Below are 57,671 nucleotides of genomic sequence, written 5' to 3'. Positions count from 1 at the left end.
GATGTTGAACAAATAGAAAATCTTACTCAAGACCACGATATTGACCATCATGGTACTGGCAACGGCTTCGCTGACGCCTTGCAGCAAGAGCCAGTCATGAGCGATCAAACTGATGACTGCCATCAAGATCGACACATACGCCATCTGCCAAATATCGTGACGATTCAACAATTTATTGCCTGTCTTTCGCGGCTTGCGGCTCATGATCCCAGACTCTGCTGGTTCAAAGATAAACGCAAACTGGATCGTAATAGCAGAAACCATGTTGATCCACAGCAGTTGTGTCGCCTGCAGCGGCAATTCTTTTTGCATCATGATCGTAAAGGCAATGATCAGCCCTTCGGCAAAAGATGTCGGCAACAGAAACAGAATGCTCTTTTTGATGTTGTCATAGATCCTGCGTCCTTCGCGAATCGCTAAGGACATGGTACCGAAATTGTCATCGGTCAAGATCATATCAGCAGAATCTTTGGCTACATCCGTGCCGCTGATCCCCATCGCTACACCGATATCCGCCCGCTTCAACGCCGGGGCATCGTTAACGCCGTCCCCTGTCATCGCCGTGACTTTGCCTTTGGCTTGTAGCGCTTTGATAATGTCCAATTTATTTTTCGGCGTGGTTCGTGCAAAGACTTGATTCGTCAAGGCAGCATCTTGAAATTCAGCTTCACTCATCTGATCCAACTCGGCACCTGTCACGACGTGAATCTCATCCGCTAAGCCAAGCTTTTCCCCAATCGCTTTGGCGGTCAGAGGGTGATCCCCAGTAATCATTTTCACTTGAACACCGGCTTGGTTCATTTCCTTCAGGGAGGCAATCACTTCTTCTCGCGGCGGATCGATGATCCCGGCGATCCCTAGTAATTGTAGCCCTTGCTCAAAAATCGTTTCATCAATGTGATCAATCGAAACTTTCTGATAGCCCACCGCTACCACTCGTTTGCCTTCTGCCGACAAGCGGCGAACATGACCTGTCCAATAGGCTTCATTAGAAGGTGCCGCTTGTTTTTGCACCATTTCAAACAATTTATCTGGGGAGCCTTTAACAAATAGCAAGCGTTCCCCCGCAGGGTTTGCCACTAGTTTCGCCATGTAGCGGTTGTCCGAATCAAAGGGCAGCATATCCAGCTCTTGGTAAGCAGGTGCTTGCGGATAGGCAAATTGCTTATGATACAGCGTCAAAAAGGAGCCGTCTGTTGGTTCCCCATTGATCGTCCAGTGATTTCCTTCTGGCACCAATACCGTATCGTTGGCTTCGTAGCCAGCTTCCAAAAACAACTGCAAGATGTCTTGCGTGCGAACGTCCTCCTGCTTTGGACGAATCACGCCCACCGGCGCATAGCCGTCACCCGTCACTTCATATTCCTGCTCAGCCAATACGATGTCTTTGACCGTCATTTCATTTTTGGTCAGGGTACCGGTCTTATCCGTCGCGATCACATCCACTGAGCCTAGCGTTTCAACCGCCGGCAGTGTTTTGATGATGGTGTGCTTGTTTTTTGCCATGTCGCTGACACCCATCGCCAAAACCACCGATGTCGTTGCTGGCAATCCTTCTGGGATCGAGCCGACGATCATGGTGACGACGGCTAAGGACAAGACAGAGATCGCGTAGGTTTGCTGGAACAAACTGACGATAAACAGCAAGACCGCCACGCCCATGATCACATAGGTGATGCCTTTCCCCAGCCCATCGATTTCTTTCATCAACGGCGTTTTTCGTTCTTCCGTTTGATTGACTTCTGTGGAGATTTTCCCGATCTCAGTCGTGGCGCCGGTAGCGATCACGATTCCTTTCCCGCTTCCTGACGTCACGGAAGTCGAAGCAAACGCCAAATTCCGTTGTTCTGCTAATGGGGTTGCTTCATCCACTAAGGCATCTGTTATTTTTTCCACCGAATCGGCTTCACCAGTCAAGGCGGATTCTTGGATACGCAAGTTGTCGGCTTCGATGATCCGCAGATCCGCAGGCACATTGTCACCGGCTTCTAAGAATACAACATCCCCCGGAACGACTTCGGCAGCTGGAATGTCTTGCCGAATCCCATTCCGATAGACCGTGGCTTCTGCTGATAGCATCTCTTTGATCCGCTCTAACGCATCGGAAGCATTTGCTTCTTGGTAATAACCGATCAACGCATTGACCAGTACGACGATGCCAATGATCACGGCATCAGAGAAATGCCCCATCAGCAGCGTTAAGATGGCGGAGAAAATCAAAATGTAGATGATCGTGTTATGGAATTGCCGCAGCAGCAACCGCCACTTGGCGGTTTTTTTAATCGCTAATTGGTTCAATCCGTAGGTTTCTAACCGCTCGGTTACTTGCGCCTCAGTCAATCCCTGATCGATAGAGGGCACCTGATACTGTTCGATTGTTTCTGACACTGATAATTGAAACTCTTTTTTATTCATTTATTCTTCTTCCTTTTCTTTTTTCATTGATGGATAACGCAAATAAGCCCCTTATTTAGAAACTACTCCTAAATAACGCGCTGTTGTTGGTCTCCTATTCAATTAAAAAGTAAGGCAAGTCAAAATAGTGTTTCTGCTCACCGTCACTCGAGTCGCTTGACATTCGTTTACCACCCCCTCTAAAGTTAGCAATAAGCGTAACAAACTATTTTTCCAAAGTCAAGAGTCATCGCTTTCATAGCAATGAAGGGGCATCTCAAAGTTTTACGAAAAAAAAGCCGCACGACAACGATTCGCTGCCGTGCAGTTCCTTCAGTACATTCTCTTCAAGCCCAAAGGCACGCCTTAAAGCTGATCCAGTGCCTCGCTGATCGGTGTTTCTCCTGCTTGGACTTTGATGACTTTTTGATAAGTTGCTGGACGTTCCAGCATTTCACCTAACAAGACGGCGACATCCTCGATCGGGATCGCACCAGAGGTCGTTTCACTGATCTCGATCAAACTAGATCCTGGTGTTTCTTTCAACGCACCCGGCTGCAAAATCGTATAGTCTAGTGCGGTATTGTCGATCAGCCAGCGATCAGAGAAAAATTTGGCGATCGTGTAATCCATCAATGACGCCATGCCTTCCCTTTGCCACTGTTCAGGTTCTAAGGCATAGGCTGAGCTAAGGTGGATGTAGCGCTTGATTCCTTTTGATTCAGCGGCTTGCATCACTTTGACCGCACCATACAGATCAGATTGCAGCAAGTCTTTGCCTCGGGAACCCGCCACGAAGTATACCGCTTCCGCATCTGCGAATTTGGCCGCCATCTCTTCCGGTTCCGTGTGTAAATCAAAGAACACGGGCTTGATATTCTCCGTTTCTGTGATTTTCTCACTGCTGCGCGCACCAGCATAAACGATGTGTCCTTGTTTTTCTAGAAAGGCGATCAATTTTTGGCCCACCCGTCCGGTAGCACCAACGACAAAAATCTTCATTTTCTTTACTCCTCTCGACTCTTTTTCCAACTCTTGCTAGTATCATCGTAGGACAAAAACCTAGATCCAACAACTATTCTGTTTCTAAACGAAGGAGAAAAAGGCACAGCACAAACCAATTCTTGCTATTTTTCCCCATAGAAACCCATGTTTTTAAAAAAACACCCAAAAAAATGAAAAAAATTTTCTCAAACGATTGACAAAGCCTTGACTCTTTTGTAGACTAGGTAGAAATAATTTAAATATTTAGAAAATTCCAAATAAAGAAAAGGACGGTGGCGTATATGACCCGCACCAATGTTAGCAAACGAATTATTTTATTATTATAGCCGGGACTGTTTGATTTATACATTCAAAGAGTCCCTATTCACATTGCATCCAAAAAGAAGATCAACTTCTTGAGATGGAGTGTTTTTTTATACCCATTTTCAAGGAAGCGGCCTTTTGCAGGCTGACACATTGATGTCAGATAGATCCGAAAACGCTCGTTGAACAACTGCTGCCGATTCCCCACGGTTATGCACTGCACTTATTCTAAAGACCCCTTCTGTTTGAACACTTGATTGGTCATGCAGAAAAAGGAAGGATGATTTTTTCTTATGAAAACCGTCAACACGATCGCTGCTTTTGTAAACAAGTATTTGATCTATATCATGATTTTATTGATGATCGTCTCTTATTTTTTCCCGCAACCCTTCTTATGGATTCCGCCTCGTACAACGATTCTTCTGAGCATCATCATGTTTTGTATGGGGATGACTTTAAACGTTGCTGCTTTTAAAATGGTCGTCTTACAGCCTAAAGCATTCATCTTAGGAGTGCTTTTCCAGTTCACCATCAGTCCTTTGGTTGCTTACGGCTTAGCGCAGCTGTTTGGTCTTTCTTCCGGTTTGATCATCGGGTTTGTCCTACTAGGTTGCGTTTCTGGTGGAACCGCCAGCAATGTCATGACCTTTATCGGCAAAGGCGATGTCGCCCTCACCGTTTCCATGACCACGGTATCGACCTTGTTAGCGACCGTCGTTACCCCCTTTTTGGTTTACATCTTGGCTGGTCAGTATACTGAGATCTCCTTCTGGGAAATGCTCTTGTCTGTATTGCAGATGGTGCTTTTGCCGATCATTTTAGGGGTGATCGTCCACAAACTCATTGCCAAGCACATCGAGCGATTTCTGCAATCATTTGTGTTGATTTCTTCCGTTAGTATCTTATTGATCGTTGCCGGAACTGTCGCTCGCAACGGTGCCGTCATCGTCCAATCTGGCTTGATCGTGATTTTCTTAGTCTTGCTCCATAACTTGATCGGCTACGGTGCAGGCTATGGTCTGAGCCGTGTGATGGGCGTCAGTGCCACCCAAGCCAAATCCATCATGTTTCAATTAGGAATGAAAAATACCGGCCTAGCGATCTCGTTAGCCAATGCCCACTTTGCCGCCATTGCTGCAGCCGTTACCCCTGCCGCAGTCGGCATGGTGATCCATCAAATTACCGGACCAATTTTAGCCAATCTCGTGGCCAAGAAAGAAGGAAAACAGTATGAGTCAAAGTATCTTTTTGCCAAACTACACAATCGGGGCGGACGCCTACGAAAAAGTAAATGAGATCGTAAAACCATACGGCACCAATGCCGTGATCATCGGCGGAAAAACCGCCCTTGAAAAAGCCGAAGACAAGATCAAAGCCGGTTTAACGTCAGCAGTCAAAGTGACGGATACCTTGTGGTACGGCGGCAACTCGACCTATGAAAACGTCGATCAGCTGTTAGCCAATCCAAGCGTCCAAGCCGCCGATGTTCTATTCGCCGTTGGCGGCGGCCGCGTTTGCGATACCGTCAAAGTGGTTGGAGAAAAAGCAGGCAAACCAGTCTTCACCTTTCCAACGATCGGCTCCAACTGCTCACCAGTCACCGCGGTCTGTGTCATCTATAAAGAAAACGGCGAGATGCAAGGGCTGTTTTTCCCTTCGCAACCACCGACCCATGCCTTTATCGACAGTGAGATCATCGCCCAGGCCCCCGACAAGTACTTATGGGCAGGAATCGGCGATGCCCTCTCCAAAGAGATCGAATCGACGTTTTCAGCGCGGGGCGATGAGTTAGACTACACCGATGGGTTAGGCATCCAAATCGGCAAAATGTGCACGGAACGCTTATTGCAATACGGCACACAAGCCTTGAAAGACAGTGCCGCCAATCAGCCATCTTATGCCATTGAGCAAGTCGTCTTGGATATCATCGTGACTACCGGCTTAGTTTCCGTCTTAGTCATCAATGATTACAACTCCGCCCTTGCCCATTCCTTTTACTACGGAACGACCGTTTTGGAAAAAATGGAAGACTATTTGCATGGTGCTTCCGTTAGTTACGGTGTTTTGGCCTTGTTGCAGCTCGATCAGCAAGAGGCCCTCTTCCAGCGCATCTACGCCTTTATGAAGGAAAACAAACTGCCGGTTTGCTTAGCAGATATGGGTCTTAACGCCACCAGCGACCTTGAGGCAATCTTAGATAAAGCAATGACCACCAATGATATCGTCCACGTGCCTTATGAGATCACGCGAGAAATGTTCAAACAAGCAATCTTAGACGTAGAAGCCTACCATGCCAAACAAAACCAAGCGTCATTGGCAGCTGCGAATTAAATGAAGCCCTCCAGCAATTCGTTGCTGGAGGGTTTTTGTATGGCCTTTTTTTCTCTTACGTTTGATTGCAGTCGGTTTGGATTTCATAAAAAATATTCATAGCAAGTTAATACGATACTACTCATTATCTAGGTCTTTAGAAAATATTAAAAAGCACAATCAGCCTATGATACGACTGAGAGACTGCTTACCTCCCTAATTATCTACTTGTGAATAAAAGCGCATGAAAAAGCAATCCTTGTTATACTTATAAATAACACGAAGTCCTTAGGAAAAGGAGGAACCCTCATGACCCGTTACCAACGATTTCGCTTTGCTCATTTAGGCGCTCTTTGGATGCTGGGCTTACTCCTCACTGGCTGCAGTGCGGATACAGCACCGATTGAAGAACAACCGACTACCAACACCGCCACTTCTTCTGAACCTGCGGTTTCCTATGAAACCTTTCCACTGCCGCAACCGATCTTAGACGGGGAAACCAGTGTGGCGGAAGCTCTCTTCGAGCGGCGCTCGCAACGAGATTTTCAAGACACTGAGCTAACACAAGAACAGCTGGCACAGCTTTTATGGGCCGCTGCCGGTGTCACTACAGAAGATGGTCGCCGGACAGCGCCTTCGGCTGGTGCCTTGTATCCCTTAGACCTCTATGTCGTGGTCACACAGGTAACGGGGCTTGAGCCAGGGCTTTATCTGTATCAACCTGAGCAACATGCCTTAGAAAAAATCCTTGCTGGTGATTTTCGGACCGCATTGGCGGAAGGTTCGTTGGATCAGCAAGCGATCCAACGGGCACCTGCCACATTGCTTTATACAGTGGTTTATGAACGACTGATTGAGCGCTATGGGGACCGAGGAATCGAACGCTATGCCTATATCGAAGTCGGTCATTCCGCCCAAAACGTCCTTTTACAAGCCCAAGCGTTAGGCTTAGGCGCTGTGCCGATCGGCGCCTTCACGGATCATGAACTCAAAGAATTATTACAACTGCCGACGGAAAATGAACCCCGCTATTTGATTCCAGTGGGGGTTATTGAGTAGCGCTACTGAATAACAGAGCCTATTTTCGTAGGATTGTCAGTCTTTCATTAGAAAACGGCAACTGGCAAGGTTGATTTTCCCAGCAAAACCAGTAGAATCGAAAAACCACCTGCAAAAACAGCAGGTGGTTTTTCGATGGACTTACAGTTTGTATGATCGGACTTCTTCTGGTATTTCTTCTAGCGGCAACTCTTTTACTACCGCCTCGGTACCTGCTGCCATCGCTGTATCGTAGTACCAGCATTTGTATTTGATCGTATTCATCGTTTCTTGCAAGGCTGCCATTTGCTTGGTGACTTCTTCCAAACGTTCATGAAACAGCTGCTGTCGTTTCTGCAAAGACGCATCGCCTTCTTCGCCCCAATCCAAGAAATTCTTGATGTCTTTGATGGGCATGCCGGTATTCTTCAAACAATCGATCACTTTGATCGTCGCTACTTCTTTTTCTGAAAACACCCGAATGCCGCCATTGCTACGGGCCATATTCGGAAACATTCCTTCTCGATCGTAGTAACGTAGTGTCGAGATGGGGATGTTAGTCGTTTTTGATACTTCACCAATCGAGTAACTCACTTGCATCGCTCCTAAAAAAAATTTTGTTTCTCCCTTGACCTAAACCTAACTTCAGGTTCTACAATAAAAATACACCGCAAGCACTGTACTGTCAATCACCCGTCATCTCGCAGGTTTGGGTTTGGCAGCAGCAGGATTCGATGAAAAAATCATTCACTGGAGGAAATACAAATGACAGAAATCAAAGAAAAAGTTATCGTAATTATGGGAGCCTCTTCGGGAATTGGGGAAGCAACCGCCGTTAAGCTAGCCGAACAAGGGGCAAAAGTAGTAATCGCAGCCCGCCGCGAAGAGCGCATTAAAGCCCTGGCTGAAAAACTAGGAGAAAATGTTTTGTATCAAACAGCCGATGTCACGAATCGCGAACAAGTCCAACAAGTCATTGATTTAGCCATGACCTCCTTTGGTCGTATTGATGTCCTTTTCAATAATGCTGGTATCATGCCTCAAGGAAACTTGGCAGAGTTGAACTATGACAGCTGGCAAAAAATGCTGGATATCAATATCATGGGGGTATTGAACGGGATCGGCGCTGTGCTGCCCATCATGCAAAAACAACAAGATGGCTTGATCATCGCCACTGACTCAGTTGCTGGACATGTCATTTACCCGGGATCTGCCGTGTACAACGGGACAAAGTTTGCAGTTCGTGCAATCATGGAAGGCTTGCGCCAAGAAGAACGTGAACATGGCATTCGCTCCACCATCGTCTCTCCGGGAATGGTCTCCACGGAATTGTTTGAAACCGTAGGTAATGCTCAACTAGAAGCAGCCTTGAAAGAAACCTCTCGCGTAGAAGGCAACAGCCTAACGCCAGAAGATGTAGCAAATGCAGTGGTTTATGCCATTCAACAGCCCAAACATGTGGCGATCAGCGAAGTCTTGCTGCGCCCAGCAAAACAAACCGTTTAAGCTATTTCTACTAGCCCGTGAAACCTGCTATCCGCCTGAGGCGATCGCAGGTTTTTTTGTCGTCAAATCCCGCCGTTCCCCTAGGAAAAATTACTTGTTTTTCTTGTAACACCCGCTTGTCCGAGTAATGTAAACCAATCGTTGCTTTATGTAAACGACTAGGTTCTGTTGCTACGGGGGAAATTTTTTTATACTTAGTACAAAGCTTCCGTATAAAACGACCAATCAGAAACGAACCTACCGTATTTCTCTTATTTATGAATAGCCGAGCATGATTGATATCCCGCCTTCAACGTTGACTTGCAAGTATTATTAGCTGTCCTCTTTTAGTACTTGCTTTTTATAAAAGAATGGAGTGAGTGTATGAATGTGAAACAGCTGCTCGTCATTGCCGAGCAACGAAGAAACATCACGAATCAGAAATTGACCTATGCAGAAAACTTCTTGGCGGCCGGCTACTCTGCTGCCGAATTGCTGGCAGACGAAACCTTTCTCGAATTAGAGCGAAGGGAAACCCAACTGATTGCAGAACGCAATGCTATCTTTTACGAAGAAGTCAGCCACAATTAATCTCCCCTGTCCAATTGTAGGCGACGAAAAAGCGAAGGATCAGCAGCACCTTCGCTTTTTTCTATCCCCCTCAAAGGCGTCCTTTGCCTTGAGGATAACGCTGCTTGATCGTCCAATAAAACAGCCCTGCAAAGAAACTGCCGAGAATCAGGAAATTCAAACCGTATAGACAGTAGAGGAAGAAAAAGTTCAGCTGCCCACTGCTCCAAAAGCCTGTGATTCCCATTAAAACCAGACTGTTGACGCATCCTGTCAACAGACAAACCATGCGACTGCACTCCAAACTTTGTAATAAGTATTTTGTGATTTCATATAACGGACTGACGAGCATTATCCCCAGCATGATTGGCAAAATAGCTGGCAACAAGTCTAAAACAGCTACATCTGTAGTAAACAACTGGAAAAAAGCAGAACGAAAGCCCCAGATCAGACTGGCGATTCCAACATAAGCCACGAAAGAAGAAGCGAAGGCACTTTTTCCCACTGCTAAAATCTTCTGACGATTTTTCTGACCATTCGCCTCACTCGCAAAGACGGTCACTGCGTTGCCATACATCAAAGCAGGCAACCGTGCGATCATCAATCCTTGGCTGCCGATCGCATAGGCGGCCAGCGTACTAACACCCAACCGTGAGACGAAAGCTTCAAAAGCAATAATAAAGACTAAGCCTTCAAAGCATTCCTGAATCATTAAGGGGATCGATTTTTTCAATAAAAAGGCGCGTTTTCGTGGTCTTTGTTTTAGCCCTCTTGCTAGACTTTCTCTTAAAAGAACCCCATAAATCCCCAGCAAGCACAAAGTCGCAAGCATATTTGCGATGCCACTGCCTAAGACCCCCATGGCGGGAAAACCGAGATTGCCGTTGATCAATAAATAGCTAAGCAACACCTGTACCAACGCACTAATGATCGAAACACCGAGGATGTAGTTCGTTTTCTTTTCAATTTTTAAAAGGCTAGTAAAAACAAACGTGACTAACGTAAGTAAAATATAGGGGGACATGATTGCAAGATACAACGTCGCAGTTCCTAGCAGCTCCCCGCTAAATCCGTAAACAAGCTGTAAAATGTCTCGTCCAAAAAGCAGGAAAATCAGCAAAAAGCTCACACCGATCGCGACTACTAGAAAAAGAACCGACGACAGATAATCATTTAACTTCGTCTCTTCTCTTTGCCCGACTGCCTTTGCGCCATAAATATTAAAAGCCAGCCCAATCGCACCTAAGATACCCGCAAAAGCATAGAGAAACCCGTCGATCAGTGCGATCGCCGCCAGCGCTTCCGTGGATCTTCTTGAAATAATCGCTAAGGAAACTTGTGCAATAATGATTTGAAACAAATTGGAAGCAATCAAAGGCAATGTAAAAGACTGTATTTTTTTGTTCAAGAAGCTCTCCTCTCTCATTCGTCATAACTGCGCAACACCCACTCGCTTATTGTGATTTTAGTCATAAGAAAAGCGATCGTTGGTCGCTATAAATACTCAACGACCCATCGGGCGTTTTGACGTTTCTCCCTCCATTTAACCATACAGCCTTCTCGGTGTATATTCCTTCGTAATAAAAAAACAAAACATCCCGACAAGCTCCGCTTATTTCCTCCATTGGTGTCGACAAGCAATCACTGATGAAGAATAAAAAGGTTCAGAAGAACATACTGCTCTTCTGAACCTTTTCTATGGGATGATAAAAAACGCGACAAACCTTTCAAAAATCCCGCTATTTCTTCACGATCAGCTGAACGGCTTGATCGATTTTCTGCTTTTGGGTTTCCGTGTCGCTGTCTGGATTTTCCAAACAATTTTTCAAATTCTCAGCGACAATGATCCCCATAATACGGTTGACGCTGGAACTAACGGCGGACAATTGCGTGATGACATCGACGCATTCTTTCTCGTCTTCGATCATTTTTTGAATCCCCCGCAACTGGCCTTCGGTTCGTTTTAACCGATTCAAAATATCTTTGTTGCATGCGGTCATCGTTTGATTTCTCCTCTCCATGCTGACATGCCGCCGAGGACATTGGTCACTTGAAACCCTTGCTGGTTCAAAAACTCAGACGCCATTTGCGAACGAGCCCCTGAATGACAGATGACATAGTAATTTTTATTCTTCTCTAAGTCGCTGGTTTGTTCCGTCAGCTCGCTCAACGGTAGGTTTTGTGCTGTTTTGATGTGTCCTTGTGCAAACTCATCAACTTCTCTGACATCAAGGATCTCAAGCGCCTCACGTTTTTCTTTTTGGGTAAATTCCTCCATAGATATGGCTTTAATCATGAATAATCATCTCCGGCTTAATAGTATTATACAACGAAAAGGCACCATCGAGGTTTTGACAATTGATGCCCGCTTGTTTTAAGATGCGTTCGGCAATGTAGCTTCTCAATCCGCTATGACACGTAACAACATACGAAACACTTGGATCCAATTCAGACAACCGATCTCTCAATTCATCTAACGGAATGTGGAGCGCCTCTTGAAAACGCCCATTATTGGCTAATTCCATCTCTGAACGAACATCCAACAACTGCTTACCGTTTTCTAAGGCCTCCGTCAATTCGTGCCATTGGATATTCTCACTGATTCCTTCTGCCAGATTGATCGCTGCATAGCCAATCATATTCACTGGATCTTTCGCTGAGCCAAAAGGCGGCGCGTAGGTGAATTCCAGTTCAGGCAAGTCAAAGATCGTTAAGCCACCTTTGATCGCTGTTGCTAAAATATCGATCCGTTTATCGACCCCTTTGGCACCGATGCCTTGCGCACCGTAGATGTTTCCAGTATCAGCATCAAAAATCAATTTCAAATAAATATCCGTCGCATCAGGATAATACCCAGCATGGTCTTTGCCTGAAAGATGAACCACCTGAGGATTTAGCCCCGCCAGTTTGGCGCTGCGCTCACTCAACCCAGTGGACGCTGCGGCAAGATCGAATACGCGCACGATCGCCGTCCCAATACTGCCTTTGTTTTTGCGAGTCAGTCCTCCCAATACATCAGCCACTTGCCGACCTTGGCGATTGGCTGGTGACGCCAAGGAGATCAGCGTGTCTTCGTTAGTGATTTGTTGTTTCACAACGATGGCATCTCCCACCGCGTAAATGTCTTTCTTGCTGGTTTGGTATTGCTCATCTACCAGGATACCCCCCCGGTGTCCTAATTGGATACCAGCACGTTTCGCCAAATCCGTTTCTGGTTGGACACCCACCGAAAGAATCGTGATGTCTGAAGCCAGAACCGTTCCATCCTCCAGAACGATTTCTTGCCCTGCTTTTTCAAAAGCGGTCGCTGACTGCGAGGTCAAAACATTGACCCCTTGCTTGATCAATTCATTTTTGACATACGCCGCCATTTCTTCATCCAAAGGTGGCAATACGTGGGGTGCTTTTTCCACGATCGTTACTTGTAGGCCTTTTTTATGTAAATTTTCAGCGACTTCTAACCCAATAAACCCAGCGCCAATGATCGTCACTTTTTGAGGCTTTTTGTCTTCAAGATGTGTCATGATTTGGTCTAAGTCAGGAACATTGCGCAAAGAAAAGGCGTTGGTTGCTTCTTCTAGCCCTTTGATCGCTGGTACTAGCGGTTTTGCCCCCGGTGATAAAATCAACGCATCATAAGATTCCGTGAAGACCTGTTCGCCATGTTTGACCGTGACCGTTTTCTCCTCCGGATCGATCGCCAGCACTTCATGAAGAGGCCGCACATCTAGGTTAAACCGTTTTTTTAACGCCTCAGGTGTTTGGACCAATAAGGCGTCTCGCTCTTCGATCTCACCAGAAATGGCATACGGCAGTCCACAATTCGCAAAAGAGACAAAAGGACCTTTTTCAAAAATAATGATCTCCGCTACTTCTTTAAGCCGACGTAAGCGCGTTGCTGCAGACATTCCTCCTGCTACCCCACCGACAATAACTATTTTTTCCATCGTTACTTTCCTCCTTTGGTTGTTCCCCGCCATTGATTCATGCCACCGCGAACATTGACCACATCAAACCCCTTTTTATTTAGGATTTTGGCTGCTTGTTTGCTTCGCATCCCTGATTGGCAAATGACTGCCAGTTTCTTGTCACCTTTTTTAGTGAAGCCCGCAATCTTGTTTAACGGTACATTTTTGGCGTAGGCAATGTGCCCGCTACGGTACTCCGCCGGCGTGCGAACATCCAGAACCGTCCATTCTTTGGCTCCTTCTTTTTGTAAATCTGCTGTTGACATACTTGGTATGCGTTTAAATAATGAAAACATTTCTTGCTCCTTTCTTATACCCCTCGGGGTATATTAAACAAGATGTTTCCCTATTTGTCAACTAAGTGATTTTCTTTAAGAAAAGAAACTTGCTGTTGCGTTGCTCCCCACTCGATAAACTGTCATGTATCGAACATGTACCAATCAAGCAAGAGAAAAAACGAGCCACATATTTCCTTCCCCTTAGCCTCAGTGCTATAATAAACAAAATGATATGCAGTAAAAATAACATGCTTCAAGGTCACTTTGTCACAGACGTTTTTCACGACCTCAGAATGAAAACGATGCTCCTCTCAAAAAAACAGCAGATAAAAAACGACGCAAGCACCACTTTCCCTTGATTTATCAAGAAGCAAGCCCTGCTTTCTTGGAAACAACGCAGGTTTCGACTATGCTTAAGTCACATCAGCGAAAGGAAAAAAAGATGGAATTTGGCGAAAAAATCAAAGAAGTACGCACAAGAAATAACTTGACCCAAGAACAATTTGCCACTCAACTACACGTGACGAGACAAGCCGTTTCGAACTGGGAAAACAATCGCAATCTACCAGATTTAGAAATGTTGATTGCCATCGCCACGATTTTTCAACTCTCGCTTGATGAATTGATTTTAGGAGGAACTCAAGTGAACAAGATCACTGAAAAACTAATCAAAGACGGCAGCGAGACCCGACGCGCCAAACTCAATTTGATCACGACCTTGATCGGAACATTTTTACTACTATTCGGCTTTGCCTGCTTCTTCATCAAAGCAAGCTCCGTGGAATACATCGATCAATCCGGCATTTTACATGAAAATTTCTATCTAATCCCCGTAGGATTTTTGTTCCTATTGGCTAGTTTCGTAGTATTTGCAGGAACCGGGATCAATTATTTTCGAGCTGCTAGAAGAAAATGACGCGAAAAAACTCGATTCCAAATGATGGAATCGAGTTTTTAACTTTTGTTTAATAAAGAATAGTCCCTTCAATGAACACTGTCCTTCAACCAAGCAGCATTTCCAGACTCTAACGGATGAGCCACCCCTAAACGAAAATAGTCCCACAGTTAGCTATTCACCGCTTAAAAACACAATTTTCAGGCACAAGCTCCCCTTTCAGATATTCCGATACTTCAAGTAAGAGGCACGTAAGTTCTCAATGTTTTCTTCGTAGCGCTCTTTAAAGAATACTGAGTAGATGGAATCAAACAAAAATTGAAAAATGATCGTAATCGCAAAATCAGCGATCTTGTCTTTTTCATGATCGATCGGGCCTACTACGAGGTTGCGATCGCCATGATGATTGAGTAAGTGGTCATCAGATGAGCTGATGACCACCATTTTCACTTGATTGCCTTTTAAAATCTTTGCTAGCTCCAAGTGACGCTTTTGAACAGGATAATAGGAAGCATATATCGCAATGTCTTGGGTACCTGCCGATTGTGCAAGTGAAATTTTTTGATAGAGATTTGCAGGAACTGTGACCCTGGCACCACAGCTTTCCATTCGATCTTTAAAAATTTTTGCTACATGCAGCTGTTCATCATCGACAAACACAATAATATTGACAGCATGGATCAAGTCCACGGCAATCTGTTGCAGATCTTTGACACTGATAAAAGTCGTTGCCAAAAATAACGAGCGCTCGTACAAATCTCTTAAATTTGAGATGACGGTAAACGCAGAATCTGTTTTTCCAAATGGAATATTCAAATCTACTTTTTTATCTGCATGCTGTAATTGATCGGCATAAGAGGCAGTGACCATTAATTTCAATTCATTCAACCCGGAATACCCCAACTTTTTGCAAAAACGATAGATGGTAGCTTTAGAAACAAATGCCAATGAACTGATCTCACGAATGGTCATCTGTGTAAAAGCAACTGGGTCCTTATTAATCAAATCAATAATGTTGTGTTCTGTATCAGACAAATATTTGACACAATTCAGTTTTGCAAATAAATTCATGACTATATCTCCCAAACGATTTTGCACCGAACGATTTCTGGTCTTTTTCTAAACGCAGAGTGTCTCCCATGCTCATATAAGGTTGTGTTTTACTTTTTTCACTTTATTTAAATGATGATTCATCAAGGCGCCAATCAAATTCGCGTCATTTCGAAACTTGCACGGAACGATCTGCGGCACTGCAAGATGATATGTGTGTTTCTCTTTCAACCGATCAATGCTTTTTTCGATTTCTTGGATAAATCGTTTTTGCTCACTGATTCCGCCCCCGATAGCAAATGTCTCGGGATCAAAAATATACTGCAGGTTGAACAAATGAAGGGCGATCGTATCACAATACTTTTCTAGAACGCCTTGCAGTTCTTTGTCGCCTTCCTCAATCAGTTGAAACAGCAACTCACCACTGAGCGTGCCTTTTTCCATCCCTTTGACTCGTTCTCCTTCACTAACCAGCGACAGAACACTGCCAGAAGCACCGAAATAAGCGGCTGGTTGATGGTACGCATCGGTTTGCTGGACAAAACTAAACTCTCCAGCGATCCCGCTGCTGCCGCGATGTAGGCGATTATTGATGATCAGTCCACCGCCGACACCAGTGCCAAAGACCAAGACGATGCCATGATCTGTATGCGCCAGCGCTCCGACCCACGATTCTGCCAATGCCGCGCATTTGCCGTCATTTTCTACCGAGATCGGCAAATCAGTGAATGTATGAAAGAGATCAACGATATTTGTCTGTTCTAAAAAGGTCAGCACACCAGCGGTATGGGCATAACCGTTGAAGACATCAATTTTCCCCGGCATACTGATGGCGATACCATCGACTTGCCCTTCGAATTGCCGAAAAATTTCTTCGACAGCGACTAAAAAGCAGGCTTTCTCTTCAAGAGGTGTTTTTACTTTCCCTTTGTAGAAAATCTCGCGATCCCCCGTCATTAAACAGTATTTGATGTAACTGCCTCCTATATCATAAACAAGATAATTCATTGTTTACCCAACTTTCTCAAAAAATATTTCACCTCGGAATATATGGTATCTTCCGAGGTGATAACCCATTATCGTTTTTGCTTTGCTAGCCAGTGAAACAACGACTGGGTTTCATTCGCAATCTCACCATTATAAACTGGAATCCATGCCCAATGATCATTGTAGCGATACGGTGCCCCCGTACCGTCCTGATAGCAGCCTGTTTCGTCCGTTATCGCTTCAAGTGCAGTCACGTGAAGATTCGGATGGTTCATCGCTTGTAGCGTTTCATATAATGACTGACTATGCTCGTTAAAGGAAACGACTTGATCGTGAATGCCATGAGTCAACCAAAGTGGGACCTCCTTGAGGCCTTCAAGTTGTCTTTGATCGAGCCATTGTGTCTTATAGGCCTGACAAATAGGAAAAGCTGCCGCGAAAAAATTGGGCTTTCTTAAAAGCAGATTGATGGTCATAAAGCCGCCATTGGAGCCGCCGCCTAAATAGATCCGCGTTGGATCGATCGTTTCAAAGGTCTGAACTGCTTCATCAATCAAACGGCTGACAGCTCGGGTATACTTGCTGGTGCCATCTTGAGTGTAACCGCCGCTTCCATCGTTCATCCACATATCTGGCACTTGAGGAACCAGAACATAGGCGCCACCAAACATCGCTTGTACTTCGGGATCAGCCCAAGCAACCACTTTATTGCCCAAAAGCGCAATTTCAGGATCGGTTCCGCCTTCGCCCGCGCCGTGCAAAAGAATGATTAGGGGATGCTTCCCTTTTTCCTTCGGTTCAAAAAGTGCATGGTGTAAAGTGATCTCACCAAACTCAGCATCTTCATAAAAAAATTCTTTTTGCAGAAATTGCTCGGTCCCTTCATAAACGGTTTCTTCAAACTGTTGGTTCGTCAAAACGAGCTCGTTCAAAGAAGAACCATTAATACACAGAGGCTTCTTTAGCGTGATCGTATACATCGTCTGTCGCTTTTGATTCAAAAACAACTGTGGATTAAAGACAAAGGGTGATGTCAACGGGGCATCGGGATGAACCTGCAACGCCAATGTAACGCACGTCGTCGGCAGATCGACGGGTTGCTTTTGTCCTGTCGAATCAGATAAATAAGCCTCTTTGAGTTCGATCTTGCCTTTTATCTGCTTTGGTATTTTCGTCGACCAATCAAAGCCTTCTTTTTCTCCTAGTACTTCAAAAAACGAGGCATCTACTTGCTCATCGATCACTTGTCCAAAATCAATCACAATTTTATGGTTTGCCGGTCCCCAATCGTATCTTTGGCAATGGACGGAATACGTAATCTGGGTAGGTGTATCAGTCTCTGTCTTTGTCATAAAAAACCTCCAGGTTGAATCAAGACTTTGCTTGGATCGAGGTGCCATTAGACTCAATCACTTTTTTGTACCAGTAAAAAGATTTTTTCTTTTTGCGGGCAAAAGTCCCTTTTCCAGCATCATCCAAGTCTACATAAATGAACCCATAACGTTTTTTCATTTCCCCTGTTCCTGCAGATATGATATCAATACAGCCCCACGGTGTATAGCCCAGTAGTTTCACGCCATCATGTACAACCGCTTTGATCATCTGCTCAATATGGGCGCTGAGGTAAGCGATACGCGCATCATCGATGATCTCGTTTTGTTCGTTAAAAGTGTCAAGTGCGCCTAAGCCGTTTTCTACAATAAACAACGGCAGCTGGTAGCGATCATACAATTGGTTCAATACGATCCGCAAACCTGTCGGATCAATCGGCCACCCCCACTCCGATTCCTCTAAGTAGGGATTCTTTACCGCTTCCATCATATTGCCGCGGCTCGTTTTTTCTTGTTCTTTTGTGGAGATGACCGCTGAATTGTAGTAACTAAAAGAAAGAAAATCGACCGTCCCTACGCGTAAAAGATCAAGATCATCTGATTCCATGACCAGCTGCCAGCCGTTTCGTTCATACTCCTTCAAGGCATATTCAGGGTAATACCCACGGCATTGGACATCACTATACAGATATTTGAACATTCTAGAAACTTCGATTTCCCGCATACTGTCGTTTGGATTAAAGGTTTCTGGGTACATACCAGCACTGGCAAGCATCATTCCAATTTGAAAATCGGGATTGATTTTTTTGCCTTCAATCACGCAGCGGGCACTAGCAAGAAAGACATGATGCAATGCTTGCGCCCTTTTTCCTAAGTCTTTTCCTTTGATCCCTAAAAAAACATAGCCATTCAAAAAATTGATTTCATTGAAGGTGATCCAGTACTTCACTTGCTCTTTAAAACGATCGAACAGCAAAACCGCATAGTCCAGAAAATCTTCAATCGTACGCCGATCCAGCCATCCTTCACGACTTTCAGCTAAAGCCAGCGGCATATCAAAATGATTTAAGGTAACGATTGGTTCAATGCCGTATTTGAGCAGTTCATTGAAGATCCTTTCATAGAAGAGAATTCCTTCTTCATTAAGCGATTCTTTCGTTCCATCAGGAAAAATCCGTGTCCAGATGATCGACATCCGATAAGCCTTGTAGCCTTGTTCAGCAAATAAAGCAATGTCTTCTTGCCAATGATGGTAAAAATCTGTGGCGCGATGGCTAGGATAATACTGATTTTCGTCTAAGTATCCTTGGCAATCCGCTGGCATTCCTTCATACATAGAAATGTTGCGGATTTTGCCTTGCGCATCTTTCACAGTAAGTTGACGGGGCTGTTCCTGACTGCCGCTGGTAACAATATCCAATGTAGATAGTCCTCTGCCTCCTTGATCAAAGCCCCCCTCATATTGATTGGCGGCGGTAGCGCCGCCCCATAAAAATCCTTCTGGTAAACTCATGTTATTGACTGATCCTCCTGTCTTTCTTTAGACCGCCTCTGTGACTTTCTCTGCCATAACCTCATCTTCAAGCGCTTGCTCTTCCGCCAATGCCAGCTTGTCGGCTTTTAAGAAAAACGGCAAGTAGATCAACCCATTGATACAAATCGCAATGACTACCGCAATCACACCTTTGATCCCGATGGTCAAGATCGGTCCAATGAAGGCTGGCATGATCCAAGGCAGTGAGATCGAAGGATTCAGTGTGTCATACACCCCAAGATTGTAGCCGATGATCCCTATAATCCCATTCACCAAAGAAGTACTGACCATCGGAATAAAGAAGATCGGATTCAACATCAGTGGCAAACCAAACACTAATGGCTCATTGATGTTAAAGATCGCTGGTGCCAAGCTGAGTTTCCCAAGAGTTTTATAGCGCTGTGATTTCGAAATAAAGGGAATCAGCAACGAGATTCCTAAGGTATTGCCCGCACCTCCAAGTGCATAAAAAGCCATCACCGCTGAAAATGCCAAATGCGGCATCGGTTCTCCCTCCATAAACGCCGTTAAATTGGCAACCCCTGTAGCCATTAAAACCGGCAAGTAAATACTGAGGATCGTATTGGGATGGATCCCAAAAAACCAGAAGATCGAAATAGTGATCATAAAAATAATCGCCGAAATCGGTGTTGCCCCCAAGTTCATAATCGGTGCTCCGACCACGCCATTGATAAAATCAAAATAATCGCCCCACGCAGTTAGACTAAAGCCGATGCGAGCTAAGCAAACAAGTACAAATATAATAATGGCAATAAAGGTCGGCGAAAGCGACTGGGCAACCATTGGCGGCACCGAGTTTGGCAGTTTAACGACCAAGCCTTTTTTGTCCAATACACAATATAGACTAGACACCAATAGCGCTACGATCATCCCGCCGAAAATACCATTACTGCCGATATAGTCAAAATTTAGTCCGGCTACTTCGCCCCCATCATAGGGAATCACTTGCGGCATCAAAACGAAAAACGAGGCCAAAGATAATATCCCACCGGTCACAGGACTTGAATTTCTTTCATTGGCATTATGATAACCAATCATAAACGTCATATACAACGCAGTAATTTCCATTGTCACCTTGATAGTGGCACGCATATGTTCATCGATCCCAGTTTGCGCTAACCAAGCCAACCAAGGCTCAACGGGCAGATTGACTAAAATAGCTATCAGACTGACCCCCAATGTCAATGGCATGGTAGACATCGCCCCATATTGAATCGCTCGAATCGCTTTTATCTGACTAATTTTCCCCATTACAGGCATTATTCGATCATTGATGATAGATTTTGATTCACTCATAGTTTTCCTCCCTGAAAAAAATTGGCTTTTAATCACATCAAGTTTCTCCGGATAAAACTCTTGTAACCGATTTCAATATCTCGTAAATTATTGCTTATTTCAATAGGCAGCCTTGAAACTGAAACGTTTGTTTCACGATTCGTCATGAAATAGCGTGGAACATGAAAAAGAGGTCTCATTGTTCCCCGCTTCTTCAAAAACGATCTTCTGAAGACACGAGCAGCTCCTAGCATTCCCTCCTCACATAAAAACGGGGCATTACACACAAAAATCGAATGATCGTGGACAGATTCAGGTGAACGCACCGTCTCACTCACCCCCATCGCTTAATCACTACAAATCCTAGCAATTCGCTAGACTCTCCATCCATGCAGCCAATAGATTAGCACAAACAAAAAATAATCCCTAGCTGAGAAGATGCTATCCGCTAGGAATCATAGGGCAATCATATATGAGACTGATGGATCAGAAATAATTCATTCTTTTGTTCACTATCTTCCTTCAAAGAATCGGAACAAACAAGCCACTGATTTTTTCTTTTGTTTTCGTCAAAAGGCTTCTGGCTTGCCATTCTTCTTTTTCTACTAATTTTGCACGAGCTAAGTCTTCCATAAATTGCTGATTTAACTCTGTGATTATGTTAGACGGTCCATAGATGAACATAGATAACTCATGGTTAAGGTAAAAACTACGAATATCAAAATTTGTTGACCCGATCGTTGCAGCAAACTCATCGACGATCATATATTTACAGTGAATAAAAGCAGTCTCATCATAGGTGTAGACTTCGACGCCGGCAGATAATAAATCATCAATAAACGAATTCGTGCCATGAAAAGAAATTCCTCGATCCCCTTTTCCCGGCACAATCAATTGCACGTTGATCCCACACCGTGCTGCTCTTCTAAGCGCACCTAAACTTTCTTCATCAGGAATAAAGTAAGGCATGGCGATCTTAATCGAATCCGTTGCCTTTCCAATGAGATCATTAAAGGAATCCTTAATGATTCGCTCGCTATCATAGGGTCCGCCGTAGATTACCTGAACGATTTCCGAACCGCTTTGAACGTCGGTCTTCAACGGAAAATACGTAGCTGTCTGTGTCAAAAAATGAGTGACCGTTTCTTCCGTCTCATCAAGAAAGAGCCAATCATAAATAAAACACTCTTGAACTTCTAGAACAGCAGGTCCTTCTATCCGGATGTTTGTGTCTCGCCAATAAGAAAACTTACTGCCTCGCCCACTATATTCATTTCCAATATTCATGCCTCCTGTATGTGCAATCTCCCCATCAATAACGACCATTTTACGGTGATTGCGCCAGTTCGCTTTATTACTTAGCCAAGGCGAGTTCAACAAATCATACGTGCGCACCTCTACTCCATTCTTTCGCATCAATAATAACAATTGATTAGGAAAGGCGATCGACCCCACGCTATCATACATAAACCGAACTTCCACCCCTTGTTTGGCCTTTTCGACCAGAACATTTGTCAGCTCCTCCCCTGTTTCATCCCCTTTAACGATATAAAAAAACACATGCACATGATGCTTGGCTTTCTTGATATCTTCCAGCAAAGAAGCGAATGCCTCAGCGCCTTCGTTTAATACAGTCAGATGATTATTAGTTGTGGGATACTTGCCCGAAAGATGAAAAATCTCAGTGGAGAGATCATGTTTCCCATGAATGACCTCTGAATGTTCTTGCAAAATAGCCGAAACCGTTCGCTGCACTTCCCGTTCATTTTGTATCTGCTGTTTGGGCAACTTCCTTAATCGAGGTTCACGACCAATTAAATAATACAACATGACTCCTACAATCGGTAAAAACAATAAAGCTAAGATCCAAGCAATCTTCGAAGTTCCATCCCTTTGATCAAAAACCACTAAGTAGCCACAAAGAAGAATCGCCAAAATTTCAATGGCCTGCCAAGCATAAATCATCTGATTTAAAAAGAGAATTAATCCAACCGTCACAAGTATCAGTAAAAGCGTTAAAATTTTGTATTGCTGTAATTTGTTTTTGATCATCCTTCACTCCATCCAAATATGCGCTTATTAATAAACGCTAAAGTAAAAAGCCTCACTATATACTATGATTATATACGTTCTCGTTACGCAAATGTAACTCATTTCATCCCCTACTACTCATTTTTTACCTATTATTTATTAAGAAGAGACGATTTGCAGAAACGAAACGGTAAATGACAAGCGCCTATTCAAATCGGTGCACCAATTAAAACAAACCCTGTAAGCATCCCTCGACTTGTTGCAACAGCAATTTTCCTTACGCAATCGCCAAATTTGAATAAATCCCATCTTTCCTTTACTATGAACGAAATCCGATCGTTTTTTTAGCACGGTTATACTATCAAGGAGGTTGTTATGGCAATTCATGTGATGTGGTTTAGAAAGGATCTGCGCTTAGAGGACAATACGGCGCTTACTGAGGCGCTTTTGTCTCTTCAAGCAAACGACCAATTGTTGTGTGTGTTTCATCTCAATGAAAAGCAGTTTCTCCCCGATGCACCAAGCCATGATTACTTTTTTAGCGCGGTTGCTCACTTTATCGAGGCTGCCAAAAAGCAAAATCTGACGATCCACCTCTTGACGGGAACGTTGACAGAAGCCTTTGATCAGTTGTTCGCTTGCTATCCAGAATGGAGCCAGCTTTACTTCAACTTTGATAACCGTGGATATGGTCGTAAACGCGACCTCTACATAAAAGAATTGGTCGAGAAAAAAGGCGTCACTGTCCATTCCTTTGAAGAACATCATCTACACCAACCAACGGAAGTCACCAAAGAGGACGGGACGTATTACAAAAAATTTACGCCCTATTATAAGAAATGGATCCAACTGCCCAAACCGGTGTATCAAAAGCAGGCCCTTGATTTTGAAAAAGCCGCTCATTTTAATGATGCCCCTCACTTCAAAGCAGGGACAGCGCTGCTTGCTGAGGTGCTAAACAATAGAAAGACCGATTTTTCAACGATCGTTGGGGAAGACTATGCGCATAAACAATTGCAGGCCTTTGTGCAAAAGCGTTTGGCCGCCTACGAAAAAGACCGTGATCTCCCTTCGATCAAAGGAACCAGCCGCCTGTCTCCTTTCTTGTCTTTTGGACAACTCTCTATTCGGAAGGTTTGGGCCGCTTGCCAAGGAATGCCATCCAGCACTGGCAAAGCGACCTTTTTAAAAGAACTGGCTTGGCGAGATTTTTATCATATGATCTACTTCACTCATCCGGAGCAAAAAAACTATGAACTCATTGAGAAATATCGAAACATGGATTGGCAAAAGGATGAAGAGGCGTTTAACAAATGGCAAGCAGGACAAACCGGCTATCCGATCATTGATGCCGCGATGCGGCAGCTGAATCAAACCGGTTGGATGCATAACCGTCTACGGATGATCGTCGCTTCCTTTCTAACCAAAGATTTATTGATCGACTGGCGGCAAGGAGAAGCCTATTTTGCTCGACAATTGATCGACTACGACGCTGCCAGCAATATCGGCGGCTGGCAGTGGGCAGCTTCGACTGGCACCGATGCGGTTCCTTACTTTCGAATTTTCAACCCCATCACTCAGGGGAAAAAATTCGACAAAGAGGGGACGTTTATCAAACAATTTGTTCCCGAACTCGCCCAGTTGCCGCTAAAATTCATCCACGAACCTTACCTGATGACTGACGAAGAACAAGCCGACCTAAAGGTAGTTTTAGGCACCGACTATCCGTTGCCTATAGTCGACCATAACGAAGCCAGGAAAAGAGCCCTCGATTTGTATAGTAAAATCGAGCCGTAAGCAGCTGTCATGGCCTGCGCTCAAACATTTTCAGTAGAAAAAAACCAGCAAAGACGCTCCATAAGAGCTCGTCTTTGCTGGTTTTTTATTAAACTGATGCGCCGTTTTTCATCTTTCTATAGTGAAAAAAACAACGACACGTCTTATCAAATAGTCTGCTGGTGAGCATACAAAAAAGAAACATTTTCCATGCTGTGTTTTTTTATTAAGGTCTTTTCGCCTGATTCCGCACTTATTTCTAGTCACTCTAAGCAACAATCCCCTGACGATTTATAGATAGAACCCTTTATTAGCGGCGTTCCCCACTTTTCCACGACTGGCTAGTAACATTTCTCCTTGCAAAACTGTTCGTCTGTTGAAAGGTCATCTATAGAACCATTCTGTTATAATAGCTCCATATTTGAGGATAAGGATGGTTTATATGAAAAAAATAATCGGATTCGTCTTAGTCGTACTTTTAGGGTTTGCCGGATACAAAGGCTATGAATATTATCAATCCACCTACTCAGGACAAACAGCTTACGCGTATGTCCCATCTGAGATTCTCCCTAAGGTAGAACATGAAAGTAAAAGCGGCATCGGCGACCAGTCGCCTTGGTATTCTTACGATTACACGTTAAACTTTGTAAAAGAAGATGGTAGCACACAAACACTCGAGGTTTCATTATCAGAAGATAACGCAAAACCCTTAACCCCAAATTCTTATGTAAAAGCGGTGATCAGTGAAAAGCGCACAATAAAAGGCCCGAATAGCGTTGAAAAAGATGCAATTCCCAAAAAGGTTCTAGAAAAATTAGAAAATCAGAACTAACGATTGCAGACTCACATCATTATGTGGGTCTTTTTTTTACATCCTTCCAAAACCAGCATTTTGAATCCCTTCTGTTATTTTCACGCTTGATGTCTTCTGCTCTGTTGCGATACGTTATACAAGGATACTGGACACATTATCTAGCAGAAAGCTGCTTGACTGATCCCTGTTTTCATTCCGTCATCAATGATAAGAGCAATTCAAGCGCCTTTTCCTTTCCCTACTTCGCAGATAATTGAAAAAGCAGCGAATCACCTATCCGTTGACTCGCTGCTTTTTAACTAACAAGTGATGGCTCACACCACAAAAGAATGATACTTAGAATAAGCAATTTGATCGACGATTGCAGAAACCTGATTGACGTCTAAATCGGCACCAATGGCGGTCACTTGATAAAATTGGTCATAATTGTTCCCTAATTGGGGGAGATTGGCATTGGAAATCAACAAGTCAAACGTCTCGTCCGGAGTATAGGGTAAAACAACAACATTTTGCTTGCCTTTTAGTTCATTTTTTAACAAGTAAATCGAAGCATCCGCCAAAAGACTAGAGCACATATTTAAGACCCCGATCCGTACCCGATATTCTTCTTTAGGCGATAACATATAAATTAAAAAGACTAGGCGTTTCTTGAGATAGTTGAGTTTCGTGGGCGTAAACAAGTTGGTCGGTGCAATAATGTGTTCCAGAATGTCTGAGATCACTTGATCCCGCAAGGAATTGTGAAACATTTTGTGGTAATAATTTAGCGTGACTCGATCGATGGAATAATTCACTCCATGAAAGTAATAAACTTGTGCGATTAAGGAAAAGACATTGGCTTTGATATCGATCGTCGTATGCGAGGCATCAAGACGATAAATGGACTGGATTGCTGCCATGACTTCATCGGTGATCTCAAAGACGGGATTTTTATTAGTGTACAGTCCTAAGCGAAGTTCCTCGTAAGGAATCCCGCCCACCGTAATGAGGAAGAGACAGATAAAGAATGGCACGATCTTCGCTTCATCTACTGAGCAGATACATTTTTTAGAAGCATAGATCTGTCGAATAAAGTGACAGAGGGGCATCTCTTGGCAACGCTCAATTTGGGTTTGTTCTTCCGGACTTAAACTTCCCAAGGTCGTGTGAGACGTGACTTTTTTCATAATCACATACAACCAGATCTTCAGCTGCTTTTGTTGGGCAATCGATAAGGTTATTTTTTTCGCTAACTCCGCAACCAGATCATCGATCAAAACAGAATCGATCGTTGTTGCACCCATTTTGAAAAAATTATAGTAAAAATAAATGCGTTGTGTCATCGTTCCAACTAGTTTTTTGTTTCTGATCTTTAATTCAAAATGCTGCAACAACTGATTGCACTCAGCAATCAACCGATTGAGGGTCCCCACACTTATGTTTAATTCATCAGCCAAGACGAAGGCATCATAGCCTGCATGTTGAAACAAATAATGGATGATTTGATATTTAGCAGATTTTTTCAATAGCGTGTCGGTCAAATCATCCAGTGAGACACTATCGGTTACTTGCAGTTCCAACGTATAACGATTGATGATAAATGAGACCTTCTCATTTTTTAGTTGCCGTTGAAGGCTCTCTGATAATTTCGTCAAGGTCGGCATCGTAATATCTAATTCCCGACACGCATCACTTTTTTTGATATGACCGGTCGATAAATACAAAAATTTGAGCAAGATATACTCTAATTTTAAGTCCTTATCCAGTAAGTCTTCTTTATACATGACTGTTTTTCCTCCAGTGTAAATCTATATTCATTCAGAATAGTTACAACCAATTTACAGAAAAAGATAGCAGTACGTTACTTATGAAACAAACAAGCGCAGTAAAAACAGGCCCTTTCTACACATACTTTTCCTTCACTTACTCCCCAACAAACCATGACTGACAAACAAAAACCCTCGATGCAAGACGAATTTCCCTAATAATTCCCTCACAACAACGTTCTAAGATTTCCTTTTTGTTTATGTAAAACGTTCTTCTCTAAAAAAATATATTTAGACCATAATAATTAATACTATCACAAGCCAGAAATGTCAATAAATGAAATTATCAAGCGCTGTTTTTTTACTTTCTCTTAAAAAACGACACTATCAAGTGCTTACCCGTTCTTACAAACAAAAAAATCAAAGGCAGTCGATGCAACCGCCTTTGATTTTTCTATAAACCAATGTTCATTCAGTCTTGCAAAAAACGTTTCATAAAGGGACTTTTTATTCATTGAAAAAAGCAATGAAAGGGTTTCTAGCGATACCGTTTCTTAATGTGAAAAGCCATAGGTTTGATCGGATGAAACATGACGGCTTGGTCGCTTGTTCAAGCGCTCGATTCCTTCTTTCATGTCTTGCACCAGATCCATTGCCATTTGCATACTTAAATCTGCCCGACAGACAAAGCGTTGGATATTGATATGTGATAGATTATCAGGTAATGGATAGGTAGGGACTTGCCAGCCTTTCATCGCAAATTCATCCGTCAAATCATACAGATTCCAAGAAATATCGGCATCTTCTTTTAATTTGTAGCAGACGATCGGCAACCGTGAACCATCATTATAAATATCGAAGTAACCCATGTTTTCAATCTCTTTTGCTAAATATTGGGCAACATCGCTGGTCTTTTTGTGGATCAAGCGGTAGCCTTCAAACCCATTGCGGATAAAGGTGTAATATTGTCCGATGATTTGGCTGGCGCTTCTTGAAAAGTTGATGGCCATCGTTGGCATTTCACCGCCAAGATAACTTACTTTAAAGACCAACTCTTCTGGTAAGAAATCTTTTTCTTTCCAAAGCACCCAACCGATACCAGGATAGACTAACCCATATTTATGTCCAGACGTACTGATGGAACGAACGTTTTTCAAACGGAAATCCCATTCAAGTTCTGGTTCCATAAATGGTGTGTACAATCCCCCACTAGCCGCATCCACGTGGATGTAGACTTTGTAGTCGGTGTGTTTGTTGTATTCCTCTAATTTCTTATCTAGTGCTTTGATATCATCGTATCGTCCAGTGTAAGTGATCCCTAAAATACCGACGACCCCGATCGTATATTCATCTAAATAGTCCGTGACCTTTTCGACATTGATGCTGCCATGTTCTTCATCGATAGGGATCGTCCGCATTTCAATGTCCCAGTAGACACAGAATTTTTCCCAAACGACTTGATAGGCAGAAGAAATCACTAAGTTTGGTTTTTGTTTATTGATATCTAAGCCAAGTTTTTTTGCCCGATTGCGCCAAGCAAATTTTAAGGCCAATCCACCTAGCATACACGCTTCACTTGAGCCTACCGTTGATGTACCGATAAAATCGGACACTTCTGGGGCATGCCATAAATCAGCGATCATATTGACACAGCGGTTTTCAATTTCTGCTGTCCGTGGGTACTCGGTTTTATCGATGGCGTTTTTATCAAGGGTTTCACTCATAATTTTGACTGCTTCTGGTTCCATGTAGGTTTGACAGAACGTCGCCAAATTTTGTCTTGAGACCCCTTCATCGATCAATTGATCTTTGACTAATTCATAGGCATCCCGCGGTACCAAGGACTCTTTTGGTAATTTGTACATAGGGATCGCTTGATCCATTGCCTCATTCCCATAGATAGGCTCCAAATATTGGGCTTCTTTTCGATTTTTTTTACTAAATAACATGCAGCTCTCCTCCTCATAGGTTGTGCTTTTTATTTTTTATCGCTTGCTTTTTCACCTACATATTTATAGATGACAAACGGTATCACGACAATAATCAGCCAACTGATGATCAAGATGGCTAAATAGGTTCCGCCCTTTCCGGTGCCGATATCGCTCGGTGGAAAGAAGGAAATAAAGAAAGAAAAAATAGAAACAAGCAAACCAACCATCGCAACACCAATTTTCACATTTTTCCCACCAGGAATATGATACGTTCTTGTTAAGTCGTCTTTTTCTTTGACTAATTTAATATAGGAAAGAAACAAGAGGACATAAGCCACTAGATAGATGCAGACCGTCAACGCCATCGCAACGAAGAAGGATAGATTGGCGCCTCCACCGCCTAATGTCAAGACAACCGCCCAAATGGAAACAATGATGCCTTGTACCAAAACGATATTGATTGGGACGTTGTGTTGATTGACTTTGGCCATTTGTTTTGGCAGCAAGCCATTTTCAGCTGCTTCAAGCATCGCCGTCGATGGGCCGACCACCCAAGCAGCAATTTCTGCAATGACACCTAAACAGATGACCACGGCAATCAAACGAACCAGCCATTCCCCGCCGCCAAAATGATGGATCAAATAAGAATAGGCTTGAATCACGCCAGTATCAAGAGACAATTGATTTTGGGGAATCGTGGCAGCCACCGTTGCCCCACCTAACGTATCCAAAAGAATCGTTGCTACAACTAAAATCAAAATAGCTTTCGGGTAATTCTTTCCAGGATTATCCATGTCTTTTACGTGACTGGCAGAAGATTCAACCCCTGCATAGGCCAAAATAAAGGAAACAAAAACGACCAGCGTATTGATTTTCGTGAAATCAGGAATCCATGCACCTGATCCAAAAGAAACTTTGACGGGATTCCCTTGAGCAATGTAGACAATTCCTAAGATAAAAAGAATGATCCCTGTTGCGACGATCCCCACAAAGAACCCTACTTTGGCAATCTTCGCAGTATTTTTTGTTCCGCCAAATTGCGAGATCGTGATCAGCCAAAAGATCACTAAAGTGGCAATCAGCTTCAGCCAAACATTCGTATTAAGAGCCGGCCAATTTAGGGCATAGGAAAGCGCCCCGACAATAAAGTAAATCATCGTAATAAAGCCTACCGTGATTTGGAACCATTGGAAGAAAATGGCAGCAAAGCCCCATTTTCTCCCTAATGTTTTTGAGACCCAGGTATAGAGTCCCCCTTTTTCCCATCCCTTTACAGTAGCCATCTCCGCAGAGCAAAGGGCTACAGGGATAAACCAGAGGAAACCGCCGACGAGTAAATAAAAAACTAAATTCATCTTCGATGTCGCAAAGGTTGGATACTCATATACCGTCATCACCATTGAAGCAGTTATTGCAAAAAAACTCAACAATGATAGTTTTTTCTTGCTAGTATCCATTTTTTTTACCTCCTATCGTTAGATACTATTTTTCAGCAGCGGAAGATAGATCAATATGGTACGTATGTGTCAAATCTCCATCTGCTTTAAATTCGATTTCGACCGCTTTGATCGCTGGCAAACTTTGTTCTTGCGCCACTTTAAAATGAATAAAGCCATCTTTATGTTTGTCATGGGTCAAAATCTCATCATCTAAGTAGTCCACAAACACTTCCGCTTCTACTTTTTTGCCATCATTCAACACCAAGTAGGCTTTGTCAGGTTTGATTTTTTTGTCTTTCGAATCTTCATTAAACAATTGATATTTCAGTGAGAGCAATGTTTTGTATTCTTTGTCTTTGTCTTTGAATTCTTCTACATTCACGATTTTTACATGATTCACTAAAAAGCGAATGTGGTCCCAACCAGCATTTTCATAATTCGTTTCATACCAAACGACGTCTTTGATTTTCGGATCGATTCCCTTAGTTACGATTTCTTCAAAATACCCGTCATCACTCAATTTTTCACTTCCCACAACTACTTCATCTGACGAATCGCTGATCAACGTTTCCGTTCCAGACCCAGAGACCACTTCCCCTGATTCTTCCACTGTTGAGCATGCACCTAGAGTAAACAAAACGCCTACACCTAAAACGAAACCTGCAACTAATGATGTTTTCTTCATTGTAAATCCTGTCCTTTCTTTTATTATTTTTATTCCATCTCAGGTATACCATTTAACCCCAAAAAGCGAATACCTAATTTTTTATTTTAAAAACAAAAAAACGCGAAAAATAATTCGCGTTTCAGTGCTATCATGAAGTGCAGATAAGAACAATGACCATTGAAAAGAAAGGACTGAGTTTTTTTGAGAGCGCTTGTGGTCATCCTAACCGCCGTTTTGTTAGGTATCAGCCCTCTTTCAGCTGACTTTTATCTGGAAAGGACAGACAGACATACTTCTAACGCAACGATTTCTCGGATAGAAGTTGCCCAAAATGAGTGGGCGCCTACTGGATCAAAAAGATTTGTTGGAACGCTGATGCTTCCTGATGCAAAAGGCAGCCTGTTGACAGCTGACGGGCATTTTCTGAGAAGACCTTCCAAGCTTGCGACGAATAGACGCGTAGCAATAGCAGCTTGTAGGGTTCAAAAAACACCCAAAATCGCACGGGGCAGTCATCTGTCTCAGCGCTGTAGCTCTTTAGCCCCTACGACTTTGCGGTTAGAAAAAGCGTGTCAGGCACGGCAATCAAACGTCCTTAGCTCTCATCCGAGTATCTGGTGTCGTACATGACGCCTTCATCCACAGGGTTTCCGCAGTGATGGCACATAGGTAAGTCAAAAACAAATGATCCTCAAAACGTTTATCCTCCGGCGTATCCTAGACAAATCTACTTCCCCATCCTGAACAAAAAAATAGCCACTACCTACTTTCCACTTACTTGTGCCATCCTCTGCTTGATAAAATGATCAACATTTTTTGATTGAAAACAAAAAATTGCCTATTCTGTTTTGATCATTTTTTAGTGATCGATCATTGCTTAGCTAGCTAAGCCCCAAAAAAAACAATTCGTCTAAGAAAATAAATGTATTTTCTTAGACGTTTTTTTTCAATGTCTATATACGATGTTCACCATTTTAATTATACAAAATATCTTCATAAAAGTTTTGGCTATTTTCCTTACTGATCAATAATAACAACAAAAAAACACTCGAAAAGCAATTATTTTCGAATGTCCTTTGTTTTATAAGAACGTGAAATGAACTTTATAACGCAACATTCTCTTTATGCCTCAATAATAAAACTCAATTGATTTCTTAAATATAAGATGCTCAAGGAAATTGTCGTGGAAGAGTGCAACCCAGTCTTCTCCCTATAGTAATAGCTACTATCTTCTTTGATCTGCTGAATCACTTCTTTTTCACTATAAACTTCCAGAAAATCCCAGCGCAAATACTCTATTAAAATTTGAATTTGCGCATCAACAGCTAAAAGATGTCTAATGACTTGGAAAGAATCAAGTCATTCAACAACTTCAAATACTGTTTTTAAAATGTTCATAATAAGCTGCCAATTTGGGATAGTCAAAGACAATCTTCTCAAGAATCTCTTGATCAATGAGTTGTAAATACTCCTCAAAACTAGAAATCATGTGAATGGTCATCCTCCTTGTCTTTTTATGACAGTGCTTATTCATTCTCAGGAACCATACTTAGTTCCCATGTCAAAGTTGTTTTGTAATGATCAGCTTGTGGATTTGCTCCTTGCGGGATATTCAATGCAACACTATTATCGGCCGTATTTTGATCACCAAAACGATATATCCAAGTGCCGGTTCCCGTCTCTCTACTTGCTGTAAGTAGAATATGTCTTTCTTCAGGTACTAAGGCTACTTCTTCTGGCATTCGAATAGTAGGTTCAGATCCACCTTGAGCTGTCGCGAGTTGTTGATTCATGAACCGTAATTCTGCACCTGACAATTCATCACCAGCCTCATTTGCAAACTGTGTATTTTGAGTAACAGATATCTCCCAGCCAAATCTATCTGCTTCAGAACGTCGATCACTAATTTGTACATAATTAGGACGCTCTTCACCTTCAATAACTTCTCCATTTTCATCTAAAAGGCGTTGTGTTTGCGCGTAGTAAGTTTTATCGATAGCTGAAATAGACTGTGCACCGAAATGAAACTGTGAAGCAAAATCTATGCTTAAAAGCCCCTGATTTTCTGGAATTTCAGGTTTGTTATCTGGAGTAACTTCGATCTCGGGATTTAGTGGATCAACTGGGGCTATAGAACTCCTTCCAGAAACTTCCGTTCTCGTAGCCGGAGGAAATATTGCATCAAAAAGTTCTTTTTCACTAACAGGGTTCCTATTTCCTACTTTATCAGTTAAAAATATTTGAAGCTCATCTCCTTCAGAAATGGTATCTGCTAATATGGGCAAGTCCCATGAACCATCTGGATTCACTGTAGTAGTAAGCTTTTGTCCGTCCACATTCTCTGCTACCTGTCCATTGATCGTATAATCTACTAAAACACCAACTTCTTCTGAAGAACCGCTGATGCTATTGGAATCCTCATATACTTGCCTAGCTATTTTGGCTGGTTTTGGAGGGGTTACGTCAGTGACTATTACTTCAGCGGATTCTTCTGACCCTCGACTGCCAATTCGAATATCTTTTGCAACAATTTTTTCACCAGCTAGATTGAAGTCTTCTGAACGATACGATATATATCCATCTGAGTCCGTCACCAATCCTGTATGCTCTATGCCAAACGTATCTATAATTGTTCCAGTTGCTTGTCCTTCTGAAGCATAGACGGGTATATAATTCACTTCTCCATCTTCATTAGCACCTTCATTATCGGGAACATAACCAACAATGACTCGCGCTTTGATATTCAAGTGAGCATCCGTTATTTCTTCATCAAATATAACACTCGGGATTTGGGACATTCCAGAAATACGTCGAATTGTATTTTGATTAAATGACTGTAATCCTTCAGCAGTCGTTGAAACGGTTTGCTGGGTTCCTCTACCAGTCACTATAAATTCTTCTACTTCTGTAAAATTGCTATCTGATGGACCTAATGGATTCGACGAAACATTCCAAAGATCTATATCAGAATTTCGAATGGAAAATCGATTCGATGCCGAATTATTAGCAGCTATTGCTACTGCGATAGAGGAATTCCCAGAAACCAGATTTCTAATATCGAAATTTTGGGGTTGGTTCAAAATAAATTGATTTCCTGTATAAGTAACATGGGCTGTTCCACTATCATTAGATGACATATCTATCAATGGTCGAGTACTATTCCCAATAACATAGAACTCAGCATGTGGTTCAACACTTATAGTTGTGTTACTTCTAGAAAAGGCAATAACGGAACCACTTCTTGATCGACTTGTTAGATTGACTTGAGCACCCGACCTTACATCCATTCTCGCACCGTTAACTTGAAGCCTGACTGCATTACCAGGCATTGTTACATTAAACGTTGCATTCTCTCCTACTGTTAGTTGACTATAGTTCAAATACACAGCTGGGTAAGTTGTTCCAACTGTTTGTGTTTGCCCTAACTGTACATAACTATTGTCTCCTATCACGAAACCTTGATTTCGTGCAGAATCTGTTGTCCTTGACAAATACCTATACCATAAAACGGATACGTCAACTAAGTTTACATTCCCAAAATATGTCGTATTAGAATCTAACTCAATATCACTTAATATAAAGTTTTCATACCTTGTATTAATATTATTAACACCGTACATTTCTATACGCCCATAATCATTAATTGCTAATCTAGTAATATTACGAGTTGTAGTGATATTTCCAAAGCGAACTGTCCACCTGTTCACTGAGGGAGCACCTTCCATTACACGGATATTTGTAGATGTAGCATCGGTCGCTTCTGAATCGAAATGAATATTATTGAATTCTAGCATACCTGTGGTGCCATTAATGACCGCAGTATTTGTCGTTATAATATTGTTTCTCATATTTATAGTATGACCATTCCCCTCAATCATCAGACTCGAATTTCGGATCAATTGAGTTACTGTAGCGTTAGGTGCTGATATATCAGATTGAACGGAAATTTTACTGATTTCATTATTACGAACCGCTGTTTGAAACTCTGCAAAACTATGCACTTCAGTTACTCCAACTTCATCTTCGACAGCCTCTTGCGTTTCTTGTATTTCTTGTGCTTCTTGAGAATCAGTCCTATCACTTTCTTTTTCTGTATTTTCAGCTTCTTCATACACAGGGTTGTCATCACTGGTTTGCAGAATCCTTACAACTGTCTTAGCTTCATCAACAGAAGCTTCAAAGACTCCTGCTTCTTTAAAAATTACCGGAATCATAAACTCAGCTTGTACATTTTTTGAGTAAATATTCCACCCTATTTCTGACTTCTCCACAGATAAATTTTCAGAAAGGTTCCCTTCATCTATATAGGCTTCATCAGGTAATTGAATGGTTACTTTATCTACTTTATTTTCTGCATGATAGGAAAGAGATATTATTTCGCCAACTTTTCCTGACCAAAAATCCTTACTAAAAAAAGAATTCTTCTTAGATTCTACCTCTGAATCCACTGAAGTGGTTGATTTTAATAAGTCTTCATAAGGAAGGGGCAGACTTTCATCTGTCGAAGGAACTGTTGGTGAATCGGTAACGTTTTCTGCCAAAGCCATATTCGTTGAAGAGACTATCGTCGTTAATCCAAGTAAAAACACAACACCGACAACCATGCTTTTTTGAATCCCTCGTTTCAAAATATCACTCCTTTTTGTCTTGGACGCGTTTATTTTTCTTTCTTTGTACAAGCAAATATATAATTATTGCTAGTAGGCAACTAATAAAAAATATTCCGCCAATAAGCAGCCAATTCGGACTAGAATCAATTGTTACATCTTGCCGGTTTAATGACCGGGCAGTCTCTCCTTCAATTGTAAAAGGCCGTTCCCATTCCCATTCATCTTCTCCAGATATAGCTTTTAAGCGCAGAATATAATTCCCACTTTGGAACCGGTCACCCTCTAAGGAGATTGGAAAATGAAAATGTGAGTTAGGCGCCATCTGCAGTTGCTCAGCCTGAGCCTCATACAAAACGTCATCCTCACCTTCCCTGTATACCGTTGCTTCGACACTCATCCGGTTAATAAAGGCTGGTGCGATATTTTGAAGGGTCGCGCTAATTACATTTCGGTAGTTCAATTGATCTGCAAACACATCCAAAAGGTTTAGTCCCGGAAGGACACTGTCTCGTTTATTGCTTACGACTATCCCTAGTACATAAGCAAATTCATTTTTTATTGCGACCCCTTCACCACTTTCTTCTGTGGTATCTGTTTCCTCTCGCACCTCAGCGATCCTTAGCCCCCCAGCTAAAAAACCTTGAAATGTTTTTTGAGGCATTTTTAAAGGAATCTCGATAGTTTTAGTTTCGTTTCCAGAAAGTTCGACTAACTCTGGCGTTTCAATCAGTTCCGATAGTGAATGGACTAATGTTGGATCTGGATCTGAAGCATCTTTTCCATATTCAACTACACCATGAACATTGGTATAAGCAGTATGTGGAGTAATCGCTACTTGGATCGTTTCGTCGTTGGCATTTTGCAAAGTTACCGCTAATGTTTCAGTTTGCCCAGGTTCCAAATTTAAATCAAAGTAGCGTTTTGAATCATCTACTTGATTTTCAGAAAACTCGGGAGTGACATAAAACCCCAATTGACTTTCCTGTGCCTGACTAAGTACTGGAAAACCTATGATCAAAAAAGCTATCAAAATACACTGAAAAAGCCTTTTAGCAAAGCGTACATCCAGTATTTGGTTCATTGATTGTTTCCTCCTTTAAAAAAAGGCAGTGTTACAGAAAATTCCTGCAGCACTGCCAACCATTTCTTACTTAAACGATCATTTAAATAGCATCACCAGCATCACTGCCAGGAATAGCTGTCAATTCCCAAGTTAATGTCGATGTGTATGTCGTCGCATCTTTCGCAGTTGAACCTGGTACAGACAAACGAATTGCATCGTTCTCAACAACATCAATGTCTTCGTTTGCAAACTGATCATTTAGATCTGCTTGGTTCCCCCAAACAACAGAAGATGCACCAGCTCCTTGACCTTCCTCTGCCTTCATCACAGAGACTGCACCAGCACCTGGAATCAAACGCAGGCCATCCGCGTGGTTACTTGGCGCATTTTGTGCATTCGTACCTTCATATTGGATTCGAGAAGCCATCAAACCCACTTCGGCTCCTGTCAACACATTGTTTTGTGTGTTTGAGGTGAAGTCATCCAAGCTGACTTGTAAGTCCCACCCTGCATTGGTTCCACGTAAATCTTGAACTTGAGCGAAACTCACGTAGGGAACTTCTGTTGGTCCGTCTTCTTCAGGATTGGTTAAACGAGCCGTTTCTGCGACCATGTTATAAACTTGGTCTTGATTCGAAATCACTTGTGAACCAAAATTCATATGGGCAGCTTTTACGATAGATAATGGACCGGTGGTTCCTGGTACCTCGGGATCAATCTCCACATCCGGCGCATCTGGATCTGTTTCCGGCGGAAGAACCTCTAAGTCGCCGTCATCTTCTCCAGCTGGACGGAATTCAATTTGACCATCAGTCGTGACATCACGCACTTCTTGTGCGAAAGCTGCAGCTGCACCTCCAGCTAAAATAGTAGTAGATAAAGCGGCAATTGTTGCTAAACGAATAAATTTCATCATTAGTTTCCTTCTTTCTTTTATTTATAAGCTCATTGATTGGGTTGTTCTTCTTGCTTTGCCCGACGAAAAATAATCAGTATAATTAGGACGAGGAAACCTATCCCCAACAAGGTGAGCCAGTGTCGCCTTTGATCATTGGTTTGTGGTAACCGTCCGTTTGGTTTGTTTTGTCCATTGCTTGGCGGTCTTGCGATCGTATCCGGGGGACTTGGTTCAGGGGCACCGATTGGATCATATACCCCAGTAAAGCCAATCGTACCTTCAGTTTCCACTTTTTGAACTTCCTTAGCGTATCCTTTACTAGGAATCATTCCTCCCAACACAAGTACCAGCAAAAGAAAAAGTACATAGCTGGTTTTGTTCTTCTTCATTTCCCTCCTCCTTCAGCACTTCTCACATATCAAGATGATTACGTGTTACTTGATATATTTCACAGTACCAAGGTTACTATCCAAAAAAAAGGATGTTTTTTGCACAACGTACCGCAAAAACCGTCCGAGCCATATAATTGAACTATCGCCATTCTCCCCTGTATAATAAGCCCTGTTCAAACAAAGGAATGAATAATAATGAATTTTGTATCATTGGGCATTGATTTTATAGTTATAGGTTATGAGGTATATGATGATACAAAAAGAATGATAAAAAATCGAAACCATCATACCATTAATTAAAAAATTCATGAGAGAGAAGGACTAATGATGAAAGATTTCCAGCTAAATCTTATAACAAATAAATCTAAAGTAAGATGGATTAAAATGTTAGATTTTTTCGAAAAAAATCCCCATGCAACAAGTCTCCAATTAGCTGAGAGTGCCGATAGTTCTCAGCGTACTGTTGTTTCTGAGCTAGTAAATCTAAAAGAATATTTTCAAGATGTGATCGAGATATCCTCTTCAAAACATGGTTATTCTTTTTCAAAATTACTATCAAAAGAATATCTTAATAAAAAACGCAGTATCGTTAAGGACGAACCGCTCTTTATTATTTTAGAAGCCATTTTCCATAATAACTTATATTCAATCTCCGAATGGGCTGAGAAATTTTATCTCTCTGAAAAGACAATGATAAACTATTTAGCAAAAGTGAAAAAAGAATTGAATAAGTTTAATCTAGATCTTTCTTTCACCCCTGTTAATATCATTGGATTGGAAGTTGATACTCGCTATTTCTTCCTATTATTTTATTATGAATCCGATCTAACGCCACATACAGTTCTTCCGACAGAAACCGTCGAAAATGCCGTGGCTAATTTCATTGATTTACTTAACATTAAGAGAATACAGCCTACAACATTTTCCTATTTTTCTTATTTGCTGCTTATTGCTATCGAGCGAGCAAAAAACAATCTATCAATTAATTTAAATAACGATATAGTACGGATTATCAAACATTCCAAACTGTACGATCAATTATTTTATATTAGTCAAACAATTATTGAGAACCATTTCAAACAACGTATTTCTGAAGAAGAATTTATTTACATATTTACCTCTTTGATTTGCAAAAGAAACTTGGAAAATGTTAATGAAGAAAAAATATTTTCAAATACATTTGATAATTGGCCTACTATAGACTTTCTGGTAAGAGAATTCCATAATCAATTCCTATACCATTCTCAAAACAAATCAAAAGACATTATTTTATTAGAATCTTTTTTTAAAGCTAATAAACTAAACGAATTGATTTCTATTACCAACCTTAAAAATACCAATGATATCAATTTTTATGTAAAACATAACTTTTCAGAAGAATTCTACGCTTATATTGAATTTCTGGAAAGCAACACTAATTTCCTCTCTGTTTTTTCACCATATTTTTTAGAGGATCTAGCCACACGCTTGGTTCTTCATATTGAATCTTTGAAATACTCCTATTGGGAAAAAAGCCAAAATATCGCTTTTATTTTTGAAGGGAACAGCTATGCTAGTCAATATTTGACAAGCTTTACAAAAAGCATTTTTGGTGCATTCCATAAACTATACTTCCCATACGAAAACCAACTTAATTTGGACTATATTAGAGAGAATAATATTGACGTGATTGCCACGAACTATACTGATCCTTCTTTCGAGGAATTAGGCGTTGATTTAGTTCTATTTAAAAGGCTTCCTGATGCGGAAGACTGGAATAGGCTACTTAAAATAACCAATCCAAGATTCGTCCAAAGTTATAATATTACAGACAAAGACTAATAAGATTTGAACAAACGGTTATTACTTTTCTTATTGGCTTTTGATCTACTTTATTTCTGTACTAGTAAGATTGTAATTTAGATACTTTGGTCATTGTTACTAGTAGCTAACTATTCATCTACAAATAGAGGTGAAAAGGGGACAGAATTACCGAATGAAATGAGTGCGACATATCTAATACTGGCAAAGCAGCCGGTTTATATATATACGCACCATAAAGAAGGGAATAATTCCAAAAAAATAATTATTGACTTTATAGTAACTCTAGCGTTTACGCTGTAGTTACTACGACAGGAGGATGAACATACTATGGAAAAAAAATTCGAAGTAATCGTCATTGGTGCGGGGTTTTCAGGGCTAGCTGCAGGAATTGCATTGAAAGAGAAAGGAATTTCATCGTGTATTTTAGAAGCGAGAAGCAGAGTTGGCGGTCGTGTGGAAACAAAATGGCTTGATAATGAGTTACAGATCGACTTAGGTGGTCAATGGATCGGCCCCACACAAACAAGAATGTATGAATTAGTTGAAAAATATAATATAAAAACTTTTCCTACTCAATTATTTGGTAAAGGACAATATAACTATAACGGTGCACTCCATGAACAAGAACCAACGGAGATAAGTGCTATCTTTGATTTGATTGACCAACTAGCAGCAAACATAAATTTAGCTGAACCATATTTAAGCCTAGATATCGACTCACAAGATCGCATAACTTTAGCACAGTGGCTAGAGCAAAACATTGAGGAAGTGGAAATTGCATCTTATGTTGGGAGAATTTTAGCCGGAGGTTTATTAGCCAGTGATGCAGGGGAAGTATCGCTCTTTCAAATGCTCTACTATTATTGCTTCGGGAAATGGTATTCGAAGTCTATTAAACGCAAAAGGCGGCGCTCAGCAAGATCGTATTTTCGGTGGTCCCCAAGCTATAGCAAATGCAATGGCACAAGAGTATGGTGAAACTTTATATACTGATCATGCGGTCTCAAGCATTGAAAAAGTTGAAGAAAGCTATTGTGTAACAACAAAACACGGAGAACAATTTTTTGCCCAAGATATAATTATTACTTTGCCTCCTTCGGTTGTGAACAGCAAAATAGATTTCCAGCCTAAACTACCTATTTGGAAGAAAAAGACACTGCAAAACATCCTGCAAGGAAACGCAGCAAAGTATCACGCAGTATATGATCGTCCATTTTGGCGCGAATTAGGTTTGTCAGGTCAATTGAATCAAAGCCGTGGTTGGATTATGGAGAGTGTCGATAATTCAGTACCTGGAAATCCTGAAGGAGTTCTAACTTTCTTTGTCTATGGCATAGATACAGTCCAATTTCAAAAACTTTCTGAGAATGAACGCCGTAACATCTTGTTAAACGAATTAGCACACGTTTTTGGCGAACAAGCCCTTTCCCCTATAGAATTGCTCACTCAAGATTGGAGCGAAGAAATATACACAGATGGATGTTTCTCTGGACACTTTGTGCCTGGTGGTTTCATTAAATATGGAGAATATTTAAGAAAATCCGTTGACCGAATCCATTGGGCTGGTGCTGAAACAGCAGAAGTTTGGAATGGTTACTTTGAAGGTGCAGTACGTTCTGGTGAGCGAGAAGCAGTCAAAATTATTAATAAAAAGCGTTAGAAAAAGTGAGCGTGTACGTATACTCAGTTAACATCACTAGCAGCTATACAGAGTGATGTTCTTTTATTAGTGAGCTAGTTTAATCATCGAATAAGAGTGGTTGGAAGTTGTGAATGTTCCTTAAATCAATATTATAAGACTAAATTTCCTATTTTATAGTCCAAATTTTTGAATCCTTTTCCATCACCCTTCTATAAGATACATTTATCCACCCAACTTCCTAATCAGGTCATCAGCACTTACTCGTTTATAAGATGCAACATAACCAATAGTTATCTGAAAGAAAAGTTTGTTCCTCTTCATTAGCATGATCTTTCAGTCATAACAGCTTAATTGCAACATATAACAAAGAGTATCTAAAAAACCGGAGTTTTCTAGATACTCTTTTTACATATTTCCCGCAAACGCAAATAATTTTTAACAGCTACTTGTTATCAACTTTCTTCATATAAAGAATTGGATAAGGGTTTCCTTGTTCGTCTAACTCGCTTCTTTTGTATACCTCAAATCCCATATGCTCATAAAATCCTTTCGCCTGAGGATTCTGTTCATTTACTCCCAGTTCATTTACAGAATAGTTTTCCATCCCGTATGCCAAGAGTTTTCTTCCTAGTCCCTTGCCTCTTTGTTCATTTGCTATAAAAAGCATTTCAAGATTTCGATCCGAGATCCCCATGAAGCCAGCTGGCTCTCCATTTTCACTTTCTACGATAATCAAATGTGGCACATGATGCAATGCCTCTGGAATGTATTGCTTAATGGCTTGGATTTCGGTCTCTGACAAAAAGGTGTGCGTCGCCTTAACAGAACTCTCCCATACTTCAATTAATTGTTGCTCTAACTTTTGATTCATACTACTTACTTCTTTTATATTCATGGATAGTCACACTCTCATCAGCTTATTTTCGTTTTTCATAACAAGAATCGCTGTTTCATTGATCCAAGTTAAGAATTTTCAACATCATCATAACATGAGATGGATTTATTTAAAATCTATGGATAAAAACTGCCTCGCTCAAATAGATAACGAAACAATCAATTCTAAGAGAGTATGACTTGCTTTGAAACACACTAAGAAAGGAGCTTTCAATACTGATGATTTCTCAAATCATTCTGTTGAAATAAAAATGCTTGTAGCTTTTTCTTCCCGAATAGTCGCCATAACGAACAAAATATATTCTTTTCAATAAACGATTTTAAACCACTTGCCCTAGAGTCCACTTCAGGGTTTATGATTACTTATAGAAAAGATAAGGAGAACCAACGATGAATATAAAAAAAGCAGCGGAAATGTTTGATTTGAGCGTAGACACATTGCGCTATTATGAACGAGTCGGTGTGATTCCACCTGTCCAACGCAATGAGAGTGGCTATCGGGTGTACACAACAAATGATCTAAACTGGATCTATTTAGCAAAACATTTACGAAATGCAGGATTGTCGATCGAATCGCTAATTGAATTTGCTCAATTGGCACAAGTACGTGAAAGTCAAAACGTCGAAACAGCTCAGAAACAGATTTTAGCCGATCAACTCGAAGAATTAGAGAAAAAGTTAGCAGCAATGCAGGAAGTAAGAGACCTACTTATTTATAAGATAGAAACGTATGATGAGCATATCGCAAAATTTAAAGCAGGAAATATGACCCCTGATAAAGTGGAAAAATTATGGGAACGAAAAAAGTAACATCTTTCACTTGCTATGGACTTAACTCCAAGGTTTAGGATAGAACATGCAATGAAAATTAGAGGAGGAAACATTATGCAAACAATCACACTCAATAATGGTGTCACCATGCCGCAACTAGGATTTGGCGTTTATCAAATACCTTTGGAAGAAACAGCAGAAGCTGTTTACCAAGCAATCAAAGCTGGGTATCGACTGATCGACACTGCTTCTATTTATGGAAATGAAACAGAAACAGGCGAGGGAATCAAGCGCGCCATCACTGAAGGTCTAGTCACTCGAGAAGAACTTTTTGTTACCTCTAAATTATTTATTCTCCAAGCTTCCGAAGATAAAGCGAAAGAAACGATTGAACATTCGCTTGAAACAATGGGATTAACTTATCTTGATCTCTACCTTATTCACCAACCATATGGAGATATTTATGGTGCTTGGCGTTCAATGGTTGCTGCTCAAAAAACAGGAAAATTACGTGCAATTGGCGTTTCAAATTTCAAATCAGCTAAGATGATCGAGTTTGTCGGCTTGAATGAGGCGAAACCTCAAATCAATCAAATCGAAGTGAACCCTTGGAATCAACGAGCGGAAGATCAGGAATGGCATGAAAAATATGACGTCCAAGTTGAAGCTTGGGCTCCCTTTGCAGAAGGACGCCATGACCTATTTACCAATCCGACATTAGCAGAAATTGGCAAGCAATATGGCAAAACGGTTGGTCAAGTTGTTCTTCGCTGGTTGATGCAAAGAGGGATTGTCGCTTTAGCAAAAACAGTTCGTCCAGAACGGATGGCTGAAAACATTGCTATTTTTGACTTTGAGCTTTCCCAAGAAGACATTGAAAAAATAGCCGCTTTAGATAAAAAAGAGTCCGCATTCTTTGACCACGATGCCCCCCAACAAGTGGAATGGTTTATGGAGCGGATGTTAGATACTGAAAGTTAATAGGTTTTTATTGAAGAAAACCAATACAAGTCCGCTCACATTGCAAAAGGAAGCGGACTTGTATTAGTTCTTACTGAATTGTATGTCGTCACTTTTCTTTGTCAGTATGACAATGTTCTTGGAAATAGGGCCAGTGAGTCATCTTTGAACAAGGAGTTGCTTTTCATATTTAGCAGTGGAACCTAAATGATAATCTAAAAAATGACGAAGGACAGACATTCGTAGATAAGAACTGTACAAAACAACATGCCTAAGACGCTTCTCTGACCTCTCAAATGTACTTTCACCAAATATGTTTTAGAGATTCTATACGTACATAATAGATAAATTGCCCCCAATTCTTCTACTATTAAGAGGAAACATTAAGAAGAAATCTTTAGATCAAGATAGCTGCTGCCATCACAACGAAATTATAGAAGCTATGTGCAAAAATGGATTCCCAAATATTTCCCCTACGTAAATAGGTGATCGTCAAATAAAACCCTATGACAAAGTAGGGAAAAAGAGCAAAAAGATTCCCGTTCACATTTACGATATGACTTTCAGTAAAAAGCAAGAGGCTTCCGACAGCAGTGATGATTCTCAACCATCGTTTTTCTCCAACATAAATCAGTGTATAGCGATAAAGCATTTCCTCGAAAACAGGTGCTAGCAAAAGTACATCGAATACAAATGGAAGGGTTCTTTGATCGGAGAGATAAACAAAAATCAACGCATTGAGATCACGAAATAAAAGAATATTAATTAAACCGATAGTGAGGATAATACTAGTAGGTACGATGAGACCGATTTTTATTAGCGCAATTTTATTTATCTTTTTATAACTCTCTACTAAATAGTTACGGAAAAGAAGGATACCAAGTAAAACGAACAATAGTTTTACTCCGAAATGATTATAACTCATCAAATATCTTGCATAAAAAGAAGGAATGCCACGTATTGCTAGCCCCTTCCATAGGACATAAAACAATAAAAATAACCCTCTTTTCAACTTATCCCTCCTAATGAACGAAAGCTTTATACTCCAGATAGTTTTACTCTTCTTTCAGTTCTTCCTATCTCTAAAATAACAATAAACCAAATAACCACTCGAGCATACTAACAAAGGAAGTCCGACATAGAGCATACCAGTTCCTAATGGATAATTAATAGCAAGATCAAGTTGGATATTCTTAAGCTCTTCTTGGCTTATTGTGTCAAAATCTTGAATAGGAATCAAAATCGTTTGTAAAAAAAAGCCAACGACCGTGATAAAAAGACTGAAACAAAAAACGCCGAGTGCAAATTTTTTCATAAGAGACCTCTTTTCAGCATACACTTTATTGCTTTACCATCTTATTATACATATCAATCATTAAAAAAAGAAACTTAAAATATTTTTACACATTATACTTACAACAATTAACAAGGAAACCATCCTATAGAAGTCATTCCTTAGCTGGAAAAAGGAGTCTCCTCACTAATAATTCTTCCATCAAACAACATAGGAAGTGCTTAATTTCCTTCATTCGACTTACTTGAAATCTGCCTCTATGAAGACTAGAAACACGTATCCAAATCACCGCTATCCACCGTATTTAGAGTATCGATGTGCTTTTTTAAGACAGTGCCGAATTGGCAGACCTTTTCTCCGAAAAAATCAGAGGAGATGCTAACAAAAATACCGCTAGCAGCAAACGAATCATCGTCCTTACCAACGGCATTTTATTAAAGACTTCTGTCCTGGATTCTCTAAAAATTCCACTTCATATTTTTAGTCAGGCACTGTTTTTATTGTAAAAAGAACTTTCTTTTCTTTAACGTAGTAAAGGTGCATTGCCATTCTTTTCTAACACATGTTTTGTGGCCCATAGTAGAAAGACTCAGTACTTTTTAAACGGTTCTTTATCTCGTAAATGAATATTCTCATGATTGTCTTCGATCATTTCAATCACTCTTGGTTCACTCGTAGCGTACGCTTCCTTCAGCGCAGCATCTAAAGCTTCTTTGGAACGTACACGAACTGCTTTAATACCGTAGCTTTCAGCCATTTCTTTATACCCAATATAATCGATATCGACCCCTTCTTTTTGTCCGTTATAGTCTAGTTCTTGTTGGAATTCAACCATGTTGTATTCTTTATCCACCCAGATTACTTGCACAATATTCAAATTGTAATGGGCTACTGTAGCTAATTCTTGTGAGGAAAACATAAAGCTGCCATCCCCACCTGAAGACAAAATCTTTTCCTCTGGACGTAACAGTGCTGCTGAAATCGCCCAAGGAAGACCGACGCCTAAGGTTTGTTCCCCATCAGACATTAAGAAATGTTTTGGCCGATACACATTTAGGTACGAACCCAGCCACACTTCATGACTTCCTCCATCCATAACAACGGTCGTATTTGGATGAGCCTCGATTATTTTTTGCAAAGAGTCAACAATTTCCAATGGATGTAGTGCATCCTCAGGTGTTTGGCTGGGTACTTTTTTCTTCGCTGTCAATTTTTCTTGCAAGTCATGAACCACCATTTTCCACTCATCCGTAATGGCTTGTTCCGTTATGCTATTGGTAATATTTTTTAGATTTTTTGCGATATTGCCTAAGAGGATGGTGTCAGGGAGATAAGTTTCATCTAAATGATCCACTACAGTATCAATATCAATAATGCGCTTGTTATCGGTATTCCAAACAGAAGCCCAGTATTCAACCAAATTTAATCCCAATGTAATCACTAAATCACTGTTAAAAACCAGTTCATCCCCAGGCAGGTTATTAAACAGCCCCACTCGACCCACATAGTTTTGGGAAAACTCATGCGTCAATAGACCTGTAGCTTCGAACGTCTCCACGACCGGAATTCCCGTTTTTTTAACGAACCCTTGAATGGCAGCCGCCGCATTATCATCGGCTGCCCGAGCACCAACGATAATAACTGGGCGTTTTGCCGCTTTGATTTTCTCAACTGCACTAAGAATGGCAGCTTCGTCACTAATCGTATTGTCCAATTGATTCACTAAGGTCGAAAAAGCCAAACCAGATTTAGTGGTCTCAGCTAACAGAATATTACCTGGAATATCCATAAAAACGGCCCCGGGATTGCCATTGATACTTGAGACATACGCATTCGCTACTTCATCCGCAAGGGCATCGGTATGCTGAATTTCCTTGGCATATTTAGTAATCGTTGAATCATTCATTACGCCAGAAATATTAGGATTTTGAGGATACGGTGTTACTAACTTCGCTTGTGGAACTTGTCCGGCAATAGCCAATACCGGGTCACCATCAGAAGTCGCCGTAGCTAAGGGCGTGACCAAATTCAAAGCCCCCGGTCCTGACGTAGTCATCACTACACCAGGTTTACCAGTCATGCGCCCAATTCCTTGTGCCATGAAACCAGCATTTTGTTCATGTCTTACCGTAACAACTTTAATCTCTTCACGTTTTTTCAAAGCCATTAATAACGGACCCAACTTGCCGCCTGGCAATTGAAAGACATATTCCACACCATTTTTAATCAATGTATCTACAATCAAGTCTGCACCGTTCTTATTCATAATAAATCTCTCCTAAATGTTTTTTGCAAGTTGTTTATTAGGATTACTTGAGATAACTGTAAAGGTAATAAATTTGCTTACTCGTGTACTATAGATTCAAAAGAAAGAGTTGTACATTAGGGAATTTTTTTATACGTCTATTTCTTATTGCCTTCTTACGATTAGGAGATGAATTGTTTTACAAATAGTAAGTAAATCCTTATGATACTCTCAGACATACGGAAAAGGAGACAACGGAAGATGACAAGAAAAATATACAATTGCGAACATGGCTGCGCGGTCGAATCGACTTTACAAATGATTTCAGGTCGTTGGAAAAGCGTTATCTTATATCATTTGATGTTTGATGGGTCACTTCGCTATAACGAACTACAAAAGCTGATTCCTGGCATCACTAGAAGAATGGTCTCTTTGCAGTTGAAAGATTTAGAAAAGGATGGATTGATCTATCGTAAGGTCGTTCAGGAAAAACCATTACAGGTTGTGTATGGAATGACCGATTATGGCTACTCTTTAAAAGAGATCATTGAATTATTGTATCGCTGGGGCGAAGATTTTAATCACAAAAACGCGGGATTACTTGAAGAAGAATGTTTAACTTGCAATTGATCGCGACTGCTAGTAAAAATGAGGTTTTTAACGTGAAAAAGATTGAAAATATTGAAGAATTATATGAAGCATTAAGCACATCAATGGAACATTCAACGTGGTGGGATACAGAAAATCCATGGGAAATCGTTGTCGGATCAATTTTGGTTCAAAATACCAATTGGAAAAATGTGGCCTATTCCTTAGCAAACATCAGAAGAGAGATTGGATTTTCTCCGAAAAGATTGGCAGAAATTGATCAGTTCCTTCTTCAGGATCTGATTCGGCCCAGTGGTTTCTACAAAAATAAATCCCGCGCGATAAAAGAAATCTTTTCTTGGTTTCAGCGCTACAACTATGATATCGGTATTCTACAGAAAAAAGAACAGGCTGAGTTACGAAAAGAGTTGCTAGCTATCTATGGTGTTGGCTATGAAACGGCAGATGTACTAATGGTTTTTGTGTTTAATAAGGTCGTGTTTATCGCTGATAAATACGCACAACGAATTTTTAGTCGCTTAGGCCTAAATGAGCCGCTTACTTACCTCACCCTTCAAAATATGATCGAATTACCAGATACATTTACCAATGAACAAGCTCAAAACTTTCATGGTTGGCTAGTTGATTACGGTCAAGTCCATTTGAAATCGGATAAAGACTGGCAAGCAGGCTTCTTAAGTCAGTTTACACTCGTTCACCTCTAATTGTGGTATAAAAAAATTCCCTAATTTACATTTCATTGACCGAGGATTACGCTATCCTTGTTACAAAAACACGTTTCAAGGAGGAGATAGTATGAACGATCCATTTTTAGGATTACAAGACGTGCCAGCGTTTCACGTGACCAGTAAGGACATTGTTGACGGGAAACTTATGGATAAAAAATTTATGTCTGGTGATTTTGGGATTGAGGATGGACAAGATATTTCACCAGAGCTTCACTGGACCGGTGCACCAAGCAATACGAAAAGCTATGCGGTTACCTTATACGACCCTGATGCACCAACTGGATCAGGATTTTGGCATTGGGCAGTCATGAATATCCCCGCTTCTGTAGAGGAATTATCACAAGGAGCCGGCAGTAGCGATAACGCAAAGCTGCCACCGGGAGCCGTTCAATTACCAAATGATGCCCGCATGAAAAAATATATTGGTGCTGCGCCGCCCAAAGGTCATGGTGTTCATCACTACTTCTTAACGGTTTGGGCATTGGCTATTGAGAAAGTTGAAATTCCTGAGGATTCTACCCCAGCTTTTTTCATTTTTAATACCTTTGGACATGTCCTAGCTCGTGGTGTTGTGAACTTTGAAGTCGAAGTGAAATAGGGAAAGCTCAGAGAGGAAGATACGTAATGAATGCTGCAAAAGAAAACTATTTTGGCAAACTAGAACAAGTCCATGAATTTTATGATGCGATGCCTACCGGCGTTAGCTTATCGGAAACCGGGAGAATCTTTATTAATTTTCCTGAATGGGGAGACCAAGTAACCGCGACAGTCGTTGAACGAGTAGACGGCAAATTAATTCCTTATCCTAGCCAAGAAGCGAATACATTTGATCCTCAAAAACCGGAAAACGGATTTCTAAGTGTACAAAGTATCGTTGCTGATGGTGCTGGTACTTTGTGGGTATTGGATACCGCTGCACCCAAATTCACCGTTCCTGTTAAGGGTGGGGCAAAACTGGTTGCTGTGGATTTAAGTACTAATCAAATTCGCAAAGTCTATACTTTTTCACCGGATGTCGTCCTAGACTCTACGTATTTGAATGATGTTCGAATTGATTTACGCCGCGGTTCTGAAGGGGTAGCCTATATAACCGATTCTTCTATTACCGGTCCTGGTGCGTTGATCGTACTCGATTTAGGTACTGGCGATGCATTCCGTATTTTAGATGGCACGCCCTCCACCGCGGTTGATCCAGCCTTTATTCCTAAAGTTGAAGGCGAGATTTTGTTAAATCGCTCGGCTGATGGAACAACTTCGCATTGGCAAGTGGCAGCTGACGGCCTAGCGATTTCTCCCGATGGAAAAACCTTGTTTTTTAGTCCTTTATCCAGTCGACATTTATACTCAATTGAAACCGATAAAATTTTCAACAAAGAAATTGATGATCACGCATTAGAAGCACATGTTAAAGATTGGGGCGAAAAAGGCGCCTCTGATGGCATGATTACGGCAGAAGATGGAACGATCTATGCTGGCGACTATGAAAACAACAGCATTCGTATGATTCACACGGATGGTACTATGGAAACTTTGGCTCACGATCCGCGTATCTTATGGCCAGATACTTTATCTATTGGACCAGATCAATACTTATATTTTAACGCCAACCAGCTGCAACGGCAGGCTAGTTTTCACAAAGGAGAAGACCTTAGAGAGAAGCCTTACAGTCTGTTCCGCATTTTTATCGGAAAAAATCCTGCGAAAGCAAACTAACTGGTCTTGATCTAAATGGAGGGCAATACGTAAAAGAACTAATGCGATTTTCTATCCAGAAAAGGAGGAATTAAGATGTCAGAACAGAAAACGATGAATGTAATAGGCTTTTTCGAAGGCCTGCCAATTGAATCTACGCATAGTTTTATTGACCAAAAAGAAGGAATCCCTGTTCCAGGCCCTCGTGATTTATTAGTAAAAATCAAAGCCGTTTCGGTCAATCCAGTCGACACCAAATTACGGCAAACGACTCGCAAGCGAAATGCCCTGCGTATCTTAGGTTTTGATGCGGTCGGAGAAGTGGTCGCTGTCGGAAAAGATGTCATGAAATTTACTGTTGGTGATCGGGTCTTTTATGCAGGAACCACCACTCGATCAGGAAGCAATCAAGAATATCAAGCAGTCGATGAACGGATCGTTGCCCTAGCCCCTAAAAATTTAACAGATGAAGAGGCTGCTGCATTCCCATTGACTGCATTAACCGCTTATGAATTGCTGTTTGAAAAATTCGGCTTGATTCCTAAAGAAAACGCCAATCAAGGGAAAAGTATTCTCGTCATCAATGGTGCGGGTGGCGTCGGATCGATACTGAATCAGTTGGCTCATTGGGCAGGTCTAGAAGTGTATGCTACCGCTAGTTCAAAAAATTTTGACTGGCTTAAAAAAACCGGGGTTGACCACCCTTTAGACTACCATAACGACCTAAGGGACAGCTTTCGAGAATTAGGCGTTCCGAATGTCGATTATATCGCTGTCTTGTTTGACATCACCCAATACTTTGATCAAATCAGCCATTTGGTAAAACCTTATGGTCATGTGGGCACGATCGTTGGCATTCACGAGCCCCTTGATTTAAGTGTATGGAAAAACCTTTCTGTTAGCTTTGATTGGGAGTATATGTTTGCTAAAACAGACTACGACTATCAAATCGAGACACAAGGACAAGCGCTAAAAATGATTGCTGATTTAGCAAATGAAGGAACACTAAAAACAACCTTAAGCAAAGTCTATTCGGATGGAATCAACGCGGCAAATTTGAAGCGCGCAACGAGAGATGTCGAAAGTGGCCATATGTTGGGAAAAGTCGTCGTAAGTGGTCCTTTTAATGGAAACCTTACAGGGAATTAATCGCCCGAGCCATTTAATGAATGCTCCCTTCAACAGAATTCATCATATATTCTAATACACTATCACTGATTTTTCGTAACAGCCGGATTCTCAAAGAATGATTTGTAGATGAAAAAAGCATTCAGAAAACAATGGGTCTCTGAATGCTTCATTCATCAATATAATAATCTAATGGATAACATAGTTAAAACTGAAATCAAGGTAAATCCATATTCGTTTTTCATAAAATCATCATCCATTCATAACTTAAAAAATAGTCATTCTTAGTAAGTGTTTATTTTCAAGAAAATTCATTCTCTTTACTTAGTAAGATAGAAAAAGACAACAACCATTATGACAACAAGTACCCAAAAATACCATTTTTCAGAGTTTTTTTTCTTCATATCTATTCTCCCTTTCTATTCATCTCAATTTTGAAAGAAACATAATAAGCAAAATATCGCCTTCTTGAAGGGCAATCGCTATCTGACTCCCTATCCGATTAATTCTCGGTTAACTCATCCCTAAATTTCAGGAATAGGTCTTTCGCTTGTCCTGTACTCATGTTTGTCAGGACTTTAATTTTCTTGACCATGCCAATATCATTTTCGTTTTTTGAAAGCATTTGTCGTGCCATTTCTTCTTTGATCTCTGCTTCTTCTTCCTTCGTTAAATTTCTGACTTCTTTCTTTTTACCAAATAACCCCATCCTGTTCTCCCCTTCTTATAAAATTTATGCGCTTTTCACACTAGCCAGACTGAGCATTCTTTTTATCTAAAATGCGTTTTTCTGTCCATGACTTGATTCCTATACTCTAATCTACCATTTCTGTCGAAACCGAGGAAATGGTTCGTTCTCTTTTTTATTTTTAGGGAAGATATAAAAATAAAACACGGAGCCAATGATGATCGCTGGCGGCACCGAGATGCTCAATAATTTTAAAGCAGTGTTTAAAAGCACACCAAATTTTTCTTGAATAGAAAGATTCATAATCGTGCTGAAGTCTTGATTGAACGAAGTAACGATCATCGTGACAAAAAAGAGCAAGCAAAAACTAATCACCCCATACTTGATACTTACTTTTAAATTCTCATTGTCTTTCTTAGTTTCTTCCAAAAGTAATGTTTCTAATGAGATATCCAATTCTTCGGCTATTTTGATCATATTTTTTTTGCTAGGGTAGGTAGCACCTAACTCCCATTTTGAGATTGTCTTGTCACTTACTTCTAATAATTCTGCTAGCATACTTTGCGTTAGCTTGTTTTTTTCTCTATATTCTTTCAGCTTCATTGCTAATATCGTTTCTTTCATATTGACCACTCCTCATCGATTTCTACCTTTCATTTTGACATAAAACCTACCATTTAACAGGAATTCTTGAAAAAGAGAGTAGAATAGAGGGGATTTTTAGCTACTTCTGGTGATTTACCTGAAATATACTACCGAATCCTTCCTTACAACAATAGTTGTTGTGCATTCTGATATCTTCTAAATAATATCAAACCAGAAATCATAAGCATCTGTAAATAATTAAAGGAGACGCAAAAACTTCCCAGTTTTTGCCCTCCCTCATTTCTCAAGAAAATATGTTAATAGAAGATTCTCTTCCTATCATTCACATTAAAACAAGCCAAAGTATTTTTTCACTTCAATATACACTAAAGGAAAAATGGATAAGCCGATTACCCATAGCCAGTCAACTGCACGAAGAGAGACAAAGCCAAAAATGGTTTGCGTGAATGGAATCGTTACTAACAAGATAATGATCAATGCACCTATGAAGGTTGTCATTACTAACAACGGATTGCTCAAAAAACGCAGCTTCAGGATAGATTCTTTACTTCTACAATTAAACATATGCACAATAGTTGATAATCCCAATACAATAAATGTCATTGTCTGCGAAACCTCTATCGATTCTAGACGTCCAATTAGAATCGCGCCTAATGTGACGCCTGTAAAAACAATTGAAATTTCTACAATTTTTACCAATAATCCTTGCGCAAAAATGCTCGTGTATTTAGTGATAGGGGCTTCCTCCATTGCTTTTTTATCGACTGGTTCAATACTAAGACTCATTCCTGGGATTCCATCTGCAACTACTTTTATGATTAACAATTGAACCGCTGTAACAGGTGCTCCCCACCCAACGAGCAAGGAAATTAAAACGATCGTCAGTGCAGAAATATTGCAACCAAGCATCGCGTATAATGATTTTCTGATATTGCTGTATACCCGTCGTCCTTCTTCAACCGCCTGAACAATCGTCGCAAAATTATCGTCTACTAAAACCATATCAGAAGCTTCCTTTGCTACTTCTGTGCCACCTCCCATTGCGATCCCTACATCAGCTGCTTTTAATGCAGGTGCATCATTGACACCATCGCCAGTCATAGCGACAATCTCATCATTTTTTTGAAATGCTTTTACGATTCGAATTTTATCTTCTGGGGAAGTACGGGCAAAGACTCGATAGTCATCAATCACATGGGCTAATTTTTCATCGCTCATTTCATGTAAATCCGCGCCGGTCATTGCTTTTTTCCCATCGGTGAGAATTCCTACATCTTCTGCGATTTTTTTTGCTGTCAGTAAGTGGTCCCCTGTGATCATTACGGTTTGAATCCCTGCTTGTTTTGCAATAGAAACAGCCGTATAGCTTTCGGGCCGAGCTGGGTCGATAATCCCAACAAATCCTGCAAACTCTAACTGACTTTCAAGAATTTCTTCAGTAAGACGTGTAGGTTTTTCATCGTATCTTTTATAAGCAACGCCCAAAACACGGTATGCTTGATTGGCCAACTCATCATGCTTGTTCAAGTAGGCAGGGTTGTTCGCATCAATGAGATCCAAGCGATCAAAAGCCCCTTTTGTGACAGAAACATATTGGTCGTTTACTTTATATAAGACAGTCATCCTTTTTCGTTTTGAATCAAAGGGAACTTCATGAATCTGTTCAAAGGTTGAAGCGACTTTACCTAGTTCCTCTTTAGTGAAGAGCGATGCCAGTTTTTTTCTGATCGCCAACTCTGTTGGATTACTGGTTACTGTTGCATTTTCTTCCATCGAACTAGCAAGATAGAAAAGAAATAAGAGATTTTTTTCCTTCTCTTCTGTTATTTCTAAGCAGGAAGTCAGTCTATCCTTCATCATAATAACTTCTTTCACGATCATCTTATTTTCGGTAATTGTTCCAGTTTTATCTGAGCAGATAATTGAAACACCTCCAACGGTTTCTACTGTTGAAGGAGTCCTAACGATGGTTTTCTTCAGTGCCATATTCCTCATCCCAACAGCTAGAGAGATTGTTACAACGACTGGCAAAACCTCTGGAATAGCAGCAACAGCCATTGATATTGCGGTCATGATACTGGTCTCTAAAGACAATCCTTTGCTGATTCCTATAGCAATCGCTAGAAAGCCAGAGAGAATAGCGATTAGTCCTAGAACTTTCCCAAGTTTTTGCATTTTTATTTGTAGAGGTGCTATGGTTGTTTCTTCCTTACTTAATAAGCTCGATATTTTACCAATTTCCGTATTCATTCCTGTCTTTTCAACTCGAACGTTTGCTTTTCCTGTGACTACTAATGAGCCAGAAAAAACCAAGTCTTTTCTGTCCCCTAAAGAATCTTCTTTAGAAGAAATATAGGTGGGATCTTTTTCACTTGGTTCACTTTCACCAGTTAGAAACGATTCATCAACAAAGAAATTACTACTAGTTAAAAGTTTAGCATCTGCTGGAATACGGTCCCCTAACGCCAACTGAACAATATCACCAGGAACAATGTTCAAACTTCCAATCTCTTTTAACGCCCCATCTCTGAATACTTTACTTACGGGAACACTTATCTTATTTAATTCACTCATTGATTTTTCCGCATGTTTTTGCTGTCGAATCGACAAATATAGATTAAGAATGACAATTGAAAAGATGACTATTGGTTCCGTAAAATCATCAGGGTGGTTTTGAAATGCAACGTAACTAGATAAGAGCGTTGCAACGATTAAAATCAAGATGGTAATATCCTTCATCGACTCTTTCAAATAGTCATAAAAGTGCTTCTCATCTTTGCTTTCTATGGAATTAAACCCATATTTTTCTAGCTTCATTTCTGCTTCTTTACTGGAAAGTCCCGACTGGTTAGGGCTCTTTCCGTATTCTTTCAATTGTTCTTTTAACATCTGCCTATACCTCCTAAAACAAAAAAGAAGTCAGACAAACTAACCATAAAAGCCTAAGGTTAGTTTTTCTGACTTCAATAAGATTTATTCCGGCGAACAAATCTAATGTCATTATTTAAATTCCACCTAATTATTGCACATCCGAATATTTGGGTCAAGATTTTCACGATGACCGATCAATCAAAATGAGAGAATGGTATGCAAAATCGAGAAAAAGTACGTGTACATCCTGATCCTATAGACAAGAAGCTCGCCCTTGCAAAATGATTTCAGGACTTTCTTTACTTAGCACATAATCATTACCTGCTACTTTAAAATACTCTTGAACCAACTGACTTAACTCTTTGATTGCTTCATTCGCCCGAGCCCGTTGCGTTTCATTGATCGATTCAATGAATAAAACAGCATTGGTGGTCTCTTCTGTTAGCATCGTACGTTGAGCTTCCCGCCAATTTAAGCATCGACAGATTGCACCTTTCTCATCATAGTAAATGACTTCCTTTTCCAAGGCTGGGGAATCAGTATCTGCACCTAAGGGAAAGAAAGATTCGCCACCTTTTGCAACGCCTAAATGAAGGTCGCCAACGATTGTATCGAGGTCTTCTCCGCCTAAAGGGACACCATATTTCAAGGAAATACTATTATAAATATCTACTAAAGGATTGATGGGAGAAAATTCTCTGTCTTGATTCACCCGTTTCAACAGTGCTTCGATGGAAGAGCGTACCCCTTTTTTCGTTTTAAATTGCTGAAAAGCACTTCGCCATTCTTGGATCACTTGGTTTTCACTGAAGGTGTCGGTTGTTAAGTAGCGCTTTGCTTGTTCTTTACTACTTTTTAGCAAGTCAGTAAAAAACGTTTCGTGTGCAGCATCGGCAACATTGTTTATATGTTTTACAACAAGGCAGTTGATTTGTGCTTCTGGAAATAGTGCCCAAAATTCTTGATCGATCATTATTTTCTTCACTTTCTCTACACTCCTGTTTAGTTTATTTGAACAAATTCATGTCCTTTATTTTTCAAGATCTCTGTTTTTTCAGCAGCCAGCCGAGCTATATCCTTTTTAACCAAATATCAGCTACCTGTGCTTCCTACCCTAGGTAGCATGAATGTACATTCAATCAGATCCAATCTCCCCAGCGGCGTTATTCGTTTAATAGTCTCTTTTGATCCCATTCTTGACGTTGACCCAATCAACTTCTACCGAAGATTTTATTTTTTTCAGCATTTCCGCAAGATTTTTTCTTTCTAAAGCAGATAACTGTTGAATCGCTACTTTATTTGAATAGTTATTTTCTCTTATGATTAATTGAACCGCTTGTTTCCCTTTGGCGGTTGTGTATAAGTGTTTGATTTTTTTATTTTCTTTGTCTGACTCTTTTAGAATAAACCCATTTTCCTCTAACTTTTTTACCGCCCGGGACAAAGTCGTGCGATCAACTTTGATCCGTTCGGCTAATCGTTCAGGAATAATTCCTTCATTTTCAAATATACGAACTAAGTAAATGTATTGTCCTTTACTGAGTTGAACCTCTTTAAATTCAATATTAGCAATTGATTCCAACATTCTACTGATCGAACCTATCTCACGAAGTATATCCTCCACGAACTATCCCCTCCCTATCTAGCACTATAATAGCCCATTATTGTTGCATATGCAACAATAATGGGCTTGATTTACTTTATTGCTCCCTCTTAGAAAATGGGTGCATGGAATAAGCTTGTTGTTTCTGTTCTCAAAAAAAGCAGGAGAATACAGAGAAAAAATTCTGGCTCTATAATTTATGGGACTGATGAATCAGAATTGATTCTTCAGCCCCATTTTCATTTTAGGTATTAAAAAACATATCGTTCTCTAGTATGATTAAATCACCACAAAATAAACAACTGAGAGGACGATATGCTATATGAA

50 protein-coding genes (1 of these 50 running past the window's edge) are annotated in these 57,671 nt (G+C 40.9%); 18 read left to right on the top strand and 32 right to left on the bottom strand.

Features of this window, described 5'->3' with window-relative positions:
- Both ACIPK1_RS12920 and ACIPK1_RS12915 read right to left on the bottom strand, forming a co-directional pair.
- Positions 1-2,415: the 5' portion of an HAD-IC family P-type ATPase gene (locus ACIPK1_RS12920; RefSeq protein ID WP_086316648.1), read on the bottom strand. Its footprint begins 234 nt before the window's first position; 2,415 of the gene's 2,649 nt are visible here — the first part of the coding sequence; it begins with the start codon at positions 2,413-2,415; the stop codon falls past the left edge of the window.
- A gap of 345 nt (positions 2,416-2,760) precedes the next feature.
- The gene (locus tag ACIPK1_RS12915; RefSeq protein WP_008380239.1) at positions 2,761-3,396 is read right to left on the bottom strand and encodes an NAD(P)H-binding protein; all 636 of its coding nucleotides are present in this window, start codon (positions 3,394-3,396) and stop codon (positions 2,761-2,763) included.
- Between the two features lie 599 nt (positions 3,397-3,995).
- Here ACIPK1_RS12915 and ACIPK1_RS12910 point away from each other — a divergent pair.
- The 3 genes from ACIPK1_RS12910 to ACIPK1_RS12900 all read left to right on the top strand — a co-directional run bounded on the left by ACIPK1_RS12910 (position 3,996) and on the right by ACIPK1_RS12900 (position 7,071).
- Positions 3,996-4,997 (top strand): bile acid:sodium symporter family protein, encoded by a 1,002-nt coding sequence (locus ACIPK1_RS12910; RefSeq protein ID WP_005233246.1) that lies wholly within the window; start codon positions 3,996-3,998, stop codon positions 4,995-4,997.
- On the top strand, positions 4,933-6,033 hold the full coding sequence (locus tag ACIPK1_RS12905; RefSeq protein WP_005233244.1) for an iron-containing alcohol dehydrogenase family protein: 1,101 nt from the start codon (positions 4,933-4,935) through the stop codon (positions 6,031-6,033). Before ACIPK1_RS12910 ends, ACIPK1_RS12905 begins: the two co-directional genes overlap by 65 nt.
- A 288-nt stretch (positions 6,034-6,321) precedes the next feature.
- Positions 6,322-7,071, top strand: coding sequence for a SagB/ThcOx family dehydrogenase (locus ACIPK1_RS12900; protein WP_086298800.1), 750 nt, complete (start codon positions 6,322-6,324; stop codon positions 7,069-7,071).
- A 141-nt stretch (positions 7,072-7,212) separates the two neighbouring features.
- Here ACIPK1_RS12900 and ACIPK1_RS12895 read toward each other — a convergent pair whose 3' ends face one another.
- On the bottom strand, positions 7,213-7,650 hold the full coding sequence (locus ACIPK1_RS12895; RefSeq protein ID WP_086298802.1) for a MerR family transcriptional regulator: 438 nt from the start codon (positions 7,648-7,650) through the stop codon (positions 7,213-7,215).
- 165 nt (positions 7,651-7,815) lie between these two features.
- Between ACIPK1_RS12895 and ACIPK1_RS12890 the strand changes: the two genes are divergently transcribed.
- Positions 7,816-8,556: an SDR family oxidoreductase gene (locus tag ACIPK1_RS12890; protein ID WP_008380252.1), complete on the top strand. Its 741-nt coding sequence runs from the start codon at positions 7,816-7,818 to the stop codon at positions 8,554-8,556.
- A 363-nt stretch (positions 8,557-8,919) separates the two neighbouring features.
- Positions 8,920-9,126: a hypothetical protein gene (locus ACIPK1_RS12885; protein ID WP_008380254.1), complete on the top strand. Its 207-nt coding sequence runs from the start codon at positions 8,920-8,922 to the stop codon at positions 9,124-9,126.
- A gap of 70 nt (positions 9,127-9,196) precedes the next feature.
- Here the strand turns inward: ACIPK1_RS12885 and ACIPK1_RS12880 are convergent, their stop codons facing one another.
- The 5 genes from ACIPK1_RS12880 to ACIPK1_RS12860 form a co-directional block, all read right to left on the bottom strand.
- Positions 9,197-10,513, bottom strand: a complete 1,317-nt coding sequence (locus tag ACIPK1_RS12880) for an MATE family efflux transporter (protein WP_086316650.1) — start codon at positions 10,511-10,513, stop codon at positions 9,197-9,199.
- 331 nt (positions 10,514-10,844) lie between these two features.
- Positions 10,845-11,105 carry a metal-sensitive transcriptional regulator gene (locus ACIPK1_RS12875; protein ID WP_005230585.1) on the bottom strand — a complete coding sequence of 87 codons (261 nt, stop codon included), beginning with the start codon at positions 11,103-11,105 and terminating at the stop codon, positions 10,845-10,847.
- Positions 11,102-11,401 (bottom strand): rhodanese-like domain-containing protein, encoded by a 300-nt coding sequence (locus ACIPK1_RS12870; RefSeq protein WP_086316652.1) that lies wholly within the window; start codon positions 11,399-11,401, stop codon positions 11,102-11,104. The genes ACIPK1_RS12875 and ACIPK1_RS12870 overlap by 4 nt, the downstream gene beginning before the upstream one ends.
- The gene (locus ACIPK1_RS12865) at positions 11,394-13,052 is read right to left on the bottom strand and encodes an FAD-dependent oxidoreductase (protein WP_086316653.1); all 1,659 of its coding nucleotides are present in this window, start codon (positions 13,050-13,052) and stop codon (positions 11,394-11,396) included. The genes ACIPK1_RS12870 and ACIPK1_RS12865 overlap by 8 nt, the downstream gene beginning before the upstream one ends.
- A gap of 2 nt (positions 13,053-13,054) precedes the next feature.
- Complete coding sequence (locus tag ACIPK1_RS12860) at positions 13,055-13,369, bottom strand: rhodanese-like domain-containing protein (RefSeq protein ID WP_086316654.1); 315 nt, start codon at positions 13,367-13,369, stop codon at positions 13,055-13,057.
- A gap of 424 nt (positions 13,370-13,793) precedes the next feature.
- Between ACIPK1_RS12860 and ACIPK1_RS12855 the strand changes: the two genes are divergently transcribed.
- Positions 13,794-14,267 (top strand): DUF3955 domain-containing protein, encoded by a 474-nt coding sequence (locus ACIPK1_RS12855; RefSeq protein ID WP_052533231.1) that lies wholly within the window; start codon positions 13,794-13,796, stop codon positions 14,265-14,267.
- Between the two features lie 198 nt (positions 14,268-14,465).
- Here ACIPK1_RS12855 and ACIPK1_RS12850 read toward each other — a convergent pair whose 3' ends face one another.
- The 6 genes from ACIPK1_RS12850 to cls all read right to left on the bottom strand — a co-directional run bounded on the left by ACIPK1_RS12850 (position 14,466) and on the right by cls (position 22,496).
- Positions 14,466-15,317 carry a MurR/RpiR family transcriptional regulator gene (locus tag ACIPK1_RS12850; protein ID WP_086316655.1) on the bottom strand — a complete coding sequence of 284 codons (852 nt, stop codon included), beginning with the start codon at positions 15,315-15,317 and terminating at the stop codon, positions 14,466-14,468.
- 72 nt (positions 15,318-15,389) lie between these two features.
- Positions 15,390-16,304, bottom strand: a complete 915-nt coding sequence (locus ACIPK1_RS12845; RefSeq protein ID WP_086316656.1) for an ROK family protein — start codon at positions 16,302-16,304, stop codon at positions 15,390-15,392.
- 68 nt (positions 16,305-16,372) lie between these two features.
- The gene (locus ACIPK1_RS12840) at positions 16,373-17,635 is read right to left on the bottom strand and encodes a prolyl oligopeptidase family serine peptidase (RefSeq protein WP_176273440.1); all 1,263 of its coding nucleotides are present in this window, start codon (positions 17,633-17,635) and stop codon (positions 16,373-16,375) included.
- 19 nt (positions 17,636-17,654) lie between these two features.
- The gene (locus tag ACIPK1_RS12835) at positions 17,655-19,127 is read right to left on the bottom strand and encodes a glycoside hydrolase family 1 protein (protein WP_400451077.1); all 1,473 of its coding nucleotides are present in this window, start codon (positions 19,125-19,127) and stop codon (positions 17,655-17,657) included.
- 27 nt (positions 19,128-19,154) lie between these two features.
- Entirely contained in the window at positions 19,155-20,465 is a 1,311-nt protein-coding gene (locus tag ACIPK1_RS12830) for a PTS sugar transporter subunit IIC (protein ID WP_086316659.1), read from the bottom strand.
- A 501-nt stretch (positions 20,466-20,966) separates the two neighbouring features.
- Positions 20,967-22,496 carry a cardiolipin synthase gene (gene cls, locus ACIPK1_RS12825; RefSeq protein WP_301389521.1) on the bottom strand — a complete coding sequence of 510 codons (1,530 nt, stop codon included), beginning with the start codon at positions 22,494-22,496 and terminating at the stop codon, positions 20,967-20,969.
- A 354-nt stretch (positions 22,497-22,850) separates the two neighbouring features.
- Here cls and ACIPK1_RS12820 point away from each other — a divergent pair, with 354 nt between their 5' ends.
- On the top strand, positions 22,851-24,272 hold the full coding sequence (locus ACIPK1_RS12820) for a cryptochrome/photolyase family protein (RefSeq protein WP_400451075.1): 1,422 nt from the start codon (positions 22,851-22,853) through the stop codon (positions 24,270-24,272).
- Positions 24,273-24,693: 421 nt separating this feature from the next.
- Complete coding sequence (locus ACIPK1_RS12815) at positions 24,694-25,083, top strand: YxeA family protein (RefSeq protein WP_035006924.1); 390 nt, start codon at positions 24,694-24,696, stop codon at positions 25,081-25,083.
- Between the two features lie 296 nt (positions 25,084-25,379).
- Here ACIPK1_RS12815 and ACIPK1_RS12810 read toward each other — a convergent pair whose 3' ends face one another.
- The 9 genes from ACIPK1_RS12810 to ACIPK1_RS12770 form a co-directional block, all read right to left on the bottom strand.
- Positions 25,380-26,828 (bottom strand): helix-turn-helix domain-containing protein, encoded by a 1,449-nt coding sequence (locus ACIPK1_RS12810; protein ID WP_194199876.1) that lies wholly within the window; start codon positions 26,826-26,828, stop codon positions 25,380-25,382.
- A 536-nt stretch (positions 26,829-27,364) separates the two neighbouring features.
- Positions 27,365-28,759 (bottom strand): glutamate decarboxylase, encoded by a 1,395-nt coding sequence (locus tag ACIPK1_RS12805; RefSeq protein ID WP_086298824.1) that lies wholly within the window; start codon positions 28,757-28,759, stop codon positions 27,365-27,367.
- A gap of 29 nt (positions 28,760-28,788) precedes the next feature.
- Positions 28,789-30,198 carry an amino acid permease gene (locus ACIPK1_RS12800; protein ID WP_005230559.1) on the bottom strand — a complete coding sequence of 470 codons (1,410 nt, stop codon included), beginning with the start codon at positions 30,196-30,198 and terminating at the stop codon, positions 28,789-28,791.
- 25 nt (positions 30,199-30,223) lie between these two features.
- Entirely contained in the window at positions 30,224-30,865 is a 642-nt protein-coding gene (locus ACIPK1_RS12795; RefSeq protein WP_005230557.1) for a hypothetical protein, read from the bottom strand.
- Positions 30,866-31,969: 1,104 nt separating this feature from the next.
- Positions 31,970-32,188 (bottom strand): DUF7006 family protein, encoded by a 219-nt coding sequence (locus tag ACIPK1_RS12790; protein WP_400451100.1) that lies wholly within the window; start codon positions 32,186-32,188, stop codon positions 31,970-31,972.
- A 185-nt stretch (positions 32,189-32,373) separates the two neighbouring features.
- Positions 32,374-35,475, bottom strand: a complete 3,102-nt coding sequence (locus ACIPK1_RS12785; protein ID WP_301389516.1) for a WxL domain-containing protein — start codon at positions 35,473-35,475, stop codon at positions 32,374-32,376.
- A 4-nt stretch (positions 35,476-35,479) separates the two neighbouring features.
- Entirely contained in the window at positions 35,480-36,538 is a 1,059-nt protein-coding gene (locus ACIPK1_RS12780) for a DUF916 and DUF3324 domain-containing protein (RefSeq protein ID WP_301389515.1), read from the bottom strand.
- Positions 36,539-36,620: 82 nt separating this feature from the next.
- Complete coding sequence (locus ACIPK1_RS12775) at positions 36,621-37,433, bottom strand: WxL domain-containing protein (protein WP_301389524.1); 813 nt, start codon at positions 37,431-37,433, stop codon at positions 36,621-36,623.
- 32 nt (positions 37,434-37,465) lie between these two features.
- Positions 37,466-37,807 (bottom strand): LPXTG cell wall anchor domain-containing protein, encoded by a 342-nt coding sequence (locus tag ACIPK1_RS12770; protein ID WP_301389514.1) that lies wholly within the window; start codon positions 37,805-37,807, stop codon positions 37,466-37,468.
- Positions 37,808-38,137: 330 nt separating this feature from the next.
- On the opposite strand from ACIPK1_RS12770, the gene ACIPK1_RS12765 reads away from it, so the two are divergent.
- From ACIPK1_RS12765 to ACIPK1_RS12755, 3 genes are all read left to right on the top strand, one after another.
- Positions 38,138-39,631: a helix-turn-helix domain-containing protein gene (locus ACIPK1_RS12765; RefSeq protein WP_400451071.1), complete on the top strand. Its 1,494-nt coding sequence runs from the start codon at positions 38,138-38,140 to the stop codon at positions 39,629-39,631.
- Positions 39,632-39,940: 309 nt separating this feature from the next.
- Positions 39,941-40,591: a flavin monoamine oxidase family protein gene (locus ACIPK1_RS12760; protein WP_400451069.1), complete on the top strand. Its 651-nt coding sequence runs from the start codon at positions 39,941-39,943 to the stop codon at positions 40,589-40,591.
- Positions 40,473-41,273 carry a flavin monoamine oxidase family protein gene (locus ACIPK1_RS12755; RefSeq protein WP_400451099.1) on the top strand — a complete coding sequence of 267 codons (801 nt, stop codon included), beginning with the start codon at positions 40,473-40,475 and terminating at the stop codon, positions 41,271-41,273. Before ACIPK1_RS12760 ends, ACIPK1_RS12755 begins: the two co-directional genes overlap by 119 nt.
- Positions 41,274-41,697: 424 nt before the next feature.
- On the opposite strand, the gene ACIPK1_RS12750 is transcribed toward ACIPK1_RS12755, so the two are convergent.
- Positions 41,698-42,150 carry a GNAT family N-acetyltransferase gene (locus tag ACIPK1_RS12750; RefSeq protein WP_005230546.1) on the bottom strand — a complete coding sequence of 151 codons (453 nt, stop codon included), beginning with the start codon at positions 42,148-42,150 and terminating at the stop codon, positions 41,698-41,700.
- Positions 42,151-42,539: 389 nt separating this feature from the next.
- On the opposite strand from ACIPK1_RS12750, the gene ACIPK1_RS12745 reads away from it, so the two are divergent.
- The gene (locus ACIPK1_RS12745) at positions 42,540-42,959 is read left to right on the top strand and encodes a MerR family transcriptional regulator (RefSeq protein ID WP_005233209.1); all 420 of its coding nucleotides are present in this window, start codon (positions 42,540-42,542) and stop codon (positions 42,957-42,959) included.
- A gap of 75 nt (positions 42,960-43,034) precedes the next feature.
- The gene (locus tag ACIPK1_RS12740) at positions 43,035-43,901 is read left to right on the top strand and encodes an aldo/keto reductase (RefSeq protein ID WP_008380285.1); all 867 of its coding nucleotides are present in this window, start codon (positions 43,035-43,037) and stop codon (positions 43,899-43,901) included.
- Between the two features lie 376 nt (positions 43,902-44,277).
- Here the strand turns inward: ACIPK1_RS12740 and ACIPK1_RS12735 are convergent, their stop codons facing one another.
- From ACIPK1_RS12735 to alsS, 3 genes are all read right to left on the bottom strand, one after another.
- On the bottom strand, positions 44,278-44,892 hold the full coding sequence (locus tag ACIPK1_RS12735) for a CPBP family intramembrane glutamic endopeptidase (protein ID WP_008380288.1): 615 nt from the start codon (positions 44,890-44,892) through the stop codon (positions 44,278-44,280).
- A 54-nt stretch (positions 44,893-44,946) separates the two neighbouring features.
- Positions 44,947-45,195, bottom strand: coding sequence for a hypothetical protein (locus ACIPK1_RS12730; RefSeq protein ID WP_008380289.1), 249 nt, complete (start codon positions 45,193-45,195; stop codon positions 44,947-44,949).
- A 568-nt stretch (positions 45,196-45,763) separates the two neighbouring features.
- Positions 45,764-47,440: an acetolactate synthase AlsS gene (alsS, locus tag ACIPK1_RS12725; protein ID WP_008380291.1), complete on the bottom strand. Its 1,677-nt coding sequence runs from the start codon at positions 47,438-47,440 to the stop codon at positions 45,764-45,766.
- A gap of 240 nt (positions 47,441-47,680) precedes the next feature.
- On the opposite strand from alsS, the gene ACIPK1_RS12720 reads away from it, so the two are divergent.
- From ACIPK1_RS12720 to ACIPK1_RS12700, 5 genes are all read left to right on the top strand, one after another.
- Positions 47,681-48,049, top strand: a complete 369-nt coding sequence (locus ACIPK1_RS12720; protein ID WP_008380292.1) for a helix-turn-helix domain-containing protein — start codon at positions 47,681-47,683, stop codon at positions 48,047-48,049.
- The gene (locus ACIPK1_RS12715) at positions 48,031-48,732 is read left to right on the top strand and encodes an endonuclease III domain-containing protein (protein WP_005233189.1); all 702 of its coding nucleotides are present in this window, start codon (positions 48,031-48,033) and stop codon (positions 48,730-48,732) included. The genes ACIPK1_RS12720 and ACIPK1_RS12715 overlap by 19 nt, the downstream gene beginning before the upstream one ends.
- Positions 48,733-48,823: 91 nt before the next feature.
- Positions 48,824-49,354, top strand: a complete 531-nt coding sequence (locus tag ACIPK1_RS12710; protein ID WP_005233187.1) for a YbhB/YbcL family Raf kinase inhibitor-like protein — start codon at positions 48,824-48,826, stop codon at positions 49,352-49,354.
- Positions 49,355-49,380: 26 nt separating this feature from the next.
- The gene (locus ACIPK1_RS12705; RefSeq protein WP_400451065.1) at positions 49,381-50,469 is read left to right on the top strand and encodes an L-dopachrome tautomerase-related protein; all 1,089 of its coding nucleotides are present in this window, start codon (positions 49,381-49,383) and stop codon (positions 50,467-50,469) included.
- 75 nt (positions 50,470-50,544) lie between these two features.
- On the top strand, positions 50,545-51,597 hold the full coding sequence (locus ACIPK1_RS12700) for a zinc-binding alcohol dehydrogenase family protein (protein ID WP_400451064.1): 1,053 nt from the start codon (positions 50,545-50,547) through the stop codon (positions 51,595-51,597).
- Positions 51,598-52,078: 481 nt separating this feature from the next.
- On the opposite strand, the gene ACIPK1_RS12695 is transcribed toward ACIPK1_RS12700, so the two are convergent.
- The 5 genes from ACIPK1_RS12695 to ACIPK1_RS12675 form a co-directional block, all read right to left on the bottom strand.
- Positions 52,079-52,285 (bottom strand): hypothetical protein, encoded by a 207-nt coding sequence (locus tag ACIPK1_RS12695; protein WP_077454083.1) that lies wholly within the window; start codon positions 52,283-52,285, stop codon positions 52,079-52,081.
- A gap of 111 nt (positions 52,286-52,396) precedes the next feature.
- Positions 52,397-52,888: a helix-turn-helix domain-containing protein gene (locus ACIPK1_RS12690; RefSeq protein ID WP_139960459.1), complete on the bottom strand. Its 492-nt coding sequence runs from the start codon at positions 52,886-52,888 to the stop codon at positions 52,397-52,399.
- 309 nt (positions 52,889-53,197) lie between these two features.
- On the bottom strand, positions 53,198-55,759 hold the full coding sequence (locus tag ACIPK1_RS12685; protein WP_400451061.1) for a cation-translocating P-type ATPase: 2,562 nt from the start codon (positions 55,757-55,759) through the stop codon (positions 53,198-53,200).
- Positions 55,760-55,994: 235 nt separating this feature from the next.
- Entirely contained in the window at positions 55,995-56,714 is a 720-nt protein-coding gene (locus ACIPK1_RS12680; protein ID WP_400451098.1) for a B3/4 domain-containing protein, read from the bottom strand.
- 198 nt (positions 56,715-56,912) lie between these two features.
- Entirely contained in the window at positions 56,913-57,365 is a 453-nt protein-coding gene (locus ACIPK1_RS12675; protein WP_086332754.1) for a MarR family winged helix-turn-helix transcriptional regulator, read from the bottom strand.
- Positions 57,366-57,671 lie beyond the last annotated feature (306 nt).

Origin of the sequence: Enterococcus sp. NPDC086594 (genome assembly GCF_044746145.1) — a bacterium.
GTDB lineage: Bacteria > Bacillota > Bacilli > Lactobacillales > Enterococcaceae > Enterococcus_D > Enterococcus_D entomosocium.
Note: the sequence above shows the minus strand (reverse complement) of the source record. Positions and strands in the feature narration are given on the sequence as shown.

Bases quoted from the DNA above. Each gene is read 5' to 3' on its own strand.
- ACIPK1_RS12840 (WP_176273440.1), bottom strand. From the start codon at position 17,635: ATGACAAAGACAGAGACTGATACACCTACCCAGATTACGTATTCCGTC.
- ACIPK1_RS12855 (WP_052533231.1), top strand. From the start codon at position 13,794: ATGGAATTTGGCGAAAAAATCAAAGAAGTACGCACAAGAAATAACTTG.
- ACIPK1_RS12810 (WP_194199876.1), bottom strand. From the start codon at position 26,828: ATGTATAAAGAAGACTTACTGGATAAGGACTTAAAATTAGAGTATATC.
- ACIPK1_RS12890 (WP_008380252.1), top strand. From the start codon at position 7,816: ATGACAGAAATCAAAGAAAAAGTTATCGTAATTATGGGAGCCTCTTCG.
- ACIPK1_RS12865 (WP_086316653.1), bottom strand. From the start codon at position 13,052: ATGGAAAAAATAGTTATTGTCGGTGGGGTAGCAGGAGGAATGTCTGCA.
- ACIPK1_RS12870 (WP_086316652.1), bottom strand. From the start codon at position 11,401: ATGATTAAAGCCATATCTATGGAGGAATTTACCCAAAAAGAAAAACGT.
- ACIPK1_RS12835 (WP_400451077.1), bottom strand. From the start codon at position 19,127: ATGAGTTTACCAGAAGGATTTTTATGGGGCGGCGCTACCGCCGCCAAT.
- ACIPK1_RS12740 (WP_008380285.1), top strand. From the start codon at position 43,035: ATGCAAACAATCACACTCAATAATGGTGTCACCATGCCGCAACTAGGA.
- ACIPK1_RS12815 (WP_035006924.1), top strand. From the start codon at position 24,694: ATGAAAAAAATAATCGGATTCGTCTTAGTCGTACTTTTAGGGTTTGCC.
- ACIPK1_RS12820 (WP_400451075.1), top strand. From the start codon at position 22,851: ATGGCAATTCATGTGATGTGGTTTAGAAAGGATCTGCGCTTAGAGGAC.
- ACIPK1_RS12780 (WP_301389515.1), bottom strand. From the start codon at position 36,538: ATGAACCAAATACTGGATGTACGCTTTGCTAAAAGGCTTTTTCAGTGT.
- ACIPK1_RS12720 (WP_008380292.1), top strand. From the start codon at position 47,681: ATGACAAGAAAAATATACAATTGCGAACATGGCTGCGCGGTCGAATCG.
- ACIPK1_RS12705 (WP_400451065.1), top strand. From the start codon at position 49,381: ATGAATGCTGCAAAAGAAAACTATTTTGGCAAACTAGAACAAGTCCAT.
- ACIPK1_RS12900 (WP_086298800.1), top strand. From the start codon at position 6,322: ATGACCCGTTACCAACGATTTCGCTTTGCTCATTTAGGCGCTCTTTGG.
- ACIPK1_RS12685 (WP_400451061.1), bottom strand. From the start codon at position 55,759: ATGTTAAAAGAACAATTGAAAGAATACGGAAAGAGCCCTAACCAGTCG.
- ACIPK1_RS12710 (WP_005233187.1), top strand. From the start codon at position 48,824: ATGAACGATCCATTTTTAGGATTACAAGACGTGCCAGCGTTTCACGTG.
- ACIPK1_RS12845 (WP_086316656.1), bottom strand. From the start codon at position 16,304: ATGAATTATCTTGTTTATGATATAGGAGGCAGTTACATCAAATACTGT.
- ACIPK1_RS12730 (WP_008380289.1), bottom strand. From the start codon at position 45,195: ATGAAAAAATTTGCACTCGGCGTTTTTTGTTTCAGTCTTTTTATCACG.
- ACIPK1_RS12895 (WP_086298802.1), bottom strand. From the start codon at position 7,650: ATGCAAGTGAGTTACTCGATTGGTGAAGTATCAAAAACGACTAACATC.
- ACIPK1_RS12885 (WP_008380254.1), top strand. From the start codon at position 8,920: ATGAATGTGAAACAGCTGCTCGTCATTGCCGAGCAACGAAGAAACATC.
- ACIPK1_RS12700 (WP_400451064.1), top strand. From the start codon at position 50,545: ATGTCAGAACAGAAAACGATGAATGTAATAGGCTTTTTCGAAGGCCTG.
- ACIPK1_RS12760 (WP_400451069.1), top strand. From the start codon at position 39,941: ATGGAAAAAAAATTCGAAGTAATCGTCATTGGTGCGGGGTTTTCAGGG.
- ACIPK1_RS12905 (WP_005233244.1), top strand. From the start codon at position 4,933: ATGAGTCAAAGTATCTTTTTGCCAAACTACACAATCGGGGCGGACGCC.
- ACIPK1_RS12715 (WP_005233189.1), top strand. From the start codon at position 48,031: ATGTTTAACTTGCAATTGATCGCGACTGCTAGTAAAAATGAGGTTTTT.
- ACIPK1_RS12745 (WP_005233209.1), top strand. From the start codon at position 42,540: ATGAATATAAAAAAAGCAGCGGAAATGTTTGATTTGAGCGTAGACACA.
- ACIPK1_RS12770 (WP_301389514.1), bottom strand. From the start codon at position 37,807: ATGAAGAAGAACAAAACCAGCTATGTACTTTTTCTTTTGCTGGTACTT.
- ACIPK1_RS12680 (WP_400451098.1), bottom strand. From the start codon at position 56,714: ATGATCGATCAAGAATTTTGGGCACTATTTCCAGAAGCACAAATCAAC.
- ACIPK1_RS12875 (WP_005230585.1), bottom strand. From the start codon at position 11,105: ATGACCGCATGCAACAAAGATATTTTGAATCGGTTAAAACGAACCGAA.
- ACIPK1_RS12805 (WP_086298824.1), bottom strand. From the start codon at position 28,759: ATGTTATTTAGTAAAAAAAATCGAAAAGAAGCCCAATATTTGGAGCCT.
- alsS (WP_008380291.1), bottom strand. From the start codon at position 47,440: ATGAATAAGAACGGTGCAGACTTGATTGTAGATACATTGATTAAAAAT.
- ACIPK1_RS12695 (WP_077454083.1), bottom strand. From the start codon at position 52,285: ATGGGGTTATTTGGTAAAAAGAAAGAAGTCAGAAATTTAACGAAGGAA.
- ACIPK1_RS12775 (WP_301389524.1), bottom strand. From the start codon at position 37,433: ATGAAATTTATTCGTTTAGCAACAATTGCCGCTTTATCTACTACTATT.
- ACIPK1_RS12910 (WP_005233246.1), top strand. From the start codon at position 3,996: ATGAAAACCGTCAACACGATCGCTGCTTTTGTAAACAAGTATTTGATC.
- ACIPK1_RS12915 (WP_008380239.1), bottom strand. From the start codon at position 3,396: ATGAAGATTTTTGTCGTTGGTGCTACCGGACGGGTGGGCCAAAAATTG.
- ACIPK1_RS12690 (WP_139960459.1), bottom strand. From the start codon at position 52,888: ATGAAAGAAACGATATTAGCAATGAAGCTGAAAGAATATAGAGAAAAA.
- ACIPK1_RS12830 (WP_086316659.1), bottom strand. From the start codon at position 20,465: ATGAGTGAATCAAAATCTATCATCAATGATCGAATAATGCCTGTAATG.
- ACIPK1_RS12765 (WP_400451071.1), top strand. From the start codon at position 38,138: ATGAAAGATTTCCAGCTAAATCTTATAACAAATAAATCTAAAGTAAGA.
- cls (WP_301389521.1), bottom strand. From the start codon at position 22,496: ATGATCAAAAACAAATTACAGCAATACAAAATTTTAACGCTTTTACTG.
- ACIPK1_RS12850 (WP_086316655.1), bottom strand. From the start codon at position 15,317: ATGAATTTATTTGCAAAACTGAATTGTGTCAAATATTTGTCTGATACA.
- ACIPK1_RS12795 (WP_005230557.1), bottom strand. From the start codon at position 30,865: ATGAAGAAAACATCATTAGTTGCAGGTTTCGTTTTAGGTGTAGGCGTT.
- ACIPK1_RS12860 (WP_086316654.1), bottom strand. From the start codon at position 13,369: ATGTTTTCATTATTTAAACGCATACCAAGTATGTCAACAGCAGATTTA.
- ACIPK1_RS12800 (WP_005230559.1), bottom strand. From the start codon at position 30,198: ATGGATACTAGCAAGAAAAAACTATCATTGTTGAGTTTTTTTGCAATA.
- ACIPK1_RS12750 (WP_005230546.1), bottom strand. From the start codon at position 42,150: ATGAATATAAAAGAAGTAAGTAGTATGAATCAAAAGTTAGAGCAACAA.